The sequence below is a fragment of the Candidatus Nanopelagicales bacterium genome (assembly GCA_037045355.1).
Classification (GTDB): Bacteria; Actinomycetota; Actinomycetes; order S36-B12.
In genome coordinates, this window is the sequence record JBAOHO010000026.1 from 173014 (window position 1) to 230684 (window position 57671).

A 57671-nucleotide genomic window follows, 5' to 3' on the forward strand; every position below is an offset into this window, starting at 1 on the left:
TCCGAACATGCTGGCGCACGTGAAACCGTTCCCCGCGGAGATGGTGAAGGCCTTCCCGTCGCCCAGGGCCACGGGAACCGGCACCGCCGAAGCGGTGGCGCTGTTGTATCCGAGAGCGCCGTCAGCTCCCGTTCCCCAGCAGCGCGCTGCGCCATCGCTGAGCAAGGCACACGTGTGTTGGGCGCCGGCCGTCACCGCAGTGGCGGTCGTGATGCCGCTCACCGTGACCGTTCCCGGAGTCCCTCCGAAACTGCCGTTGCCCAACTGCCCCTCGGTGTTGTCCCCCCAACATTGAATCGTGCCGTCATCGATGACGGCACACGTGTGCTTCCAGCCCGCACTGATCTGGCTCACTGCCGTGGTCGTCCCGGTCACGGTGGTCGCGGACGACACGCGACCAGCACTGTCCACGGCAAACGTGGCGTAGCTATAGGTGGAGCCCGGCCGAAGGCCGGTGTCGGTGGCAGTGGAGCCCGTGGATGTGACCCCCGTCCCAGCGGTCGGCGAGTCAGGAGCCGTCGCTCCCTCGGCCCGACGCACGACGACACTGCTCGCAGAAGGGGCACTCCAGGTGATCGTCAGTTCCGTGAGCTTGCGTTGACTCACGGTGAGACCCGTGACTGGCGTCGCCGTCGGATTGGGAGTCGGATCCGGCGTGGGGCTCGTGGTGGGCTCTGGCGTGGGGCTTGGCGTGGGGCTTGGCGTGGGGCTTGATGTGGGGCTGGGTGTGGGACTGGGCGTCGGGGCAGGAGCAGTGCTGCGATACACGACCTTGAGCGCAGCACCCTTGGAACGACTGACTCGAGCCACCTGCGTCGACCGGCGAGGTTTGTAGGCGGTTCCGCGATGCTGGATGGTGCCCGCGGTGACCTTGTAACGTCCCGGCTTCAGTTGGCGCAGCGTGGTGGTCTTCGTCACGCGCTTCTTGTAGCGCTTGGCCTTGACGACGACGGCCGCGCGAGCGCCGCTCGGCACACCAGTGACGGTCACGCGTAGGGCACTGCCCTTGATGCGCGCCTTTTGGCCGTTGGTGGCCGGAGTGGTGGCGCTGGCGGGGGCGATGCCCAGTGCGGGGGCGATGCCCAGTGCGGGGGGGATGCTCAGTGAGGCAAGAAGAGTGACGACCAACGTGCCGAAGACCGGAACGACGCGAAGTTGCATGGGGTCCAGTCTCCGCAATGGCGCGCCGGTGGTCAATCAGCGTGCCGCCAATGGAGAACCTCCACCAGTGGTGAAGAAGCCCGCTTCAGGCTGTGGGCCATCGGTCGAGGGCGATTGCCGGCTGATCCCGCTTGATGCGCGAAAGCCGATCATGTGGCTATCGTGCGAGGAACGTGTGCTCCCGGAGCGCACCCCGACGGAGGTACCTGTGGAGATCAGCACCACCCCCATGAGCGATGGCAACGGAACCGTGGTCGCGGTGACCGGTGAACTCGACGTCTCCACCGCGCCGCAGCTCGAGGGTGAGCTGCAGCAACTCATCGACGGCGGAGCCGCGAACCTGGTCGTGGATCTCTCGGCGATCGACTTCCTGGACAGCACCGGGCTCGGCGTCATGGTCAAAGCGCTGAAATGGGCGCGCGAGGCAGGCGGCGGGCTGCGGGTCGTCGCGACCGAGGAACGCATCACCAAGGTGTTCACCATCACCGGTCTGGACGAGGTCATGCAGCTGTCCGAGTCGGTGGACGGGAACTGATGGCCGCCGCAGTCCTGACCGTCCCGGCCGTTCCGGAGCAGGCCCGGGCGGCGCGCCTCGTGGCGGGAGCCGCGGCGCGCCGGGCCGGTGTGGACCCGGAGTCGCTCGATGACGTGCGTCTGGCTGTCGCAGAAGCAGTGGCGCGGGCGGTGCTGCGATCGATGGCCGATCGATCCCCGGAGTCGGCGACGGTCACGGTGGTCATGACCGACGGTCCCGACGACTTCGAGGTCGCGGTCACCGACAGTGCCGATGTTCCCGGAGACGAGTCGGCCGACGACGAGGAACTTGCGCTGTCGGTCATGCGCTCGCTCGCGTCGGACAGCCGTGTGGAGCCCCGGCCCGAGGGCGGGCGCACCATTGTTCTCGCGTGGCCCGCTGCCCTGCCACGGTGAACGCACTGCCCGGCAGTCTGGCCGGAGCGATGGCTGCGCCGGCCTGAACCCAGGTACCCCGGATCCACCGGTCGTTCGGTTTCTCCATGACTGCGCGGCCCTTCAGCTGCTGGGAGTGCACCAGCACCTCTGGGCGCGTATCCATACTTCTCGGCGCGGATCACTTCTCGGCGCGGATCACTTCTCGGTGCGGATCACTTCTCGGCGCGGATCACTAGATGTGACCGTGTGACCCAGGCCACGACGCGGTGCGCCGTCGGAAGTACAGGTAAGCGTCGCGTAAACTCTGTCCGATCGGTGGATCCTGCCCGGCCCGAGGCCGGGGGTGGGGGGACCGCCGGCGTCGACGTCGGGACCTTGCCGACGTGCTGATCAAGGAGAAGAACCAGTGGAGAGTCTTGCCGTCGATCTGACCGGCACGAACCTGATCATCGTGAGTGTGGTGGCGGTCATCGCCCTGCTGGCGCTCGCGGTGGCAGCCGTTCTCGTCCGTCAAGTCCTGGCCGCCGATGCCGGTACCCCCAAGATGCAGGAGATCGCGGGCGCTGTGCAGGAAGGAGCCGCCGCGTTCCTGAGCCGCCAGTTCCGAACCCTCGGCATCTTCGCCGTCATCGTGTTCTTCTTGCTGTGGCTCTTGCCCGCGGAGACCACGTCTGAGCGAATCGGGCGCTCCATCTTCTTCCTGGTCGGAGCAGTGTTTTCCGCCATCACCGGCTACATGGGTATGTGGCTCGCCGTCCGCGGAAACGTCCGGGTCGCGGCAGCCGCCCGTGAAGAGAACGAACAAGGCGCGATGAAGATCGCCTTCCGCACCGGTGGTGTCGCGGGCATGTTCACCGTCGGACTGGGCCTGTTCGGGGCCGCACTCGTGGTTCTCGTCTACAAAGGTGAGGCGCCCAAGGTCCTCGAGGGCTTCGGCTTCGGGGCGGCGCTGCTCGCCATGTTCATGCGTGTCGGTGGCGGTATCTTCACCAAGGCGGCTGACGTCGGCGCGGACCTCGTCGGCAAGGTCGAGCAGGGCATCCCCGAGGACGACCCGCGCAACGCCGCAACCATCGCGGACAACGTCGGCGACAACGTCGGCGACTGCGCCGGTATGGCTGCCGACCTCTTCGAGTCATACGCCGTCACGCTCGTCGCCGCGCTGATCCTCGGCAAGGCCGCTTTCGGTGATCTCGGCCTGGTGTTCCCGCTCGTGGTTCCCGCCATCGGCGTCATCACTGCCGTGATCGGCATTTTCGTCGTCTCCCCGCGGCCCAGCGACCGCTCCGGCATGCAGGCAATCAACCGTGGCTTCTTCGTCTCCGCGATCATCTCCGCGGTCCTGGTGGTCATCGCGGCATTCGTGTTCCTCCCGGACCAGATGATCAAGCTGAAGGGCATCGACCTCGGGGCGTTCGAGGGCATCGCCGTCGACAGCTTCAACCCGCGTGTGCTGGCCATTTGGGCTGTGCTCGTCGGTATCGTCCTGGCCGCTGTCATCCAGCAGTTGACCGCCTACTTCACCGAGACGAACCGTCGCCCCGTCGACGACGTCGCGAAGACCTCGCTCACCGGTCCGGCGACCGTGATCCTCTCCGGTATCTCCGTCGGGCTGGAATCGGCGGTGTACTCGGCGCTGCTCATCGGCGCAGCCGTGTACATCGCTGCGCTGGCCGGTGGAGGCTCGGTCATCCTGTCGCTGTTCGCCGTCGCCCTCGCCGGTACCGGACTGTTGACCACGGTCGGTGTGATCGTGTCCATGGACACCTTCGGACCGGTGTCGGACAACGCCCAGGGCATCGCCGAAATGTCCGGCGATGTCGAGGGCGAGGGAGCCAAGATCCTCACCAGCCTCGATGCGGTCGGCAACTCCACGAAGGCCATCACCAAGGGCATCGCGATCGCGACTGCCGTGCTCGCCGCTACGGCGCTGTTCGGGTCCTTCCGGGATGCGATTACTCAGGCGACCGGGCAGATCGTCGCCAACGGCGATCAATTGGTTCAGCAGGTCGGATCCACGAATGCCGTGCAGTACCTGGGCGTCCTGAACGTCGCCACTCCGAGCAACCTCGTCGGTCTGCTCATCGGCGCCGCTGTGGTGTTCCTGTTCTCCGGCCTGGCCATCAACGCCGTGTCCCGCGCGGCAGGTGCGGTCATCTTCGAGGTGCGTCGCCAGTTCCGCAGCGACCCCGGCATCATGGCGGGCACCAGCAAGCCCGAGTACGCCAAGGTCGTCGACATCGTGACCCGCGACTCACTGCGTGAGCTGATCACCCCCGGCCTGTTGGCGGTGTTGACTCCCATCGCGGTCGGCTTCGGTCTCGGTGTCGGTGCACTCGGTGCCTACCTGGCCGGCACCATTGCCACCGGCACACTGATGGCGGTGTTCCTGGCCAACTCCGGTGGTGCCTGGGACAACGCCAAGAAGTTCGTCGAGGACGGCAACTTCGGCGGCAAGGGCTCCGAAGCCCATGAGGCGACCGTCATCGGTGACACCGTGGGAGACCCGTTCAAGGACACCGCCGGCCCGGCCATCAACCCGCTGATCAAGGTCATGAACCTGGTCGCGCTGCTGATCGCGCCCGCCGTCGTGGCCGTGTGGCTGAACGAACAGACCGCTCTGCGGTGGGGTATCGCGCTGGTCGCGGTGGTCATCGTGGTCGGTGCGGTGGTTGTCAGCAAGTCCCGACCGATCGCGGTCGGAGACCAGGATCTGAAGGAAGAGGACGCGCCGGCGTCCGCATAGGTCCCGCGCAACGGCCCCTCTGCCCTTCTCAGGGTGGGGGGGCCGTTGCATGTCCGTGCTGGGGTGGGCTCAGTCAGCTGTTTCGGTGGGAGTGCGAGGGACCGTTGCGTCGGCTGGCTCACACTCCGCGCCGCCGGGTGTGACTTGACAGAAACCGCCCCGGTAGCCTCACACTCACTGTCGGCACCCGAGCACGGTCGGTGCCGGTCGCCCCTCCGGAAGGAAACCTGTGTCCACGCCCCGCCGCCTCGTGATCGTCGAGTCGCCTGCCAAGGCGCGGATCATTCAGGGCTACCTCGGTCGAGGGTATGAAGTTCGTTCCTCCGTCGGGCACATTCGCGACCTACCCAACAACGCCGGGGACGTGCCCGACAAGTACCGCGGAACGGCCTGGGCCAAGACCGGTGTCGATGTCGAGCACGACTTCGCTCCCATGTACGTGGTGTCCACCAACAAGAAGCCGCTCGTCCGGGAGTTGAAGCAGGCGCTCGCTGATGCCGACGAACTGCTGCTCGCCACTGACGAGGACCGCGAGGGTGAGGCCATCGCCTGGCATCTGGTGCAGGTCCTGCAGCCCAAGGTCCCGTATCGCCGCATGGTGTTCCACGAGATCACCAAGGACGCGATCCAACAAGCCGCGCAGACCACGCGTGAGCTGAACACCGATCTCGTGGATGCGCAGGAGACCCGCCGCATCGTCGACCGGCTGTACGGCTACGAGGTGTCCCCGGTGCTGTGGCGCCGGGTGGCCTCGGGTTTGTCCGCCGGCCGCGTGCAGTCCGTGGCTCTGCGGTTGGTGGTCGATCGCGAGCGGGAACGCATCGCGTTCCGGTCGGCGTCGTACTGCGACATCCGCGGCGTGTTCGCGCCCGGTGCCTTCTCCGCTCGGCTCGCCAAGGTCGATGGGCGCCGTATCGCCACCGGGAAGGACTTCGACGACCGTGGGCAACTCACATCAGCTGATGTGTTGCTGCTCGATGAGCCCGCTGCCACCTCGTTGACCGAGGCCCTCACGGGTCGGCCATTCGAGGTCGCCGCCGTGGAGCAGCGCCCCAGCACTCGGCGCCCTGCCGCCCCGTTCATGACCTCCAGCCTGCAGCAGGAAGGGGGGCGCCGGCTGCGCTGGACCGCCAAGCGCGTCATGGATGTCGCCCAGCGGCTGTACGAGGGCGGCTACATCACCTATATGCGCACGGACTCCACCACACTGTCGGAGCAGGCGATCACCGCCGCCCGCGACCAGGCCCGATCCTTGTACGGCGCCGATCACGTGCCCGACGTGCCGCGTCGCTACGACCGCAAAGTCAAGAATGCGCAGGAGGCGCATGAGGCGATCAGACCCTCGGGCGATCACTTCCGGACCCCGGGCGAGGTATCCGGCACCCTCAACCGCGACGAGTTCGCGTTGTACGAGTTGATCTGGAAACGCACCCTCGCTTCCCAGATGGTCGACGCCAAGGTCGCCACGACGACGCTGCGATTGACGGCCACCGCGACTGACGGGAAGGTCGCCGAGTTCACTGCGTCGGGCACTGTCGTGGTGTTCCCGGGATTCCTCGCGGCTTACGCCGATGTCAACGACTCTGGGGAGTCCAAGGAGGGCACACGACTCCCGGCGCTCAAGCAGGGCGAGTCGGTGACGGCGACAGAACTCGCGGCCGAACCGCACAGCACCAACCCGCCCGCCCGCTACACCGAGGCCACGCTGATCAAGGCTCTGGAGGACCAGGGCATCGGCCGTCCCTCCACGTTCGCCAGCATCGTCAACACCATCATCGAACGGGAGTACGTCCGCAAGCGCGGAACCGCGCTGGTGCCGTCGTTCCTGGGCATGACCGTCGTGCGACTTCTGGAGAACCACTTCGCCCCTCTGATCGACTACTCCTTCACAGCGCGTATGGAGGAGATGCTGGACGCCATCGCCGCCGGAGACGACTCCCGACTGCATGCGCTCGACCGCTTCTACCGCGGCGACGCGGGCATCGGTTTCGCAGGCCTGCGACCCCTGATCGACAAGGGTGGGGACATCGATGCCCGTGCCATCTCGACCTTCGAGATCCCGGGTAGCGATGCCGTTGTCCGAGTGGGCAAGTACGGGCCCTACCTGCAGCGTGGCGAGGACGACCGCATCAACTTCCCCGAGGACTTGGCTCCGGACGAAGTGACTGCCGCCAAGGTCGAGGAGTTGTATGCGGCGCCACGCGGCGACCGCGAACTCGGCGAAGACCCCGACTCAGGGCGCACGATCGTGGTCAAGAACGGCCGCTTCGGCCCCTACGTCACAGAGGTCCTCGAAGAAGATGCCCCACCCAAGCTCAAGCCGAGGACCTCGTCGCTCTTCAAGGACATGGATCCGCAGAGTGTCACTCTCGACGATGCCCTGCGGCTACTGTCCCTGCCCCGCGAAGTGGGAGTCGACCCGGCGGACAACGAACCGATCCTCGCGCTGAACGGCCGCTACGGTCCCTACATCAAGAAGGGCTCCGAAAGCCGCTCGCTTGCCGACGAACCGCAACTCTTCACCGTGACCTTGGAACAAGCGCTCGCCCTGCTCGCCGAGCCCCCGCGGCGCCGCGGCCAGCGCACTCCCGCGGCGCTGAAAGAACTCGGCATCGACCCGGTTTCAGGCAAGCCCGTCGTCGTCAAGGACGGCCGCTTCGGACCATACGTCACCGACGGGGAATACAACGCGACGATCCCGAAGGGTGACAACGCCGAAGAGATCACTTTGGAGCGGGCGTCGGACCTGCTGGTGGAACGGCGCGCGAAGGGCCCGGCCAAGAAGAAGTCGACGCGCAAGAAGGCGACCACACGAAAGTCGACGAAGAAGTCGACCACCACCAAGAAGACCACCACCAAGAAGACCACCGCCAAGTCGTCCACCACCAAGTCGACCACCGCCAAGTCAGCCACCAAGAAAGCCACCGTGAAGAAGACCGCCGCATCGACCGCAGCCGGGGACCCGGCCGGATCAGGAGTGTCATGAGAATCGCCGACGACATCACCCAACTCATCGGGGGTACCCCGTTGGTCCGCCTGCGCGGGCTCTCCGAGGCCACCGGCGCCAACGTGCTCGCCAAACTCGAGTTCTTCAACCCGGCGCATTCGGTCAAGGACCGCATCGGGGTCGCCATGATCGATGCCGCGGAGCAGTCCGGGGCGCTCAAACCCGGTGGGACCGTCGTGGAGCCGACATCCGGCAACACCGGGATCGCGTTGGCCATGGTGTGCGCGGCCCGCGGCTACAAACTCGTCATCACGATGCCCGAGACCATGAGCAAGGAGCGGCGCGCACTGCTGCGCGCCTACGGTGCCGAACTGATTCTCACGCCCGGTCCGGAGGGAATGGGCGGTGCCATCGCCAAAGCCGAGGAGTTGCTGGCCGCGAACCCGGGTTGGGTCATGCCGCAGCAGTTCTCGAACCCGGCCAACCCGGCGGTGCACCGGGCCACCACCGCCGAGGAGATCTGGACCGACACGGATGGCCAGATCGCCTGCCTGGTCTCCGGAGTGGGAACCGGCGGGACCATCACGGGCGTGGGTCAGATCCTGAAGGAGCGCAATCCCGACGTGCAGATCGTCGCCGTGGAGCCCGAGGCGTCGCCGGTGCTTTCCGGTGGCCAGAAGGGGCCACACCCGTTGATGGGGATCGGGGCCGGATTCGTGCCCGACATCCTCGATACGCAGGTCTACGACGAAGTCATCCAAGCGCCCAATGACAAGTCCATGGAGGTCGCGCGCGACGTCGCTCGCACCGAAGGTCTGCTCATCGGTATCTCGTCGGGGGCGGCCGTGTGGGCCGCGGGTCAAGTGGCCGCTCGTCCGGAGATGGCGGACAAGACGATCGTCGTGATCATCCCCTCGTTCGGTGAGCGTTACCTGAGCACACCGCTGTTCGCCGACCTGATGGACTGATGACCCACGTCGGCGAGGACATCCGCACCGTCTTGGAGCGGGATCCTGCCGCCCGCACGAGACTCGAGGTCTTCCTCTCCTACCCGGGGTTGCACGCCCTGTGGAGCCATCGGATCAACCACTGGTTGTGGCGCCGCAGGATGCGAACGCTGGCCCGCTGGTTCTCGCAGATCACGCGGTTCTTCACGGGCATAGAGATCCATCCCGGCGCCCAGATCGGTCGCCGGGTGTTCATCGACCACGGGATGGGCGTCGTGATCGGGGAGACCACGATCGTGGGGGACTGCTGCACCATCTATCAGGGATCCACCCTGGGAGGCACCAGCCTGAAGAAGGAGAAGCGGCATCCGACCCTGGAGGACAACGTTGTGGTCGGGGCGGGTGCGAAGGTGCTCGGCAACATCACCGTCGGATCCAACGCGCGGATCGGAGCGAACTCCGTCGTGCTGCACGATGTCCCTGCCGGCACGGCAGTGGTGGGCGTTCCCGGCCAGGTCGTCACCCGCCGTACTCCCCTCGAACCCCCCGTCATGGTCGATCGTGAGAACGACGTCCCCGACGCCATGGGCGCAGCGGTCATCTCCCTGCTCACCCGCGTCGAGCGGCTCGAACGCGACACCGGCCGGGTGGGGAAAGGACCGCACGTTCCCGAGCACGGGGTCTGGCGCGGTGAGGATTTCGAGACGCAGGACTTCAGCATCTGACGGTGGACACCGAGGTGTCGGAGGTGCGGCATAGGCTTCGCTCGTGGCAGCAGCACGGTTCATCGCCTTCGAGGGCGGCGAAGGCAGCGGCAAGTCCACCCAGGTCGAGCGGCTGGCGACGTCCCTTCGCGCCACGGGGCGGACCGTCACCGTCACCCGCGAACCCGGAGGTTCCCCGCGCGCCGAGCAGATCCGCTCGCTCATCCTGGCCGATGGCTCCGCCGACCTTGACGCCCGCTGCGAAGCCCTGCTCTTCGCGGCCGCACGAGCCGACCACATCACCCACACCGTGCGTCCTGCCCTCGAGCGTGGCCACATCGTTCTCACCGACCGGTACCTCGACTCGTCGGTCGCCTACCAAGGTGTCGCCCGCGGCCTGGGTGCCGACCGCATTCGGGACCTCAGTCTGTGGGCCACCGACCACACCGTGCCCGACCTCACCGTCGTGCTCGACATCGACCCGAGAGTCGGTCTGGCGCGCGCTCAGGACGCCAACCGACTGGAATCCGAACCGCTCGGGTTCCACGACGACGTGCGGCAGGCGTTTCTGGACTTCGCCGCAGCAGCGCCGCACCGCTACACGGTGATCTCCGCCTTTCCACCGCCCGATGAGGTCGCAACCCTGGTTCGTGCTGCAGTGGACCGATGCATCATGGCGGGAGGACGCGGATGACAGTCTGGGACGACATCGTCGGCCAGCCCGATGCGGTGGCCCAGTTCCGCGGTGCGGCTGCGTCCGCCCACGGGCGCGGGTCGACGTTCGGCATGACCCACGCCTGGCTCATCACAGGACCGCCCGGATCCGGCCGGTCCAACGCCGCCGTGGCGCTCGCGGCGGCGCTGGCGTGCCCAGACGAGGGATGCGGGCAGTGCGAGGCGTGCCGGACTGTGCTGCACCACAGCCATCCGGATGTCACGGTGGTGCGATCGACGACCCTGTCTCACGGCAAGGAGGCCACCAAGGCGTTGGTCTTGCAGGCAGCGGGCACCCCCGTCACAGCCCCATGGCGCGTCATCATCATCGAAGACGCCGACCGCATGACCGAGGCCGCGGCCAACACCTTGCTCAAGGCCATCGAGGAACCCGCCCCGCGCACCGTGTGGATCCTGTGTGCACCCAGCGCCGAGGACCTCCTGGCGACGATCAGGTCGCGGACCCGCAACGTCGCCCTCCGGGTCCCCGCTGCTGCCGCAGTGGCCGAACTCCTCGAAAGAGAAGGGGTGGACAGGCCAGTGGCTTCCTTCGCGGCTCACGCATCCCAAGGCCACATCGGTCGGGCCCGCGCCTTGGCCGGAGACGAGCACACCCGGCTGCGGCGGGCCATGGTGCTCAAGGCCCCGCGCATGATGACCAGCATCAGCGACGCCTACTCCATGGCCCACGACCTGCGCAAAGTGGCCGAGGACGACGCGAAAGCGCGGACCAAGGAGCGCGACGACGAGGAGAACGCCGACCTGATGGCCGCCTACGGCCAGGGCGCCGAGGGGCTGTCCGCCGGCCGCGTTCGCACACTTGCCTCTCGTGCCATGTCCGATCTCGCCAAAGTGCAGACCCAGCGTGCCTCCCGCTCCGTCCGGGACGAACTCGACCGCTACTTCGTGGACTTCCTCGGCTACTACCGCGATGTGCTCATGCTGCAGTTGGGCGTGGGCTCGGACCTCATCAACGTCGATCTGCGCACCGCCCTGGAGCAGACAGCGCGCGCGGATGACGCCTTCACCACGATGAAGCGGATCGACGCCATCACGGCCGCGCGGGCCCAGTTGGAGGGAAACGTCCCACCGGCGTTGGTGTGTGAATCACTGATGGTGCAGCTGCTGCACCCGGTGTGACCCGGGTCAGTCCGACTGGGTTGCCGCTGCCGCGGCGACTCGCAGGCCTTCGGAGTAGGCCGCCAACTCGCGGACGGTGACATCCAGGCGCACCGAAGGTGCTGCCGTCGGATCGGGTGCACTGAGCATCTGAAGTGCCGCGCTGAGCAACTCGGTGTACATGTCGACGCCGAGCGCCAAGCGCTGGCGGATCTCCTCGGCCGAGGTAGCCGCTGTCCTGGCGGCAGGAGTGCCGCGCATGTCGACCTCGACCCGGTGCAGAACATGCAGCCGGTCGACCAGCGCCGCCATCGCCGGCGCCGCCTCGAAGTCGGCTCGCCGGATCTCGATGGCCGCGTCGGCGTGCAGACCCTCGATAGTCGGGATCAACTGCGCCAACTGCACACGGACCCGGTGGAGCTGCTCGGACTCCACAGAGCCGGCCACCCCGGGCGGCAGGGGTCGGGGCGGCGGAGGTGGTGCGGTCGGGGGGAGAGGTTTGGGCAGGTTGGCGGCGGTGTGACGTGAACGCCGGGCCACCACAGCCCCGATCACAGCGGTCGGTGCTCCCAGCCAGAACCACGCGTCGAGGCCGTTGCCGGTGGACATCTGAGCGAGGAGATCCGCGCCGGCGACGACCCCTCCGGAAACCGCTGCGGTGGTCGCCCAGCCTGCGCGGGAGCGCAGCCGCGCGAGGCGGCCCTGATAGCGCTTGATGTCGCGGGTGTACTCGCGCTGCTGGCGTTCGTGCTCGAGCACCATGCGGTCATGGGGGTCCCGCGGCTGGGGTGCGTTCTTCCATCCGGCGCGAAAAGCGGCAGCATGCGCGGTGGCCTCAGCCAGACCAGAGGCGAGCCTCGTCGTGAGGTCCCGCGACTGCGGGTTGCTGCTCATACCCCCAACGGTAGGCGACGGGGGCCACATTCGCGAGCGACCCGGACTGCGCCCAGGGCGGACAGCAACAACCCGGGGTCGACGTCGGGGGCCTCCGTGCGTCCGTTTCTCATGCCTGTGTCCGCTTCTTGGGCCGATCCGGTGCCGGGACAGACGAGTCGGCGCCCAGATTGACGAATCCCCGCCATCGAGTGCCGCGCTCCCGCCGCATGCGGCGCGGTTGCGGCATTGGTCGGGCGACGGGGGGATCTGCGGGGAGGTCCGGACAGGTGGGAACCCGCATCCGACCCGTAGAGTCACAGATCCGAGGGAAGGGACAGCAGCCATGCACTTCGTCCCCGCGCGCGCCGGTCGCCGTCGCAGCAGCCGTGCAGGTACCAGTGCCACCAGCCGCAGACGAGCTGGCCGCACCCGCACCGTCCGTGCCACGGCGGTTCGCGGACTCGCGGTGGGTGTCTGCTCACTCGCCGTGTTGGCAGGGTGCACGTCGGCACCACTTCCTCCCGTCCTGCAATCACAACCGGCGGAATCCGCCGAACCTCGAGAATCAGCTCCAGCTGGTCTGCAGCGCTTCTACGACCAGAAGTTGGCCTGGCAGGACTGTGACGGCTCATTCGAGTGTGCCGACCTCACGGTTCCGCGGGACTACGCCAACCCAGAGGCCGGAACCACCACGATCGCCCTGCTGCGCGCCAAAGGGGACAAGCCCCAGGGGTCGTTGGTCGTGAATCCAGGTGGCCCCGGGGGCAGCGGAGTCGACTATGCCCGCGCTGCCGGACAGATCCTGTCCGACACGGTCACGGAGCAGTACTCCGTTGTCGGATTCGATCCCCGGGGCGTCGGGCGCAGCGCCCCGATCGACTGCCTGACGGACGCCGAGCTGGACGAATGGATCGCGCTCGACGGCGAACCTGATTCGCAGCAGGAGCAGCAGGAGTTGCTGGACGCGGCGCGCGATTTCGGCAAGGCGTGCGAGGAGCGGTCCGCGCAGATGCTCCCGTACGTCGATACCGAATCGGTGGTCAAGGACCTGGACATCCTCAGGGCGGCACTGGGAGAGCGGCGACTGAACTACCTGGGCTTCTCCTACGGCACCATGATCGGCGCCCTGTACGCCGACCGATTCGGACCCAAGACGCGCCGGATGGTGCTGGACGGGGCGCTCCCTCCCCAGTTGACCATCGATGAGATCGGACTTGGGCAGGCGAAGGGGTTCGACAAAGCACTACGTCGCTACGTCGAGGACTGCCAGACCAAGTCAGACTGCCCGGTCGCAGGGGAGTCCGTCGACGAAGGTGTGCGCAAGGTCCAGGATTTCCTCGACAGTCTGGATGAGCAGCCCCTCCCCGCCGGCGACGGTCGGGAGCTCAACCAAGGCCTGGGCGCCGGTGCGGTGCTGTATCACCTGTACTTCCCGTTCGCGGGGGATTGGGATTCCCTGTCGGACGGCCTGCGCGACGCCTTCGCCGGCGATGGACGCCGACTCCTCGACATGTTCTACGAGCGTCTTGAGCGCAGCCCGGACGGCAAGTACGCCAACAACTCGCAGGAAGTGTTCTACGCCGTGAACTGCCTCGACCGCGGTAGCGACGCAGATATCGGAGAAACTGCGCAGGCAAGCGGATGAGTGGGCTCAAGAGGCCCCGGTATTCGGTCGATATCTCGCCTGGACGGAAGCCGCGTGCTCCGAGTGGCCGGTGGCGGCGACCGGGGAACCTGAAGAGGTCACGGCCGCCGATGCGGGGCCGATCCTGGTCATCGGCAACACGAACGATCCGGCCACCCCGCTGGAGTGGGCGCAACTCCTGGCTGACCGGCTGGCCGACGCCCACCTGATCGTCTGGGAGTCCGATGGGCACACCGCCTACGGCAACGGGTCGTCGTGTGTGGACGATGCCGTCGACGCCTACCTGGTGGACGGTGAACTGCCACCTGCGGACCTCGTATGTCGGTGACCGCCACGTCCACCCTCGACCTCTGTCGCAGGTGGGTCACAATCGTGTGGCCGAAGTTCTCAAACTGGCCCACATCATTGAGCTCGGCCCACCTATGATGGGACGGCAATGACGAGCTACACCCGCGCAGCAGCGGGTGCACTTCTCCTGGCTCTGACGTCGGCAGGAATCGCGGCGCCGGCCAGTGCTGTGCCCGTGCTGCCCGCTGAGGATCCGGCGCCCACGGCGACGTCGGATCCGCTCACCGCGCAGATCACCGAAACGACCGATCAACTGCAGACCGACCTCACCGAGATGCGTGCGCAGCAGACAGCTGCCCAAGAGCGCTACCTCGCCGCGCGGACGAAGGCCGCCAAACTGCGCAAACTGGTGGCCGCCAACCAGTCCGCGGCTGACGAGGCGCGACTCGTCGTCGGCCAGTACGCCCGATCGATCTACATGAACGGTTCGACGGACCTCAGCGTCCTCGCCTCGATGATCGACACGGCCGACCCCAACGAGCTGATGGACCGAGCCGACGAGGCGCTGCGGGTCGGAGATCGCAAAGACGATCAGTACGACGACGCCATGGCATTGCTGAAGCGCAACCAGGAGGTCAAAGAGCAGGCCGACTCCGCGCAACTGGCCGCTGAGGCGAGCCTGCAGACGATCTCGACCCAGGTCCAAGGGCTGCAACGCCAGTTGGCCGACGTGGCCAACCAGTGGGCCGACCATCTGGCCGGAATGGACGGCATGCTCGACCCGGCTCAGGCCAAGGCGAACAGTGACGCGGCGTCACAGTGGGCCGACTACCTCACGCGCCTGGCGGACCTGAGGGCTCCCAGCATCACGGTGGACGAACTGACGAAGGACAAGCCACCGCAAGGCGTCAGCCGAAGCCGAAAGAACCCCGGGGTCGGGACGTACCGCTCAAACGGCGACTCCGTCACTGCACTGCCGGACCGAGTCATCGCCGCCGTCACCTACGCGGTATCGACCCTCGGCACTTCCTACCAGTGGCGCAAGAACACCGACTCGGAGATGGACTGTTCCGCGCTTGTCGATCGAGCATGGAATGTTCCCACGATCCCTCGCAGCAAGCGGACCAATGCCCGAGCGCTGGTCGCGGACGGTGTCAGTGGCCTCGCCGCGAACATCAAGTTCATCCCCGAGGATCGGATGAGTGTGGGCGATGTCGTCTTTATCGCCGATCCGGGGCGCGGCGTGAACCACACCGGGATCGTCCTCGACAACGACACGATGATTGCCGGAGACGCTCGCACCGGCGGCGTCAATGCCGTGCCCATCCCCAAGCCCCGCGTGTGGCAGGTGGGAAGGCTGTCGCTGAAGCCCCCCAAACGCGGCAACTTCGTCCCCAAGGCGTCCCAGAAGCCATTCCAGTGCGGCATGGACCCAGCGGACTTCATCACCACCCCCGATGGGAAGGTGCTGGCCGACCCGCGGATCTGCCCGCCGAAGCCCGCGGTGTTCTCCGAGGCGCATATGCAGCCGGCGGCCATCACCGGTGGACGCTGCGCCGGTGCCCTGTGGCCGCAGTTGACCATCATCGGCGGCTGGCGGCCCAGCGACCCCTATCCGGACCATCCGTCGGGTCGGGCGCTGGACATCATGATGCCGGCGGGATGTTCCACCGACCCGGCCAACATCGCGCTCGGCACGGCCATCGCCGAGTTCTTCATGGCCAATGCCGCGAAGTTCCACGTGCAGTACATCATCTGGCAGCAGCGCATCTGGAACGCCGAGACCGAGACGCCCAAGCGGGTCATCGACTGGCGCGGCATGTCCAACCGCGGGGGCTGCACGGCGAACCATCAGGACCACGTCCACGTGTCCTTCATCGGACCCAACACCGTCTCAGCGGCGCCAGCTCCCGCCGACACCAGCGATGACTCAGGTCCCGGATCGCGGCCCGGCTCAGGCGCCGGCTCCAAGTCCGGCTCCGACGCCGGCAAGGACACCACGGACAAGCCCAATGCGCCCGACAACGCGAGTGGGTCCCCTGACTCCTCGAGCGGCACGCCCGACACCTCCGCCGGCGATTCCGACACCGCGGGGCGCAAGCGCAACTGACGGGCGGATGAGAGCCGCTCGGGCCGTGACGGTAGTTTCTTCCCCAACTCGAGTTTCCTGCCCAACACCGACTGGAGGACGCATGGACGATCAGGTGCGCAGGCACAAATACACGCTCGACGAGGACCAGATCCCGACCGCCTGGTACAACATCATCCCGGACCTGCCCGCACCCCCGCCGCCACCGCTGCATCCGGGCACGATGGAACCCGTCGGCCCCGAGGATCTGGCGCCCCTGTTCCCCATGGCACTGATCGAGCAGGAAGTCAGCGCTGAGCGGTTCATCGACATCCCCGGCGGAGTCCTCGACGTCTATCGCCAGTGGCGGCCCACGCCGCTGTTCCGCGCCCATCGGCTCGAGCAAGCGTTGGGTACCCCCGCGCGCATCTACTACAAGTACGAGGGTGTGTCCCCAGCCGGCTCGCACAAGCCGAACACAGCCGTCCCACAGGCCTACTACAACAAGGCTGAAGGGGTCTCCAAGCTCACGACAGAGACCGGAGCAGGACAGTGGGGCACGGCTCTGGCGTTTGCGTGCGCCCTATACGACATGCAGTGCGAGGTCTGGCAGGTGGGCGCGTCCTACGACGCCAAGCCCTACCGCCGCTTGATGATCGAGGCCTTCGGGGGCGTCGTGCATCGGTCCCCGAGCGACCTCACCGAAGCCGGCCGGGCTTTGGCGGCTGACCCTGCCAATCTCTCCGGATCCCTGGGGATCGCGATCTCCGAGGCGGTCGAGGTGGCCGCTCAGAATCCGGAGGTGCGCTACGCGCTCGGCTCGGTGCTCAACCACGTTCTGCTGCATCAGACCGTCATCGGTGAGGAGGCTCTGCTGCAGATGGAGATGGCTGGGGACACACCCACACTGATCGTGGGTTGCACGGGCGGCGGATCCAACTTCGCCGGCCTGTCGTTCCCGTTCCTGCGCGAGAAGATGGCCGGGAACATCTCGCCGCGCATCCTCGCGGCAGAACCCGCTTCGTGCCCGTCATTGACCCGGGGTACCTACGCCTACGACTTCGGCGACACCGCCGGGATGACGCCGCTGATGAAGATGCACACATTGGGCCATGACTTCGTGCCCGATCCCATCCACGCCGGTGGATTGCGCTACCACGGCATGGCGCCCCTGATCTCGCACGTCTACGAGCTGGGGTTGATGGACGCCGAGTCGGTCCCGCAGACCGAGTGCTTTGAGGCCGCCGTGCAGTTCGCGCGCACCGAGGGAATCGTTCCTGCGCCGGAACCCACTCACGCACTCGCCCTGGCCGTCCGCGAAGCGCTCAAGGCCAAAGAGACCGGTGAAGAAACTGTCATCCTGACGGCGCTATGTGGCCACGGGCACTTCGACCTGTCCGCCTATGACGACTTCTTGAACGGTCGGATGACCGACGAGAACGTCACCGAGGAGCGGTTGTCCGTGGCTCTGGAGACTCTGCCGCAGGTTCCCGTCGGCTGACCATGTTCTTTCTCGCACCTTGGGTCATCGCCCTCATCGGGTTCGTCCTGCATGTGTTCTTGGACCGATCACCGCAGCACCGGACGTCCCACCGGGTGATTGAACTCGCCCTGTTGTGGAACCTCGTGTTCTTCGGAGCCTGGAGCATCCTCGGCGGCCTCGGACACATTGGGCCCACCTCAGGCGCGCTCGCCGAACAGATCGGATACACCCAGTCGATGTTCCAGTGGGAGGTCGGTTGGGCCGACATCGCACTCGGTGTGCTCGGGATCGGCTGCGCCTGGAAATCCGGTCGCGGCGGATGGATGACGGCGGCCGTCGTGACGCTCGTCATTATGTACTGGGGCGATGCCATCGGGCACGTCATGGAGCTTGTCGCCCATGACAACCAAGCCCCCAGCAACGTTTGGGCGATCCCCAGCGATGTCCTGCAGCCGCTGCTGGCGGCCATCCTGCTCGTGCTGTACCGGCGTGGGCAGCCGGCCGTAGAGAGCGTCGCGTCCACAACCGCTTGAGCCGCGCACTGACCGGACACCATCTCTCATGGCCGGAGGAAGACGCTCTCTTGGGGCCGGAGGAAGGCGCTCTCTTGGGGCCGGAGGAAGGCGCTCTCTTGGGGCCGGAGGAAGGCGCTTCCTTGGCCGGGACGAAGAACTCGACCGGGCACACCAACTCGGCCGAAGGAGGTCGGCCGGAGCTGGGCCGGAGAGCAGGGTCGGGAAACTGGTCGGACCAGTCAGTGGCCAGGGATCCCGGTGACTCGCGGCGAGAAGGAAGCACCCTGATCGAGGCTCTCCCAGATCTTGTCACCGGCGAGGACGTTGAGCCGAGTGCCGTTGGCGGCCAGCGCTGCGGGCTGCCCGTCGACCTCACCGGCCTTGCGCCAGTCCTTGCCGGAGTCGGTTGAGGAGTGCACCGCCCCCTCAGGGGTGACGCCCCAGAGTTGGTCGTCGGTCCACGCCACGAGCGCGATCACCGGTGCGCCCGCGATGGGCGTCCACGTCCTGCCGCCGTCCGTGCTGGCGATCGGCCCGTCCTGAGTGGTCCCCACGGCTTGCCGCGCGTTGCGGGGGTTGATGGCGATGTCGAATGGTCCCGGCCCGACAGTGTCCCAGTTGTCGCCGCCATCGGTGGATCGCCAGAGCATGCCGTCGCCGGAGTTGACGCCCAACACGACATCACCAGCGGCAGCCAGTCGATGGAAGTCCACCTGCCCGGTCAGCGACACAGGTTTCCACGTCTTGCCCTCGTCGGCGGACTGCAGTAAGCCCAGATCCGGGGGAGCGTCCATATCCGGCCCTGGATGTCCGGAGGCGAGCCAACGGTCGTCGGCAATAGTGAATCCCATGACATCGAACGGTTCGCTGACCCGTCGAGGTGGTTCACCGGGTGGCTGGCTGAACAGTCCCTGATGGCTGCCGATCAGCAAGGTGTCCGTGCTGAGGCTCAGGTTGTGGATGTGCTGTAGGGCGGCTGAGTCGGCGGTGACCTCGATGGTCGTCGGCTGAGGCGAAGGGGGGGCCGGTTTCGGGGTCGTCTGTGAGGTCGGTGAGAGGGGCGGTGCCGGTTCTGCCGCGGGTGAAGTGGCGCACCCGGCGACAAGTCCGATCACCAGCATCGCCGAGGCCGACGCGATCGTCCCGGTTCGGTTCATGGCGCCAGCAACTCCTTCATGGTGTCGATCTCCTTCTTCTGGGCGGCGATGATCTGATCGGCCAGTGTTGTGACTTTTGGGTTCCCGGGCTGCGCCTTGACTTGTTCGGCCATCAGGACCGCTCCTTCGTGGTGGGCGATCATCATCTGCAGCCACATGGAGTCGAACTCTGTCCCCTCGGCTTGGCTCAGTCTGGCCATGTCTTCGGCGGCCATCATTCCCGACATGGTCATCCCTGCCATGTCGTGACCACCGTGGTCCATGCTGGCCATGTCCTCTCCGGCGCCGGGCATGGCGGTCGGGGCGCCCCATTGCTCCAGCCACGTTGTCATCTGCTCGATCTCCGGATCCTGCGCTCCCTTGATTGCTGTAGCCAGCTCGCGCACCTCAGGTGACGCCTTGGCCTGTGGGTCGAGGGCGAAGTCGGCCATCTCGATGGCCTGCTGGTGGTGCGGGATCATCGACTGCGCAAAGACGATGTCTGCTGCGGTCTCCGTGTCGGACACAGCTGCCGAGGCCGCCGGGGTGGCCTCGTTTCCCGCGTCCGTTGGTGTGCTGCAGGCGGCTGCGGACGCGGCCAGGACAGCGGCGAGTATTGCGGCGGTGAGGGCGCGGTGCTCGTTCATTGGGCTGGTTCCTCCTCGGTGGTGTAGTCCAGGCGGGTCATCATGCCCGCCTCAGCGTGATAGGCGTTGTGGCAATGGACCATCCATTGCCCGGGGTTGTTTGCTGCGAAGTCCACGTTCACGGCCCCCATGGGTGGGATCAGCACGGTGTCCTTGCGCGCCCCCGTGCCGCCCGCGTCGCCGAGCTGGAAAGTGTGGCCGTGCAGGTGAACTGGGTGCGACATCATTGACATGTTCGAGATCCGAAGCCGACCCGCTTCGCCTTGCCTGATGGTCAACGGGGTCGCGTGGTCATGTGTCGCACCGTTGATGGTCCAGACGTAGGGAGCCATTGAACCCCCCAGCGCAATGTTCTGCAGACTGTCGGGGTCGCGGGCAGGCAGAGCCGCGGACTCGGACACCTGCAGTGCACCCAGGTTCAAGGGGTAGCGGTTGAGTTCCGCGGGACGTGCCGTGACAGGGGGTGCGGCTGCGGAGCGGGAGGTGCGCACGACCGCGCGGGCGAGTCCGGGCTTGCCCACGGGTTCGGCGACCAGCGCGAAGGCTCCATCGGAGAGGTCGACAATCGCGTCATACCGTTCCCCCATCCCGATGCGGAGTGCGGAGGTGGCCACCGGGCGCACCGGGTAGCCGTCGGTGTGCGTGACGCGCAACTGATGATCGGCGAGGGCGACCGTGAAGATCGTGTCAGCGCCCGCGTTGATGATGCGAAGCCGGACCCGGTCGCCTGGTCTCGCGGCCAGCGTCTCGGGGTCGTCGTCCGGACGCCCGTTGATCAGATGCAGCGGATACGTTACATCTCCGCCATCCGACATCATGCCGCCGTGGCCCATCCCCATCTCAGGGCCGGCTTTGTCGCCGGCGGCGACCAGGTCGGCGAAGATCTGGTCCGGCGTCTGGCCCACGCCATCGGTCCAGTCGTCCAGTACGACGACCCATTCGGCGTCGTAGTCGCCGGGTTCGCGGGGGTCGTCGATGATGAATGGCGCATACAGGCCCCGATCCAGCTGCAAACCGGTGTGTGGGTGAAACCAGTGGGTGCCGGGATCGGGGACAGTGAAGTCGAAGTCGAAGTCGCCGCCGGACTCGATGGCGGGTGTGGTGACCCCCGGTACTCCATCCATGTCGTTGCGGATCGCCAGGCCGTGCCAGTGAACGCTGGTCGACTCGGGCAGAGAGTTATGGACCGCCACTGTGACCCGATCACCCGCCGTGGCGCGGAACGCCTTGCCCGGAACCGAGTCACCGTAAGCCCATGTCGAGGTGATACGCCCACCGAGATCCACCTGAACCTGCTTCGCCTGGAGTGTCATCGACCGCACGGCGCCGGTGGTGGGTCGGGCTGACTCCGCTGCCATGATCTCGCGCACACCGGTGAGGCCGGAAGAGCGTGTGCACGACGCCAGACTCAGGCTCGCCCCGGCGCCGAGCAGGCCCGCCAGCACTTGGCGACGGGTCAACGCCTTGTTGTTGGTCACGGCCCCGATGGTGGGATACGGGATCGCAGGTTCGACTGAGATTGCGTGAAGGTTTGATGAAGAAACCGATCTTCATCGAACCTTCACACGTTCACCGGCCAGAGCATACGGCTCGGGAGTCAACATGGAGATGCAGTCCAAGGGAGGTCGCCATGATGGGTTGGTCCAACCAGGGTTGGAACGGGTGGATGCTCGCCATGATGCTGGCGTGGCCGCTCCTGGTGGCCATGGCGGTCTGGGCAGTCGTGGCGCTCACCCGCAGCGACCGTGCCCGGACTGATCGACAGACCCCTCGGCAGATCCTGGATCGGCGGTTGGCCGCCGCGGACATCGACGCCGCACAGTACACCCATGCACGCGCACTGTTGGAGAATCGTTCCATGAGCGAGCCCACGACCACCGGTAGCGAGTGACTCCGCCCGTCGCGGCCTCGCCCGGCACGGTTCTCGTCGTCGATGACGAGGAGCCATTGGCGCGAGTGGTCGCCTCCTATCTGGCGGCGGAGGGGTTCGTCGTCGCGGTTGCGCACGATGGTCCGTCCGCGGTTGAGGCTGCCCGAACCGATCTTCCAGAGCTGATCGTCCTTGACATCATGCTGCCGGGATTCGACGGTGTCGAGGTCTGTCGGCGGGTACGCACGTTCAGCGACTGCTACATCGTGATGCTGACGGCACGTGACGACGAGATCGACAAGATCGTCGGCCTATCGGTGGGAGCCGATGACTACCTGGTCAAGCCGTTCTCGCCGCGTGAGCTCATGGCCCGGGTGCGCGCCATGCTTCGGCGGCCCCGGACCATCGGACCTGCCCCCGCGGATCCCGACCGTCCCGCCAGCTCCGATGTGCGGGTGCTCGCCGATCTTGTGGTCGATCCAACCGCCCGCAAGGTCTGGGTCGCCGATCGTGAGCTGGATCTCACCCGCACGGAGTTCGACCTGTTGGACACTCTGACAGCCAGCCCGCGGCGGGCATTCACCCGCCGCCAACTCATCGACTCCGTATGGGGGCCGGACTGGTACGGCGACGAACATATCGTCGACGTCCACATCGGTCACTTGCGCCGCAAGTTGGTCGATGATGCGTCGGAGCCGCGGTTCATCCGAACCGTGCGCGGTGTCGGATATGGCATGGTGACGTCGTGAGACGGCCGGTCGGGCTGGCGACCAGGCTGTTCAGCGCCCAGATGATCGTCATCCTCGTCGCAGGGGTGACCGTCGCGGTGACTGTGGCACTCGTCGCCCCGAGCCTGTTTCTGGAGCATCTCGACATGACCGGCGAGGACTCTCCGACGGTGCAGGAACACGCTCGCGAGGCGTTCGAGTCGTCCGTGGGTGTGGCGTTCCTGGCGGCCGCATCCGCAGCGGTGATCGCTGCAGTGCTGCTGTCGTGGTTCCTGTCCCGGCGAGTCGGCAGACCGGTGGAGGAACTGGCCGCAGCCGCCGAGACAATCGCCTCCGGCACCTATGACATCTCGGTACCGGAGACCGGGTTCGGGCCCGAACTGTCGGCGTTGTCGAAGGCGTTCCAGCAGATGGCCGATGACCTGGCCGCCACTGATGCGGCCCGCGGCAGGTTGTTGGCCGATCTAGCTCATGAACTGCGCACTCCGCTGGCGACCCTCGAGGTCCATATCGACGGGATGGAAGACGGAATCGTTTCTCCCAGTAGGGAGACCTTCGATGTCATGAGGGCGCAGGTCGTCCGCCTGCGCCGGCTGGCGAGTGATATCAAGCTCACCGCCGCAGCGCAGGAGCACGCGCTCGATCTGCATCCGCGAACCATCCCGGTGGCGGACCTGATCAGGACGGCCTGCACCGCCGCAGCCCCTCGATACGCAGCCCGCAACGTGGACCTCCGTTGCGGATCGCTCAGTCCGGCTGCCACGGTTACGGTGGACCCCGACCGGATGCAGCAAGTCCTCGCCAACCTGTTGGACAACGCTTTGCGACACACACATCCGGGCGGATCTGTGACGGTTACCGTCACAGTTAGCACAGCAACGGTGCTTGTCTCGATAGTCGACACCGGCGATGGAATCCCAGCCGACCAGCTCGAGGCCATTTTCGAGCGCTTCCATCGCGTCGACCCGGCTCGGAGCAGTCAGGCGGAGGGTGGCAGCGGCTTGGGTCTCACGATCGCGCGCGCCATCGTCGACGACCAGCACGGCATCCTCACCGCGAACAGCCCTGGGCCCGGCTGTGGCGCCACATTCACCCTGGCGCTGCCAAGGAATCCTGCCGCGTCTGATCCGTCGCCCAACGCTTGAGGCGCAAACGGCGACTCCCGGTCACTGTCCACAGGGCGGACGGCGACCGGGAGTCGTCATGAGTGCGTTGCCTCAGGCGCAGCTCCAGGGCCCCCATCCGGAGCGCTGGTGCAGTTTCCAGGCGATGTGATCCTGAGCGAACTTCGGTGCCTTGTTGGCGGCTGACGCATACCTGCCACCACCGGCTCCGCGCCAAGTGCTGTCCAGGAACTGCCACGCCCCCTTGTAGGGACCGTCGACCATGTTGTAGTCGAAGCCCGACTCACACTTGATCACCGAGCGGGACTTGGGAGTCGCTGCCCAGCGCTTGGCCTTGGCGATCTCTTCAAGTTGCCGCTTGTTGAGGTCCCACCTCTGGACCTTCTTCCACGGGATCGGGGCGCCGTTCTTGAAGGTCTTGACCTTGGGGGCGGGAGCTTGGGGAGCAGCATCGGCGGCTGACGCGGCCGTCGGACCGACGGCTACCGCGGCGACACTGATCAGCCCGGCCACGGGCAGGGCGATGAGTGAGCGGCGCATCAGGCGCAACCCCACGGGCCCCAGCCCTGCTTCTTCCACAGACGCCAGGCGGTGAGGTCCTGAGCCCACTTGGGAGCGCGATCGGCAGTACGGGCGAAACGGCCACCCCCGGAGCCGAGCCAGGTGCCGTAGGCGAACTGGTAGGCGCCGTAGTAGCCGTTGCCGGTGTTGATCTTGTAGTTGCCGCCGGACTCACACTGGCGCACGGAACGCGCCTTGGGGCTGTCGGCCCACTTGATGGCCTGAGCGATCTTCTGCAGCTCCCAACCCTTGAGGTTGTACTGCTCGAAGTGCTTCTCGGAGACGGGGCGGCCCTTCTTGTAGGACTGCAGGCTCGCGGCGCTGTCGTTGGCGCTCGCTGTGGTGATGGCGGGGCCGGCGGTGAGCGCGGCGACACCCATCAGGGCAGCGGTGGGCATGGCGATAGCGACTTTTCGCACGTTGATCCTTCTTCGTCGTTCCCCGGCAGAGGGGCTTCGGAGGTCCCCTTGCGCCGGGAGCCTTGGGTGGGCTCCACCGCACTGTCGGGGCGGTCAGCGGGGTTGTCCCGCCCCGGTCAACTGCCCGAGCCATGTCGGGTGAAACCGGTGTCTGCGACCGTACGCTGTGTCGCAGAATCGTCTCAACTGCTACTCGTGTGAGTCACATCACTTGTCGGTTTTGTCCCAGTGCCCACCGGGAGTGGTAGTCAAACTCCGCCCTTCGGGGGCCTGTGGGGAGAGTCGCTGCGGTTTCCCTATGACCCACGCCACGGCGCCACACCGACTCGTCTCGCCGTTTATCGGACGCCGCTGAGAGGTGTTGAGAGCGACCGAGGGGGTACCCGGCGGCCGGGTCAGCGTTCGGCCATCAGCTTCGCGTGCGCCTTGAGTACCTTGCGTCGTGCTTTGGCGGTCAGCCGGTCGATGTACAACATCCCGTTGAGGTGATCGGTCTCGTGTTGCAGGCAGCGGGCCAGCAGCCCCGTGCCGGTAACGCGGAGCGGCGTTCCGACTTCGTCGACGCCGGTCACACTCACCGACTCGAGTCGGGCCAGTGGTGCGTGCTGAGCGAGCACGGACAGGCAGCCTTCGTCGTCCTCCTCCAGGCGCCGCTCCGAGAGTTCGGGGAGTTCGAGGACGGGATTGATGACAACCCCGCGGCGGCGCACATGGTCGGCGTCCGGACAGTCGTACACGAATACGCGGGAACTGATCCCGATCTGGTTGGCTGCCAGACCCACACCCTCGGCCTCGTACATGCTGGCGAACATGTCGGCGATGAGTTGAACGAGGTCGTCGTCGAACGCTTCGACAACCGCGCACGGTGACGAGAGCACGGGGTCCCCGACCTGGACGATGGGGTGCACTCGGCCGGTTCGACCGGCGAATCCTGGTGTGCTCACCGGTCAACTGTGCCATGTGCTCCCGCATGTCGCGGCCCGCCCCCGGACCGTTGTGGGCGTGCCGATGAGGTGGGGCGCGGGCACACTGGAGCGGTGATCTCGCGCGCGGTTCCGATGGTGGTGTCGGCTGTCTTGCTGGCGGCGTGCTCCACCCCTGGTGGTGACCCGACCGCCCCGGCAGAGTCCGCCGGGCAAACTCCGACGCAGACGGCTCCTGCGCAGACCGGTCCCTTCGAGATTGGAACGGTGTCACGCAGCCTGGCGGTTCCCTGGGCCATGGCCGCCCTACCGGACGGCAACGTCCTGGTCACGTTGCGGGATGCCGGAACGGTTGCGTTGATCGAGCCTCAGGACCGTTCTGCTCCGGCCGGCACGATCACTGGGGTGGTTCCCGGCGGAGAAGGCGGCCTTCTGGGAATCGCGGTCCCGCCTGGGCAGTCCGCCCGTTCGGTGTTCGTGTACTACACAGCGGCTGACGACAACCGGGTGGCCCGACTGTCGTGGGACGGAACGTCCTTGTCGCAGCAGCGGGACATCTTCACCGGCATCCCGAAGGAGCAGATCCACAACGGGGGCCGGATCGCTTTCGGCCCGGACGGGTACCTCTACGTCGCCACCGGGGACGCCGGTCAGCGGGACCTGGCCCAGGACCCCGCCAGTCTTGCGGGCAAGATCTTGCGCATCACCGCTGACGGAGAGCCCGCTGCGGACAATCCGGACCCCACGTCCCCGGTGTACTCGCTGGGTCATCGCAACGTCCAAGGGCTGGCGTGGGACTCCGCTGGTCGCCTGTGGGCCAGTGAGTTCGGCGAGAACGATGTCGATGAGCTCAACCTCATCGTGGCGGGCGGCAACTACGGATGGCCGATGTGTGAAGGTCCCTGCGAGCGTCCTGGGGTCATCAACCCGAAGGCCATCTGGTCTCCGACTGCCACCGCGAGCCCCAGTGGCATGGCGATCTCCCAAGGTTCGGCGTGGGTCGCCTCCCTGCGCGGCGAGGTCTTGTACGAGATCCCCCTCGATGGCACCGACGCCGGGGAGCCGCGAGCCTGGTTCGGATCCGAGTACGGTCGGCTGCGAGATGTCCTGGCCCGTCCGGGTGGTCGGTTGTGGTTGGCCACGAACAACACCGACGGCCGAGGTGAGCCTCGGGAGACGGACGACCGCGTCATCGCCGTGGAGTTGCCGCGCGCTGAGTGACGCGAAGCGGTGTGAGCCGCATCATGGCCATCGCCTTCTGAGGACGGAGGACGGGCTTGCGCGGGAATGCTCTCGGACTCACACTCGTTGTGTTAGTTGAACATTCAACTAGGAACTGGAGGAGCGATGCCCGCCGCCACCGCCGACACCCTCACCTTGCCGAGACTCGACGTCGCACCCGACGCGCGACCGCGACCGTCAAGTCCGTGACCTCGGCCCCGCAAGGCTTCGAGGGCGAGGGCTTCCCGGTACGCCGGGCCTTCGCCGGCGTCGATCCCAGAGACATCGACCCGTTCATCATGATGGATCAGATGGGTGAGGTGGAGTACGCACCGGGAGAGCCCAAGGGCACCCCTTGGCACCCACACCGCGGCTTCGAGACGTTCACCTACCTGATCGACGGACGGTTCCTGCACCAGGACTCGCATGGAGGCGGCGGCACCATACTCGAGGGTGGAACCCAGTACATGACGGCGGGCGACGGAATCCTGCACATCGAGACCCCGCCGGAGGACCTCGTGATGTCCGGAGGGCTCTTCCACGGAATCCAACTGTGGATCAACCTCCCGCGGGAGATGAAGCGGGTCGCACCGCAGTACCAGGACCTGCAGGGCCGCGAATCCGCCATGGTGTCGACCGCAGATGGTGGGGCCCTGGTCCGAGTCCTCGCCGGCGAGTTGAGCGGTCACCGCGGCCCGGGCATCTCACACACCCCCTTGGTCATCACGCATCTGACTGTGGCTCCAGGAGCCCGTGTCGAACTCCCCTGGAGACCGGACTTCAATGCGCTCGCCTACGTGTTGGCCGGGTCGGGAACCGTCGGAGCCGAACAGCGTCCCATTCGCATGGGCCAGACCGCCGTGTTCGGCCCGGGCGACTCGGTTGTCGTGGAGGCCAACGCCCAGCAGGACTCCCGTTCACCCGACATGGAGGTCTTTTTGATCGGTGGCGTTCCGCTGCGGGAGCCGGTGTTCCAGTACGGTCCCTTCGTCATGAGCACGCGCGATGAGGTGATCGAGGCGTTTGAGGACTACCAGTCTGGCCGCTTCGGCAGGATTCCCACCGACGCGATCCAGCCCCACCGCGCCTAGCCGGGGCGAAGTCAGGCGGGTAGTCCCACACCCAGGGTGGTCGGCGCAGTGCACGCGATCAAGTCCGGGTCAGGAGCAGGCCCTGCCTCCGCGACCGCGAAGGATGAGCCATCCTGGACGGGAGCGGGAGGAACACCATGTCCATCGGGCGAAGCGTCGTGGTCGCGTTCTTCGCGGCGGCCGCGCTGATGGTGGTATCGGCCTGCACCACGATCCCGCCGCCTCCCGAGGAGGTGGAGGTCGGTGGTCCGGTGCGAGTCGGCCTGGTGACCGACGTCGGGGGGTTCAAGGACCGTTCGTTCAACGAGTTGGCGCTGCAGGGTCTGCGCCGCGCCGAGACCGAACTCGGCGCCATCGGCGAGCCCGTTCAGACGTGGTCCGAAGCCGACTACTTCGCGAGCCTGCGTCGACTCGCTCGCAATGACAATGACCTCGTCATCGGCGTCGGTTTCCTCATGGCTGATGCGATGGCCCAGGTTGCCCGCGAATTCCCCGATACCGACTTCGCCATCATCGATGTCTCGCAGGCGGACCTGCTGGGTGCACCGCCCAACGTCCTGGGGTTGTTGTTCGACGAGTCCCAGGCGGGGTATCTCGCTGGGTATCTCGCCGCCATGGTGGCGATGGACCGCAGTGAACGCCCCGTCATCTCCGCTGTCGGCGGCCGGCGAATCCCACCGGTCCAGCACTACCTTGCGGGATACCGCACCGGCGCTGCCGACTCCGAACCGCAGGTGCGCGTCCAGGTGGACTATGCAGGTACGTTTCTGCACCGGCCACTGTGTCGCCGGATCGCCGAGCGGCAGATCGCGCGGGGGTCCCAGGTTCTGTTCGCTGCGGCTGGAAAGTGCGGCCTGGGGGCCCTGGATGCCGCGGACAGAGCCGGAATACTCGGAGTCGGCGTGGACGCCGATCAGTCCTTTCTGGGCGACCACATGTTGACTTCCGCCACCAAGGGCGTGGATGTCGCGGTGTTCGACACCATCGCCTCGGTGACGGATGGCACCTTCACGGGTGGCCGTGACGTGCTGTTCGAACTGGATGGAGGTGGCGTGGGACTGGGAGAGATCTCGAAGGATGGCGCCGAGTACAGCCAGCAACTCGAGTTGATCGCTGATCAGGTGGCTGCCGGGAAGATCGACACGACGCGGCCATGATCATTCGCCGGGCTGGGCCGGTCCGGCCAGTCGGAAACCCGCCCCGTATCCGAAGTCACTGGCGAAGACGTCGGCTCTGGATAGTTTCGAGATGTCCTCCGCGTACACGAGAGTGCCGAAGTAGGCGCTGCCTCGCATGCCTCGGGCGGCACCGGGGCGGCCGTCGAGGTCGTTCCACTCGTACACGTTGCCGAGTTGATCGTAGGTACCGTATGGGCTTGCTGACCCGGTGAACGAACCTACCGGGAGTGAGGTAGTTGAGACTTGGGTCGAGCCCCCTGCTCTGGGTCACCGACGCCAGCCCCGCTGCGGTGATGTAGTTGACCTGATTCGGCTTCGGTCCGATCTCATTACCCGGGGGGTCATCACTGGCAGTCGCGTAGTCGAAGTACCCCCCTGCGCCCGGCGCGGCTGGGCGCTGCGGCAGGTTGACTGGCTCAGGAGCGGCTGTCGATGGAATGGCCACCGACGCCGGCGAGGAGCGGGAATCGGGAGAGACCGGTGATGTGGTGGTGGTCGGTGTGTTGTCTGGAGGCCAATAGGGCGTGTCGGCCAGGGAGTACGTCCCGTCCTCCGTAGTGCTCGGATTCTGCCGGCCGCGGGGCTGTCCATTCGCCATCCAGTTCACAAAGCGAGCGGCGTCGTACCAACTCACCCACCCGATGGGGCGGTTGCCGGAGTTTCCCTCGTTGTCCATGACCGCGTATCGAAACGAGCCCGGGGTGCCGCTGCGCGAGATCCCTGCGAGGTTCGGCTCCCACTGCATCCTGGGATTGAAGAGTCCATGCGGGTCTTCGGCCGCGACGGCGTTGAGGAAGTGCGTGTACTGATCGATGGTCACCTCGAACCGTCCGATCGCGAAGCGCTGGCCGACGCGTCCGAACCGGCCATCGGTGGCCGGATCGGCGGAGTTCGCCGGACGGCCGATCGTGACGGTGGCGGGGCGGGTTTCCGCCCCGGACAACGTTCGAGGAAGTCCGTGTTCGGCCCGCCACTTTGGACCGGGCACGCCTGGGGCCGCTGCGATACGGAAACCGACAACATTGGATTCGCTGATTGGGTCGTAGTACCACGCGTCCACGGATCGCATCGAGGTCTGGTCTCGAGGGTTCTGCCAGGCACCGCCACGGAATCCTGGGGCGACAACGCCGCGTCCGGATGGTCGATTCCACTCCAACAGGTTGCCCGCTTGGTCGAAGGTGCCGAAGTGGCTGGCGCTGGCGCGGAAGGTTCCTGCTTCCGTGACGTAGTTGGAGGTGAACGAGAAGTCGGCCGATCGTGTGGTGGTGAACACCCGGTCCATGTAGTTGGCTTGATTCGGCTGCGAACCGGGCTGGTTTCCGGGCCGTCGCTCTGCAGCTGTGGGAAATGTGGAGTAGTCGCGACTCGCCGGATCGAAGTAGGCGGACTTGAACCACTGCTGCTCCGTGGGAATCCAGTAGGCCGGTGGCTGGCCCGTGTTGGGGTTCGTCCGGTTGCCCCGGGGGATTTCGCTCGCCGCCTGGGGGGCGATGTCGGGGGAGTAGTAGGCGGCCTTGTACCACTCGTCCTCGGTCGGCAGGCGGAACGTCGGGGGGCGCGCGGTGTTCGGATTGATGCTGTTCGCGGCAGGCGCGGTACCGCGCGTCCTGCCGGCCAGCCGATAAGCGCCCTGCTCGGTTGTCGTCTTCCCCGGAGGGCCCGACGGTCGGCCGTTGCTCATCCAATTCGCGAACCGGGCGGCATCGAACCAACTGACTGAGGTGATCGGGCGATCTGCTGCGCTCCAGCGGCTCTGGGTCGCTGAGTCGGTGGAGTTGGCCTCGATGGGGGAGTACGTGTACGAGCCCGGCGCGCCTTTCCGGACGATTCCCGCGACGTTGGGGTTTGTGGCCATCGACGCGTGGTAGAGGCCATGGGGGTCACGGGCGGCGACTGCATTGAGGAAGGCGGCGTACTGACCGATCGTGACCTCGAATTTCCCTATTCGGTAGTCATACCCGACTCTGCCGAAACCGGAGGAATCGGCCTCGTTGCCCGCGTCGCGTACGGTCACCATCGACATCTCGGTTCCCAGCGGCGCGACCGGGGTGGGAGTTGGGGTCGCCGTGATTGAGGTAGTACCGCTCACACCGCAGGCAGAAACGACCGTGCTGATCGCCAGCGCAGCACCGAGTGCGGTTCGACCGCCGCCGCTGATCACAGTGCCAGTCTGGGCCAGTCCGGGCCAGTCCGGGCCAGTCCGGGCCAGTCCGGGCCAGTCTGGGCCAGTCCGGGCCAGTCTGGGCCGCGGTTCCGGTCGATGGGTCATCCACGTCGCGGGCACTCGCCATGCCGAGGGTCCGAGGACCGGTGGATCCACCCCAAGCCCCACACTCAGTGGTCCAGCCTCACGTCTGGGCTGACTCCACGCGGCCAGATTCGGCCGTGACCGCGGGCGTGGCTGCCGCTGACGGGTACTCGACCTTCAGGGTCGTACCGCTTCGACCCAGACGCAGGCTCTCGCTGAGCAGCATGGCCGTGCGCCGCGCCGCCTCCTGGAGCGGGAGGCCGCCCGGGCGGATGTTGGAGATGCAGTTCCGGTCGGCGTCCGTCAGTCGTTGCGCGGGATTCACCTCCGTGTACACGCTCAGGCTGTCCGGAGCGGAGAGCCCCGGACGTTCTCCGATGACGATCGCAGCGCAGCGTGATCCCAACGCCGCACCCACGTCGTTCAGTAGGGCCACCCGCCCGAACGGGACGATCACGATCGGGGCGACTGTCATCCCGGCGTCCCCCAAGTTCGCGACGATCTCGCCCACCAGCGTCGCGGCATGGCGATTCACCGCTGTCGCGGATAGTCCATCGCTGACGATCAGGGCAACATCTGCGGGGCTGCGTTGGGCGGTGAGCGCATCACGGGCCGGCCCAGACAGTCGACGACCCCGATCCGGGCGACGTAGGTGGTCTGCCCTGTTGGTGGCACGCGACTCTGCCACGACACAGGACAGACCACCACCGGCCAGTTCCGCGGCGAGACCTTCGGCATCGAACTGCGCATGCACGGCATCGCGCGCCAGGGAGTGGTCCACCCGAAACGCCAGAAGGTCCTTGGTCGTTGCGCTGACTCCACTGCGACCGAGTCCGACTCGAGCCGACGTGAGTGTGCGCAGGTCCGGCATCGCCTCGTAGGCTCGGGGGTCGTTCACCGCTCGGTCACCGCCAGCAAGGGGTGCCCACTGCTGATCGGCAGCAGACGGCCGCCGTCGGTCACGATCTCGCTGGCCAGGAGCCAGGCGTCGAACTCCGGGGCCGGCCGCCGATCGAGTTGGCGATGCAGGTAAGCGATGTCGTGGTAGCTGGTCGATTGATACTCGAGCATGATGTCGTCGGCTCCGGGAACTCCCATGAAGTAGGTACATCCCGCGATCCCCAGGAGGGTCATGAGGTCGTCGGAATCGTTCTGGTCCGCTTCGGCGTGGTTCGTGTAGCAGACGTCGCAGCCCATCGGCAGGCCGAGCAGTTTGCCGCAGAAGTGGTCCTCCAGTCCCGCACGTCGGATCTGCTTGCCGTCGTAGAGATATTCCGGGCCGATGAATCCCACCACCGTGTTGACCAGAAGTGGGTCGAATGCGCGAGCTACCGCGTACGCTCGGGCCTCCAGTGTCTGCTGATCCACCCCGTGGTCGCCGCCGGCCGACAGGCATGAACCCTGCCCGGTCTCGAAGTACATGACATTGTCGCCGACAGTGCCGCGCCCCAACTCGCGGGCGGCCTGATGTGCTTCCCGCAGAATCGCCAGATCGACTCCGAAGCCGCGGTTGGCGACCTCGGTTCCCGCGATCGACTGGAATACGAGGTCGACCGGGGCGCCCTGACCCATCGCCAACAAGGTGGTGGAGACATGTGTGAGTACACAGCTCTGGGTGGGAATCGCGAACCGCTGGATGACGTCATCGAGAATCTTGAGCAACTCTATGGTCCGGTCCAGGCTGTCGGTGGCCGGATTGACACCTATGCAAGCGTCGCCGCAGCCGTAGCGAAGACCGTCGATGACGGACACCACGATCCCGAGTGGGTCATCGGTGGGATGGTTCGGCTGAATCCGAGACGACAGTCGGCGGGGGAGTCCGAGAGTGTCCCGGAACGCAGTCACCACCGAACACTTCGACGCAACAGCGATGAGGTCTTGGTTACCCATGATCTTGCACACCGCCGCCGCCATCTCCGGAGTGATACCAGGGGCGAGGGCCGCGAGGGTTTCGGCGTCGGTGTCATCTGCGAGCAGGTAGTCCCGGAACTCTCCGACAGTGAGACCCGCGATCGGCGCGAAGGCCCCGCTGTCGTGGGAGTCCACGATCAGGCGGGTCACCTCGTCCTCGTCATAGGGAACTACCGGGTCCGCGAGGAACGACCTGAGTTCGACGTCCGCGAGGCAGACCTGGGCAGCGGCCCGTTCGGTCTCGTTCCCGGCAGCAACGCCGCTCAACTCGTCGCCGCTGCGTGCCGGTGACGCCTTCGCCAGTAGATCGCGCACACCCGAGAACGCGAAGGTCTCAGGCCCCACGGTCGCTCGCAGCCGCATAGATCGATCGTCGCGTGGGGAAGCGGACCAAGTCCATCCCGGACGCGATCAGGGCCCATCCAGGGGGTGATCAGGCCCATCCAGGCGGTGATCAGGGCCATCCAGGCGGTGATCAGGGCCATCCAGGCGGTGATCAGGGCCACCCAGGCGGTGATCAGGCCCATCCAGGGGTGATCGGGCATCGCGTCACCATCGACTGGGCTCCTCCCACCGCGGACTACGCGCAGCCAAGGATCGGGCTGACCTCGATCCCGTCATCCTCGTCGGGGACTGGGCATAGGCTGGGTCGATGGCCACCGCAGCCGAGAGTCGCGTTCGGCTGGACCCGACAGTAGTGGCCACCCTCGCAGTGCTCGGTGCAGCGACCCTATTCGGCACCTCCGGAACTGCGCGGAGCCTGCTCGCTCCCGATTCGTGGCCCCCCAGCGTCGCCGCCGTCCGACTGCTCATCGGAGCGTTGGGACTGATGGCATATGTCGGGTACCGCCGCCGCGCTGCGGGCGCGTCGAGCCTGATGCGTGGGCCCCTGATCTGGATATCGGGCCTCGGAGTCGCCGGGTATCAGGTGCTCTTCTTCATCGGGGTGGAGGCAACCGGCGTCGCGGTCGGAACACTCGTGTCACTGGGGTTGGCGCCGCTCATGGCGGGGATGCTCGGCTGGATGCTGCGCGAGGGAGCCCCGGGATGGCGATGGGGGGCTTTGACGGCTTTGGCCGTCGTCGGACTGGTCCTGTTGACCTCCGGTGGTGTGACTGAACCGAATCCGGTGGGTATCGCAGCAGCCCTCGGCGCCGGGGTCTGCTATGCGGTCTACACCGTGTGCGGTGGCCGGTTGGCCCGGGACGGTCACGACTCCGGTGTTGTCATGGCTGCCGCTTTCACGGTGGGCGCTGTGTTGTTGCTGCCGTTCTTGTGGTCGGCACCGCAGTGGCTGTTCTCCTCCGCCGGAATATCGCTCGCGCTGTGGTTGGGGTTGGCCGCCACGTCGTTGGCGTACGTCTGGTTCGGGTTGGGGCTTGCCCGCCTGCAACCAGGTCACGTGGCGACGTTGAATCTGCTCGAACCGGTCGTCGCCACGATCCTGGGAGTGTCATTGCTGGCAGAGCAGTTGGGGGCAATCGGCTGGCTCGGGTGCGCTCTCATCCTCGCCGCGCTGGCAGGCTTGGGGCTGCTCGAACGAGGACCGCGGGGGCCGGTTCTTCCCGCTACTGAGTCGACCTGAGGAGGTGGTCCGGATGGATGTCGACATCATCGTGTACGACGGTCTCGACGAGATGGATGCGTGGGGCCCGGCCGAAGTGCTGCGCAGTGCAGCCGCCATGGGGGCCGACGTCTCAGTCCGCCTGCTGACGTGTGAGCCAGTTGCCATGGTCACGGGCGCGTATGGCCTGAGATTCGTCCCGGACGCGGTGTTGGCCGAGGATTCCGAGGTGCTGATCGTGCCCGGTGGCGGTTGGGTGGACCGGGCTGAGACAGGGGCGTGGGCGGAAGTCAGGCGAGGTGATCTTGTCGAGCGGATCGCCGCCGTGGCGGCAACGGCGCGGGTCGTCGCCGGAGTCTGCACGGGAACGATGCTCCTGGCTCACGCCGGTGTCATCGCAGGCCGTCGTGCTGCCACCCACCATTCCGCTCGACGGGAGCTCGCGGACCTGGGCGCCACGGTGGTTGATGACCGGGTCGTCGACGACGGTGATCTGATCACCAGCGGCGGGGTGACCAGCGGCATCGACCTGGCCCTGTGGCTGCTGGAACGCGAAGTGTCGGCGCACATGGCCGACCAGGTCGCGGCTCGCATGGAATACCGACGTACGCGCCCAGCGATGACGAGTTAGAGCAGGCGCACTCCCTCCGATCGCGGTCAAGGAAACCGGGGGAGTGCGCCGACCGTTGTGATCCCTTTCGGATCTCAGCCGTTGGCGTTCTTCTTGCAGGCGGTGAAAGGCCTGTTCTTGACCCGCCACTCGTGGCCCCAGACTGTCGCCGTCTTGCCGGGCTGCTTGGCGCGCACGCGCACGGAGACCGTGACGTTGTCGTTGCACAGTGGCTTGACGAGCACCTTGGCCCGCTTGATCTTGGTGACGCACACACCGTTGACCTTGGTCTGGCCGACCTCACAGGTGACCTTCACCTTGACGTCACCGGGGGTCCTGATCTCTTCGACCACCGGATTCCATTCGTTGATGACGGGCTTCTCCTCGAGCGGGGTCACCGTCAGGGGGGTTTCGGGTGACGGACTCGGCGTCGGTGTGGGGGTCGGCGTCGGTGTGGGGGTTGGTGTCGGGGTATCGCTCCCGGTCGGCGTCGGCGTCGGCGTCGGTGACGGCGTCGGTGTCGGCGTGGGGGTCGGAGTCGGTGTTGGAGAGGGAGTCGGGTCCGGATCGTTGCCGCACGCGGTCTTGACGACGCTGCGGAGGAATTCACCGAGTTTGTCGAAGTTGGTGACGACAGCGACATCGACCTCGTTGATGGTGTTGATTCCTTCGAGATCGGCGTCCTGCACCAAGTTCGGTCCCGAGATGTCCTTCATCCGGGCCTTGCTGGAGTCCTTGTTGATGCCGGTGCCGACACCCACGACCAGGATCCGAACACCCTGCCTCTTCAGCGCGTTAGCTTCTTCAACTGCTCTCTTCAGTGTTTCGTTCTTGGCGTCGCCGCGGTCGGAGTTGAAGCCGACATTGCCGTCACCCCGGTGGGGGTCGCCGTCCTGATCGAAGTTGAACGCCGTGGGATCGCCGTCGGTGACGAAGATCGCCAGATCGGGCAAGCGGGAATCGCCATGGCGCATGGCCTCCAAGCCCGCATCCCAGTTGGTCCACTGACGCTGCTCGCTGCGCTTGGTCCAGTTGGCCTCCTGTTTCCAGTCGCCGCTGCCCTTGTACTCGTAGTTGAGGCCCTTCACCGGGGGCTTCGGGTTGTAGTACTCGGCTAAGCCGTTGGCGAAGACACCTTCCAGCGCAGCGTCCGTGACCTCATGACGCCCGGTGAGTACGTTCGTTGCCGTCGCGAACTGCTCAAGTCGTACGGTCGACTTGGTTCCGTTGAGCGCGGTGATAAAGGTCCGGGCCGCGCCACGGACCTCAGCGACCGCATTGGCCGAGGAGATCGAACCCGACGCATCCAGCATCAGTGAGAAGTCCATTTCGCACTTTTCTTGGACCTTGGGATTGGGCTCCGAATCGATCGCACTGCCAGGTGTGGATCCGGCCACGATCACTCCACCGACTATCAGCCCGGCCACTGTTCCCCCGGCGGTCATTCTGATCCATCGCCCGTTCACGTCAGGTCCCTCACTCCCGTATCCGCGGGCCCCGGTCTCGGTGCGAAACACCCGACCGGACGCCCCTCGGCGCTTCGCCGCGCCTCCTTTCGGAGTTTGTCAGGTGTGGGCGGCGGAAGGCGGTCGGCGGCGAGGCGCGGAACAATCGGGGACGTGACGAACCGCCTCGCCAAGTCCTTGTCGCCCTATCTGCTGCAACACGCGGACAACCCAGTGGATTGGTGGGAGTGGGGGACCGACGCGTTCGCCGCGGCCCGGGAGCGGGACGTTCCGGTGTTCCTCAGCGTGGGGTACGCCGCGTGCCACTGGTGCCATGTGATGGCCCACGAGTCATTCGCGGACCCGGATACAGCCGCGCAACTGAACCGGGATTTCGTGTGCATCAAGGTCGATCGGGAGGAACGGCCGGACATCGACGCCGTCTACATGGCGGCAACTACTGCTTTGACCGGCCATGGCGGCTGGCCGATGTCGGTATGGCTGGATCACGATGGGCGGGTGTTCCACGCGGGCACATACTTCCCTCCTGAGCCCCTGCCCGGACGTCCGTCCCTGTGCCAGATCCTCGCTGCTGTGACCGAAGCGTGGACCGATCGCCGCTCCGAAGTCCTGCACTCCGCCGGCACCATCAACGACGCGCTGGCTGCGCGCGAGTCGCTCTCACCCTCGGATGCACGCACTGACCGAAGGGGGGTCCTGACAGCAGCGGCCCAGGAGTTGGCGGCTGGCTTCGACTCGGTGAATGCGGGTTTCGGTCGCGCCCCCAAGTTTCCCCCGGCCATGGTGTTGGAGTTCCTCCTGCGCTACCACGAGGTGACCGGTGACCAGCGGGCCCTCGACATGGTCTCGGCGACGTGTGAGGCGATGGCCCGTGGTGGCATCTACGACCAACTCGGGGGTGGATTCGCCCGCTACAGCGTCGACGACCGGTGGCGAGTGCCGCACTTCGAGAAGATGCTCTACGACAACGCGCTACTCCTGCGTGTGTTTACCCATCTGTGGTGCCGGACGGACTCCGACTTCATCCGGCGCATCGCCGAGGAGACCGCTCAGTTCATCGTCCGCGACATGACCACCGAGCAGGGGGCGTTCGCCAGCGCCCTCGATGCCGACGCGGTGCCCCAACAGGATCTGAACAGTGAGGCTCGCGAGGGGGCGTCATACGTGTGGACCCCAGACCAACTCGACGACGTGCTGGGTCGCGCCGACGGTGACTGGGCAGCCGAGCTGTTCGACGTGACCGTGGCCGGGACGTTCGAGACAGGTTCCTCGACCCTGACTCTGCGCGGTGATCCGGACGACCGGGTCAGATTCGATGATGTCCGCGAGCGACTGCTGGTCGCCCGGGGCACGCGCCCCCAGCCCGCTCGTGACGACAAGGTCGTCGCGTCCTGGAATGGCCTGGCGATCACGGCGCTCACGCAGGCCGGCGTGGTCTTCGACCGGCCCGACTGGGTGAGCGCAGCCGCCCGGGCCGCGGAAGCCATCAGTGAGCGCCACATCACCGACGACCACCGACTGCTGCGAGTGACGCTCGGGCAGCGCGTGGGCACAGCGGCAGGGACGCTCGAGGACTACGGGAACGTCGTCGAAGCGTTCGTCTGGGTCTTCGCGGCCAACGGTGACCACGCGTTCATCCGCCATGCGGAGATACTGACGCAGGTCCTCATCGACCGGTTCTCACTTTCCGAGGGAGGTTTCGCGGACACGGCCGACGACGCCGAAACTCTCGTCCGACGCCCCCGTGACCCTGCGGACAACGCCTATCCGGCCGGTAACTCCGCCGCCGCGATGGCTCTCATCACGATGGCCGCACTGACCGGCCGGGCCGATTGGCGTGCGGCCGCGGACTCGGCCTTGGACTCGGTCGGCGAACTGCAACAAACGCATCCGCGGTTCGCTGGATGGTCACTGGCCGCTCTCGCTGCCGACGAAGCCGGGCCGACCCAGATCGCCGTGGTGGGACAACCAGGTGATCAGGAGACCGTCGATCTGCGGCGTGCCGCGTTCCGCGGGGCCCGAGCCGGTGCGGTCATCGCTCTCGGCACCGGTGACCCGGTCGTAGCCCTCCTCGCGGACCGCCCTAGGCAACAGCACGCGACGGCGTATGTGTGTCGGGACTTCGTCTGTGAACTGCCGGTGCAACGAGATGACATGCTCGCCGAACAGTTGGAGCGTCAGCCCTGATCGAGCCCGTGTTCGCGGGTCTGCTTCTCGATGTTGCTCTGCTTGGCCTCGGCGTCGCGCCGATCCTCGTGGGCGAGTTCGCGGGTCACGGCCTCGTCGAACGATGCTTCTTCTTGCAGTTCCTCCGGCGATGGTTCGTTCGGGCTGGTGTCGGACATCGAAGGCTCCTGCCGTTGTGCTGGCTGTGACCGGTCCAATCTATCCAGCCACGCGATCGGGACGCTCCCGCCGCGTGACTTCGTCTTTGTCCCCGCGGCGGTTTGGTCGGCTCAGCGGATGCTGACCTTGGTCTCTGGGCCTGCGGGACCGGGTCCTGCGGGATTGACCGCGATGATTCGGAACCGGATGGTGTTGCCGGTGTCGGGCGACTTGACCTTGCCGCGCCACGACAGAGTTGTTGTGCGGGCGCGGTCGCGCCAACCTTTGCCGACGGAGTACTGGATCTGATAGGCCACAGCGGCACCATTCGTGGCGGCGGGTCGCCACCACATCTCCACACGCAGGTTGCCCTTGGTCGTGACGAAGAGCCGCCCCGGGGCGCCGGGAGCCGTGAAGGGAACGACGGCCCCTGATGCGCTCGACCAGTTGCCGACACCGACCGCGTTGATGGCCGCCACGCGGAACTGTTGTGCCACGCCAACCGGCAGGCTCGCGAACGAGTAGGTGGTCGCGGTGGATCCGGTGTGAGGCACGACGGTGCGCCAGTCTCCGGATCGTTCTCGGCGCTGGATGCGGTACGCGGTGATCGAAGTTCCACCGGTATCGGACGGTGCTTCCCACCGGATGGCGACAGTGCCCGGTTGCGAGGCGGTGGTCGGTGTCGTCGGTGCTGCGGGTGCGCCGAGCGGAATGATCGTGTTACTGGGGTCGCTGGGTGCGCTCGAGCCGACCGTGTTCGTCGCGACCACCCGAACCCGGTAGGCCACCCCGTTGGTCAGGCCCCGGATCCGTGCGGTGAGCGTGGGCGCGGGAATCGTGGCGACATCGAGCCAGGCACCTTCGGCGGACTCGAGTTGGACGATGTACCCGGTAAGAGTCGAACCGCCGTCGTCAACAGGTGCCTGCCAGCTCACGACTGCCGATCGGTTGCCGCGCTGCGCGACAGCCGCGGTGGGCGCGGTGGGGATCGTGACGGCGGTGATGTGGAGGTGGGACGTAACCCCCGATCGGTGTTTGGCGGCTCGGGGTGGGGAGGTATCGGCCGCCGCTGCTGTGCCCGACGTCGCTGCAACGATCATCAGTGCGGCGCAACCCGTGGCCGCGAAAGTCCGCATGAATCTTCCTCCGACCTGCTTCCCGAGCGGTGGGTGCTTGATGCTGCTGGGCGGCATTCCTCGTGGCCTCCAGTGTCAGGTCCCGTTTGCGTGGCTGCTTTTCCGTGGCTGCTTTCGTGTCCTTCCGTGGCTGCTCTTCGTGTCTTCTGTGTCCTTGTCTTCGTGGCCTTCTCTCCGTGGCCCCTGCAGCCAGCATAGGAGCGAGCGGCCCGGTGTCGGAACCGACGGTGTCGTGACCCTGCTGGGGCTCACGTTGCTGCCGGCAAGAGCCCGCGTTGTCGTCCCGCAAGAAACCTGCCGTGTCGTCCTCCTTTGGATCTTGTCGTCGTGGGGTGGAGGTAGCCTCGAAGGAGGTCCCACCAGTCGAAGTCGGCCAGCGGGGACTGGGTCAGTCCGAAATCGGCGAAATGGAATCGGAGTCGGATCGTGCGTCACCAGCGGATGACTGTCGTCCGGACTTTGGTCATTGCGTTGGCCCTCGCGCTGACGGTCCCTTGGGGGATGTCTCCGGCTGCGGTCGCCGCAGCGGGATCCGTGGGCGGTGCCGTTCGGACAGACGGCGGCGACCCGGCGGCGTATGCGCGCGTGTTGTTCTACCCGGAAGGCTTCACGTCGACCGACGATCCCGCCGAGTACCTGTATGAAACCGGCGCCGACGCGCAAGGTCGCTGGCAGGCGGAGGTGTCGGACGCAGGCATTCCACCCGGCCGGTATCTGGTCCGGGCGGTGGACGATTCCCTCGCTCGAACTGCTTGGTATCCGGGGGCAGCAACTCCTGAGTCGGCGAGAGTGGTCAGCGCAGTTACGGACAGCACCCAATCACAGATCGATGTCACGATCCCTGGTGCCCCACGTCTGTCCGGCGCCGTCACCAATGCGGCCGGAAACCCAGTGGTAGGGGCCACTGTCTCCCTGTTCCCGGTCGGAGCGACTCCCGATCTGGATTCTCCCGTCAACGTGGTGCTGACCGGCGCGGACGGCCGGTGGGCCATGGATATCGAGTATGTTCCCCCGGGGTCGTATCTGCTCCGGGCCGGGCACGGCGACTACCAGGCCCAGTGGTTCGATGCTGCGCCCGATGCCGCCCGCGCGACGCCGATATCCGTCGCTGGGACGTCACGTACCGGCCTTGACTTCCGTCTTGGTGAGTTGGGGCGTCTCGGTGGTGTCATCAGCGCCAATGGGGGTCGCTTCGCGGGACTGGTCGTGACCGCGCTGCCGCTGTTCGACCCGGGCCCCGAGTACGCGCAGGAGTTCACGATCGGCACTGGCGAGGGTGGCCGCTACGTCCTGTCTGGACTGCCCGCCGGTGATTACCTGGTCAGCGCGGAGACGGGCGAATGGGGGGGATTGCCCATGCGCTGGTACACCTCTGCTCGGACCGCGCAGGCTGCGAAGCCGGTCTCGGTAACGCCAGGTCAGCTCACCGGGGCCATCGACGTCGCGCTGGACTTCCAACCCAACTTCCCGGGCAAACCCCGAAAGAAACCCAAGGGGTTGAAGGTGCCCGCCGCGGTGCGCTCGACGACCGATGGATCCGGTGCGGGAATACGTCGGGCAACGCAAGTGCATCCACCACCCGCAGAAGGGAGCGGTCGCTCTGGCGCGGTTGATCAGGCAGCGCTACGGCCCCATCACGACGGGACTCAACCGGGCCTGCCTGAAGGATCAGAGTGAGCACTACGACGGGCGAGCCATCGACTGGATGGTCAACTCGCGCAACCGGGCACAGGCGCGTAAGGGTGACGACTTCGTCGAGTGGTTGACGATGTCCCGCGGCCCCCACATCGCAGCCATGGCACGTCGCCTCGGGATCATGTACCTGATCTGGCGCGATCGGGTCTGGAAGATCTACCAAGCCGAACTCGGTTGGCAGCCGTATCGCGAATGCCTCACGCCAGCGTTTCGGTCCCCGGCCAACGACAACGACTGTCACCGCAACCATGTGCACATTTCTCTGACCTGGGACGGCGCCTTGAAGCGCTCCTCCTGGTGGCGGGGTTGATCCGGCGACCCCTGCTTACCCCGCGCCCCGGTTCTTGGCACTCGAGTAGTACGCAGCGCGGCGGGCCCGCATGACCTCCCCCAAAGGTCGATGGGCCGCCAGTGCCTGCCAAGGGTCGAACCTGTCCGTCTCGACGTCCTTGGCGAGGTCTTGACCTTGCTCAGAGTCGATGTCCTGTTGGGGCAGCGTCAGTCGCGCCACGGGATGGAAGGGGCTCGCGTCGGTGGGCCAGGAGTGGCGGAGATCCTCGATAGGCGTGGTCTTGTCGTCGAGGTAGAACTGAACCTGGAGTTCGTAGGTCAGGTCATCGGTGCGCAGTCGTTGCGCCAGGTCCTTGTGGAAGTCCAAGGGCGCAGTCAGTCGTCGGCCGGCCCCCTTGGGCACCAACCGGACCTGCGCCGCATAGTCGCCGAAGGCGATCGGAGCTGCGCTGTGGAAGCGTGCGGTAGCGAACCCCGAGAAAGGTCGCGCGATATCCGCGGTCAAGCGGGCGAGCTCCACAGAGCCGGAGACGGGGCCGTGGGCGGCGATCAGATGCCGAGCCAGTGCCGCCTGTCCGCGGGCCACAGGCTCGATCAGGTCACCGAACTCGCGACTGCTGGTCAAGCCGAATGCCGGCCGGTTGATCAGGAGGAAGTCCTGCCGGTTCGTCCGGCCTCCCAGCGCCCCGGGTCCCGAGATCCGCCGGACGCTGAGGGCGAACCCCTGAATGTCGGGAACCACGTCAGCGTGTGGGGCGATGGCCCCGTGCGACATGCGCACGACCACCGGTTTGGACCCGGTGCGCGAGAACAGCCCCTGTCGCAGTTCCGGTTCCGACGCCGTGATGGTCAACTCGCCGTGGACTCCGGCGATCTGTTGGCGGTGGAACGCGCGGCCGGGCCCGAACCGGTCGTTCAGCCTCAGTTGGAGCCTTGAGATTCGCTCGCTGAGTTCGCGGTGGCGTGCCTCCTCATCTGGGCCCACCTCTTCGGTCCAGGTGGTACTGGGTTCAGGTGACAACGTCATGTCAGTCAGAGTCCCAAACCGACGAAGGGATGGCTCGCGCGATCAACGGCTGTCGCGCTTTGCCTGTCGCCTTGCACCCTGAGCCCGGCTCGAGGCGTTCCGCTTCGTCTTGCCCGCGCCTTTGGGTTTGCGGTTCGTGACCTGATCGGTGCCGGGTCGGTCGTTGCCGTGTTGTTGGGCACCCGGCCAGTCCCCGGGCGGGTTGGCGGCAGCCAGCCGTTCGGCTTTGAGTTGGTCGGCACGTGCCGCCGCGACATCTGCGAGTTCCGCGCTGACCCGGGCGAGGGCGTCTTCGAAGACCTCGACCCGACCGGCGCGGCGGGCGTTCTTCTGCTTGGCCAGGCCACGGCCACCCTTCTTCTTCACGTTGGCACTGCCCTTGCGCCGATAAATGGACACGTACTTGTTGCGGGCACGCCTGATCCGCTGGTGCAGTTCGATCAATTCCTCTTCGCTGAGCTTCGCCATCCGCTTCGGCTCTGCCTCACGGAGGAGGTCCTTCTCGGCGTTACCCAGGGAGTTGGTCAGGGCGTGCATGGGTTCTCCTCGGTGGGGCAGTGATCTCCTGAGGCTATCGGGCGGTGGCATTCGTGCACCAGGCGAGATCGGCCAGGAGCAGCGGGCAGCGGTGGTCGCGGATCGGGGGTAGTCCTGACCGTGGCTCGCAGTCCAGGGGCAACGACTCAAGGGCTAGGGAGAACTCGTGATTTGGCCCCGGCGGTCGGCGCTGACGAAGGCGGCGATGATGCCTGCGGCGAATCCGGTGAGGTGGGCTAGCCACGACACGCCCGCCGGAACCCCGAACGGGGTGGCGCCCAGGAGCAAGGAACCGTAGATCAGCAGAACGCCCGCCGCCACGAGGATGTCGATCCAGTCGCGAGTCAGAGCACCCCGAGCCAACAGGTAGCCCAGGAATCCGAAGACCAGTCCGCTCGCCCCGATGGTGATGGCGTTGCCCGGGCCCAGCAGCCACACCCCGACTCCGCCGAGCAGGATGATGATGATCGCGACGCTCCAGAACCGTCCCCCGGCCCGCCACGCAACCAGCGTCCCGAGGATGAGGAATGGCAGTGTGTTCGCGAGCAGGTGTTCGAACCCGCTGTGCAGGAACGGCGCCAGTGGGATCCCTACCAGACCGCTTGCGTCCCGGCTCTGGATTCCGAGGTAGTCCAAGTCCAGCGGCAGGATCAAATCGAGGAACTCGAGTACCCACATCACCGCCAGCAGGACCAGCACTGGCATCACGACCCGACTGCGCCGACCTGCCGCTGAGGAAGTTGTCTCGCTCACGGTCGAAGTATCCGTGTTGTGCTCCGATGCCGCCAGAGGAATCTCTCTGGGTCCCTGCCGCCGGGAGTTCACACCGCCGGGAGTTCCGGCCCGGGGAGTTCAGCCCGTGCGGCCCAACATTGCCAGTAGTCGGGCCTGGGTGCCGGCATCGGCATCGATCGCCAGGGGGGACCCGAACATCCCGCTGGCGCTCAGCATGTCCTGCATCGGCTCGACGGCGGCAACCGCCCACTGAGTCAACTCCTCGGGCATGGTCGCGTCGGCTCCCACGGCCGTGGCGAGGTCCCATCCGTGGATCAGTGCGTCCAGCGTCATCTGAGTGCAGTAGCCGACCGCGGACTCGTCACCGTAGGACAGGTGCACCTGACCCGCGAGAGCTCCGTCGACTGTGAAGGCCTCGATCGCGCCGTGTGTCGCCCGGTCGCAACTGGCGGCAGGATCCGTGCCCAACTGGTCACCGTCGAAGCTGTCACCAACCTCGGCGATCGTGCGACCGGCGAGCAGGGGGGGAGCCCACAGCATCTCAACGACAACGTGGTTCACCAGGGCTCGCACATCCCACTCGCTGCACGGGGTGGCAGCGGACCATTGATCATCGCCGACGAGACTCACTTGTTCTCGGAACATCGTGGCCGCACGCTTGAAGCGAGCTGCATCAGGATCAGTCATGAGATCTCCTTTGTGTGGACGGTCCCGTTCAGGTGGGGCCCGCTCGGATGAACGATTCCTCCGAGAACATGTCCCGCATCAAGGTGTCGCCCGCAGTCGCGAACAGCGCTTCGGTCTGGCTGGGCTGAGCCCGCAACGCCGCCCATTTGGCCCCCATCTCGGCATCGGTGAGCCGCAGCGTGATGGCCTGGTCGTCGGGCGCGGTGTCGGGAAGCGCATCGTTCATGAAGATGTCGAGTTCCAGGAGTCGGGTCAGGTGCCGGTCCATGAGGCTCTGCGCGTGAACGGCGTGCAGCACCTCCGGCTGAGGCTGAAGTGCCGCTGCCACTGCTCGTGCCCAGGCCGACACGGTCTGGTGGTCCGGGTGTCCCGTCATTCCTGTGGGGGCGAAGGTCACGATGGTGTCGGGTCGCCAGGTGCCGACCAGGTCCCCGATACGGTGCACCGCTTCGTGGGCGTCGACGTCGCGAAGCCCCCCATCGGGGTAGTCGAGCCAATGGTGTTCCCGGACGCCGATGATCCGCATTGCCTCGGCTGACTCCCGCGTGCGGACTCGGGCCAACGGCGGGCCTGGGGGCCAACGGGCGGGATCGGTCGATCCTTGTTCTCCGCGAGTGGCCGTCACGCACATGACCCGGTGCCCGGTGTTCATCGCGCGCATCATGACGGCGGCCGAGAGATAGGTCTCGTCGTCCGGGTGAGCCCAGATGCCCAGCACGTCTCCGAGGGAGTGCACGCTCCCACGCTAGGTCGGTGCCACACTCACTTCGAGTCCTCGGACCCGTTCGGTCGAACGGTCGCCCCCGAAACCTCACTCACAGACATGACCCTCGCCGACAGACACGACCCTCGCCGACAGGCAAGAACCTCACCCACAGACAAGCGCTTGGGCAGTCAGCGAAGGGCTACGGCAGTGGGGTACTCATCGGACGGCAATTGCCCCCGCCAGCGTTTGCGCCACTACTCTGCACCCATGGCAGCACTCATCGTCATCGTCGTGATCCTGGTCGTGCTCGGCATCGTCGCGGTGGTGATGTACAACTCCGTGATCGCGATCCGCAACAAGGTCGACGAGGCGTGGGCGCAGATCAGCGTCCAGTTGAAGCGTCGTCACGACCTGATCCCACCCCTCGTCTCGACAGTGAAGGGCTACGCGGGTCACGAGCGCGGCACCTTCGAAGCCGTCACCGAAGCGCGCAATGCGGCCATCAACGCCATGGGCTCTCCGGAGCAGGCGGGCAAGGCCGAAGAGCAGTTGTCCGGAGCATTGAAGAGTTTGTTCGCGATCTCGGAGAACTACCCCGATCTGAAGGCCTCGACAAACTTCGTCCAGTTGCAGGACCAACTGGTGGACACCGAGGATCGGATCGCGTTCGCCCGTCAGTACTACAACGATGTCGTCCGACAGTGGAACACCAAGATCCAGACCGTCCCCTTCAACGTCTTCGCGGGCATGATGAAGGCCGAGAAGGCGGAGTACTTCGAGATCGAGGACATCACCGCTTCGCGGATGTCCGAAGCGCTGTCGGCGGAGGACACCGCCAAGCCACCGACCGTCGAGTTCTGAGCGACCTCCCGTGTCGTGGGAACTGTGGTGGGTGGTCATACCCGCCGTTGTTCTGTGGGTGCTGAGCTATCGTTCGCGCGCGGTCCAGATCTTCGCCGTGATTTTGGCGGGCCTGACGGTCTGGCTCTTCCCCGTGGTGCGGGATTTCTTCACCGACGTCACGACGCAGGAAACCTCAGTTGTCCGCAACTACACGCTGGACTACGACATCGCCGCGGATGGGGACATGACCCTCGTCGAGACGATGGATGTCGAGTTCAACGAAACTCGGCGCGGGATCTTCCGGTTCTTCGACGAGTCGGATGGGACTGATCCGAATCTGCGGCACCCGGTGTCGGTCGAGTCGGTCAAGCGGTGTCCGACCAAGGGTTCGGAGAAATGCGTCAGCGAACCGTTCGAGACCTACTACGAGAATGGATTCCTGGTCGCGAAGATCGGATCCGCCAGTCGGCCCTATCCGCCGGGCACGGTGAACCGCTACGTCATCACGAGCAGCACCACGGATGTCCTGACCCAGACCGACGGGTCCGACGTTGCGCAGTGGTACTGGGACGTCATCGGGGCCGGTTGGAACATGCCCATTCGCAAGTCCACAGTGCAGGTCACATTCCCCGAGGCACCCAGTGCAGTGCGGTGCATCACGGATGCGGGACTCTGTGAAACGGCAACGGGTGACAACCCGCGGGTGATCACCGGGTCGTACGACAACCTGGACCCCCGAACTCCGGTGACCTGGCAGGCTGACTTGGACCCCGCGGGTGTGACCGCGGTCCCGGTGAGTGGTGCCCCTATCTGGTGGAAGTCCCCGCTCGCCCTGATCGCCGGCGCTGTGATGGCGCTGTTGCTTGGGCTCTTGATCTGGCGCCTGCGGGAACGACCTCCCAGCAAGGCGCCGGTCTTCGCAGCTCCGACTGACGACATCCTTCCCGCCGTGTGGACCTACAAAGAGGATGCGCCGGAGCACGGATTCCAGACCATGCTCATGCAGTTGCAGCAACTGCGGGTCCTGGATCTGACAGTGCAGCCCGACGGCCAGTACTCCGACGACGAACCGGATTGGGTCCAGGTGTCCCGCACTCGGGACCCGCTCCCCGGAGGCGTGTCGGGGGCCGCTGACTTCGTCAATCACATGGGCCTGGTGGCCCCCGGGCAGTCGGTCATGATCGAGAAGAGAAACGTCACCGTCGGCCAGCAGGTCCAGGCCACCGAGGGTGCGCTCTCGGTCGAGGCTGAGGAAGCCGCTCAGCGACTGGGACTATTCGCGAAGTCAGGCCTCGGGTTGTCGGTCCACATGGTCGCCACCCTGCTTCCGGCACTGTCGATAGTGATGACGGTCTTGTTCAACCAGCGATGGATCGGAGCCGCACTGCTCGTCCCGGCCGTGGTGGGGATCTGGTCCAGCCGTAGTCTGCGCACGGCTCTGACGCCGGCGGGAATGACCATGCGCGATCAAGTCTCCGGCCTGCGGACCGCGCTGAGCACTCCCGCATCCGTGGAGCGGTTCGACTACGCACTCAAAGCGCGCTACTTCGCGCAGTTTCTGCCGTGGGCCGTCGCGCTGGAATGCGCGGACGAGTGGGCCGAGGCCTGCAAACCGCCACCCGGAACCGAGGGGTCGGACTACGACCCGACCTATAGTCGCGGCGTGGACCAGCTACAACGCCAGCCACGCGATCTCGACCGCGGTCGCCAGCGTTTCGGCAGGTGCCGTCGCTGCTTATGCCGCCACACAGTCGTCGTCCAGCAGTGGCGGAGGGGGCTTCTCGTCAGGTGGCGGCGGCGGTGGAGGCGGCGGGGGTTCCTGGTAGCGGGAAGAGCTCTCGACGGACTGGTCGGGGTCGGGCTTCTCGGGGGTCGGGCTTCTCGGGGGTCTGGCTTCTCGGGGGTCGGGCTTCTCGGGGGTCTGGCTTCTCGGGGGTCTGGCTTCTCGGGGGTGGAGGTCTCAGTCAGCGAAGTAGTGGGACTTGCCGGACGCCAACTCGTGGGCCCAGGTGTGCAGAGCGTCCAAGCGATGGCGATCACCGGGCAGTAGGTAGGCATGCAGGCCCAGCCACATGCCGAATGCGATTGTGCCCGTGACCGGGTGATGTCGTTGTCCCATTTCGACGACGGCCGCATCATGGCGGACCATCGCCATGTCGCCCATGTCCCGATAGTGGAATGGCTTTGGTTCCCGTCCGCTGATCTGACGATGGATGTTGGAGCCGACATGGTGGCCCTGCTGCTTTGCGACAGATCCCAACTGAGGCAGCGACTTGTCCGCGTCAGCGGAGTTGTCCCCGATCGCGTACACGTTGTCGTAGCCGGGAATTCGCAGGTCGGGTCCGACGACGATTCGGTTGCCGCGCGTTCGTTGCGGATCGGGTGTCAGTTGCGGGTTGTTCGCTGTCAGGCCGCCGGCCCAGATGACGAGATCAGCGGGCAGCGTCGTCCCGTCGTCCAAGGCCACGCTGTCAGCGGCTACGGCAGTCACGGCCCGGTTCATGTGCAAAGTCACACCGACCGATTCCAGGGTTGTGGCGGCGAACTTCTGTCCTTCCACGGCCATGCTTGCGAGCGGGGCGCTGCCGTGGTCCACGAGGTGCAGGTCCGCGTTGGTGCTCTGGAACTGCGGGTACGTCCGGGGCAGCAGGTCATTCACCACGTCCGAGATGGCTCCCGTGATCTCGACTCCTGTGGCTCCTGCCCCCACCACGACGACTCTCAGCGCCGAGCCGCCCTCCACCAACTCCTGCAGACGGCGCTTGATCGCGTGTGCGTCAGGTCCGGTATAGAGCGGAAGTGCATGTTCCTCGGCACCGGGCACCCCGAAGAAGTTGACGGTGGACCCCGTGGCCAGAACGAGATGGTCCGCCTTGATGGTCCCACCTTCGGCGAGTTGGACCATGCGACTAGCGAGGTCGACCGCCGTCACACGTTCAGCGACGGTGTTGACCCCCTTCATCTGGCTGTAGTCGAACTTCAAATCTGCGGGGTCGATCAGGCCTGTCGCCGACTGGTAGAGCAACGGCTGGAACGTCTGGCAACCGTTCTGCTCGATCAACGTGACCGGTACGTGGTGACGCGCCAACTCGTGGGCGGCGTAGTAGCCCCCGAATCCACCGCCGATGATGACGGCCGCGGTGGACGAGTCAGCACTGCTGGGGGTCGCGGATGTGACTGCGGTGGTGGTGGTGCCGCTGCCGGCGGTGGTGGGGTCTTGGGGGGTCATGGGTGCTCCGAGAGGTTGCTGCCGACAGTAGACGAGAGCGCGACGCGGTGCGCGTTGTCACGCGTGTGCTGTGCAAGGGTCGCAGTGGCGTCAGCGCGCCCCCCAGCGCGGCGACCTCGCCACAGGGAGGCTGTTGCGGAATCGCGTGGTGGGTCTGCGCGGTGAGTCGGATGGTGTCGGTGGGCGCACTCCTGCGTCCGCCTTGCGGACGATCGGAGGAACCCGCACCCGTCGCTCTGTTTGTCTACAACGGTGGCCCGCCGCGTTCGTTCCCCGCTGCGGGCGGGTTCGGCCGTGGGCCTGGCGTCGTTCGCGCTCTTCGGGTCCGCCTCATGCAGCCAACCAACCCCGAACGGGCAGAACCTCGTTGCCGACCTGCCCCCAGGAACGTGGACCGATGGCGCCGCAGTCGGCGATCTGCTGGTGGTGTTCGCGGGTGGCGGGAAAGTCGTCACCGGATCGACAGTCGAGACTCCGCTGTTGCTGGAACCGGGCGTCACTCAGGCACCCGAATCAACCGTTGCCGCATTGGTCGTCTCGGATCAGGATTTCGCGGACGAGTGTCTGACGGTCACGGCGCGCGTGGTCACCCTGGCTCAGTTGCGTACCGGCAGCGACCCGAATCCTTGGGAAGTGGCGTGGCTGGTATGGGACTACACGGACAATGAGCACTTCACCTACGTCACGGTCAAGGCCAACGGGTGGGAGCTCGGTAAACGTGATCCGGCCTATCCCGGCGGACAGCGTTTTCTCGCCACCGGCCCCGAACCGATCGTCCAACCAGGCCAATGGAGTTCCTGGACGATCGTTCGCCAGGTTCGCCCGGACGGATCCACTCACATGACCTTCCATGTGGATGGACAGTTGGTGGCCGAGGCCCCGGATGAGGAACGCCCCCTCACCGTTGGTCGGGTCGGACTGTATTCGGAAGACGCGAGGATCGCCGCGAGTGACCTCACCGCGGGCGGCTGCCCGAGCGGGGACAACGCGTGATTCGGATGCGCGGGAACGGCAGCCGACTGAGACACTCGACGCGTGACGCATCGGTCGATCTCCGCCTCTGCTTCCAAGCCACCGCAGACCGGTCCCGACTTGCCAGAGACCCTCCCATGACCGCGCGACGAACCCTCATCACCGTTCTGCTCGTGGCGTTCCTCGGGCTATCGGGGACGGCGACTGCTGCTGAGAAGAAGAGCGAACCGCAGTCCAGCAGCCCACTGCCTTTCGAGTTGGCGATTCGCGGTTCGGACGCGACCAGCTCCGTTCTCGTCCCCGTACCCGAAGGGAGCCGCCCGGTGTCATTGACCGGCACCGTTGTCAGCACTCTGGAGAACCCCGGTGAGGTCTCCGTGACGATCGGGGCGCGGCCCGGCGCGCGTGTCGATGCGCTCAAGGGCGGGGTAGTCGATATCCCGCTCACCGAAGAGGACGTCGAGCAAGGCTCCATCTCAGTGGGCATGAGGGCGAGTCTGGAATCGGAGACCGACTGCTTCGTCGGCGATGAAGGTACCGCCGCCCTCGAAGACGCCCGCTTGGTATACACATACCCCGACTCCACTCCTGTAACGATCGCCGACTTCCTGTCCCCCGGAGTAACCACATACACGGTGCAGACAACTGAGGACCCGTCCACCACGGAGCGCACCGCGGCGCTGGACGCCGTTGCTGCGCTCACGCACCGATTTCCGGCCCCGACCCGGGTGTTGGTCCGCACTGGCGAACTGCAGCGGAGCAGCTACCTCAACCGGGTGATCCGCCTCGTGGAGGGCACGCCACCGGGCGGTGCCGCCAACCAAGTCGCCGTCGGTCGGCAGGGGACCATGACGGTGATCGGTCAAGGACAGGATCTGGCGGATGCAGCAGTGGCACTCGGCGACCAGGCGACCGAAGCTCTGCGATCCCCCCTGGTCACGAACCTGCGCGCTCAGCCACAGTGGGAAATCGTCGACAATCAGGTGTCGTGGCGGGACCTCGACATCGCCGGTGTGAACATGACCGGGGTGGGGCAGATCGAGCGGGATGTCGTTGTCACCCAGGCCATGCTCGGCGCCGGTATCTCGGACTTGAAGCTACGCGTTCGCGGCGGAGCGACCGCAGCCCCTGCCAACGGCCAGGGACGGATCGACATGCTCTGGAACGGCAACCTCGTCAGTTCGACCGACATGTCCGATACAGAGACCCTGGACCGCACCATCGATGTGAGTACCGCCGACTTGGAGCGCAGCAACACCCTGACCGTGCGCCTGTCGTTCGTTCCACCCGGTCGCAACTGCCAGCCACCGCCGATCGGCGCCCAACTCACGATCGATCCCGACATCAGCACCATGACGCCCCAGGCCGGCCAGTCTGAGCCTCCCGGGTTCGTCCGGTTCCCCCAGATTCTGACGCCCACCGTTCCGGTCGGTTTCGGTGCCGGGACTCCATCGGCACTTTTGACGCAGGCGGCGGACCTGATCGCGGCTTTGCAGAGTCAGACACCTCACCAGTTGATACCGACCTCGATGACCGAGGCGGAGTTCCTTCAGGATGGGCGCCCGGGCGTGCTGGTGGGAGCGTCCGACGATGCCACCCGTATCCTCGAGGCGCCGTTGCAGAGCAACGGTGGAACGTGGCAGGGATCGGGGCCAGACGGCTTCACAGCGAGTCAAGAAGCCCCACTGGCGTTCTTGCAGGCATTCTCTCGGTCCGGCCGCGACATGGTGATCTTGGGGGCGCCGTCCTGACGAGGCCGAGGCGACCAGACTGGCGGCCTACTCCGCGGCGCCCCCCGACCCGTGGACGAAGCTACCGGGGCAAGTGGTAGTCCTCGCGCCGGACACCGAACCGGTGGCCCTGGAATTGACCCAACCGCCCGAGACGCCGTCGATGACCGCTCCCACCATCGCCGCCATGGTCGGGATCTCGCTGCTGATCCTGCTGCTGGGTTGGTGGCTGTGGCACCGTCCTCCAGGCCCGGCTCCGGCGCCCCGCGGCCGGGAGTGAGTCGTGTCCCCGATCGCGTGGGTGCTGTGGTTCGTCTGACATCACTGCCTTGGTCGCGATCGTCATCGGGATTGTGTGGACCGTCGTCCTGTACGTGGCCGGTGGCAAGTACCTGGCTCGCCTGCGGGATGCACCGGCGGGCGACGAGAGCAAGTACCTGTGGGTGTTTCTCGTGCCGGCATTGAACGAGGGAGTCACGATCGCCGACTCCGTCTCGCGGTTGCGGGCGGCGGCTGCCACCCACAAGATCCTTTTGGTGATCAACGACGGTTCCGACGATGACACGGGGGCGGTTCTGGAAGTCTGTCGCGGGGCCCGATCTCGAAGTGCTCACTCGCGTGGCACCCAACGCTCGAAAGGGCAAGGCAGCGGCCTTGAACGCGGCCTTCGCCCACCTCGTCGAGGATGTGCTGAACCAGCCGCGATACGGAAGGTGGGACCGCGAGAACGTGATCGTCGCGATCGTCGACGCAGACGGCCGACTTGCACCGGGCGCACCCTCCTACGTCGCCCGGCGGTTCGATCGTCCTGAGGTGGGCGGGGTCCAGGTCTCCGTCGAGATCTACAACCAGGACAGTTGGCTCACCCGCATGCAGGGATTGGAGTTCCGGACCTTCGGCGGCATGTTCCAGGTCGGGCGCTCCCAATGGGGCGTCGCCTTCATGGGGGGCAACGGCCAGTTCAACCGCATGACGGCCCTGCAATCGGTGTCGTCGGGCGCCGGGCCATGGTCGGACTTCCTGACCGAAGACCAGGAACTCGGCTTGCGACTACTGGAACGCGGCTGGCTTGGAATGCAGGAACCCTTCACCCATGTCTCCCAGCAGGGCCTCAACAAGTTGCGTCCGCTCTACCGACAACGCACCCGCTGGATGCAGGGCAACCTCCAGGTCTTCGGAAACCTGCATCGACTCCACTCCCACCACCTGGTGGGCCTGCGCCGCTGGGACGCGCTGTTCACCCTAACCATGCCGATCTTCCAGGTAATCATCGGACTGGCGACGGTGATCGCAGTCGTCCTTGCGCTGTTCTTCGGGGTGAACTACGTACCGTGGAGCGGCAGTGTCCCGTGGCGGATCACCACCACGACCCTGTTCCTCGTCCTCGGCCTGGGTCCGACGAGTATGGGGATCCTGGTGCTGGGCCGCGGTCAGGGTTGGCGCGCGATCCCGAGGGTCGTCGCGCTTGCGCCATCGTACATCGCCTACACGTGGTTGATGTGGCCCGTAACATTCCGGGGGCTGTACCGACAGTTCCGGGGTCAGAGGGCTTGGGCCAAGACCGCCCGAGAGGCGATCACCCGCTCGACTCCTGCGCAGCCCGGGCACGAGGTCGCGGATTCTGCCTAACGGAGGTTGACTCTTCCGGGCCCGACTCCGTGGGTGTCGGAGGTCGAGTCGTCGATGTCGATGTCGATGTCGCTGTAACCGGCGGATTCGAGGATGTGCCGCCGGGAGAACCCCGACGAAAACGGTACCGGTGACGGAGCCCCGGTTATCAGGTGCTCCAAACCCCAGCGGATGCGCTCGGCAGCGTGGCCGTCCCCGAACGGGTTACGTGCGTTCTGCATCGCGGCCAAGGCCTTGGAATCTGAGAGCAGGTCAAGCGCGACCGACATGATCCGGATCGGATCCGACCCCACCAGTCGGAGGAATCCCGCATCGATCCCTTCGGGCCGCTCGGAGTTGGCGCGAGTCACCAGCACGGGCGTGTGAACGGCCTGAGCCTCTTCCTGGATCCCGCCGGAATCTGTTAGGGCCAACGTCGCCCGAGCCAGCAATCGGGCGAAGGGCGCGTATTCCATGGGCTCGACGAGCAGGACGTTGGGGATGTCGGATGCGATCGGGATCAGTTCGGCCCGGACGGCCGGATTAGGATGCATGGGCCAGACCACGACACAATCGATTCGGGCACGCGCAATGCCCGCGACCCCTTCCGCGATGCCCCGGATCCCGGCCCCCCAGTTCTCGCGCCGATGTGCGGTGACCGCTATCACGGGGCCGTCGATGCGGTCTAGTACTTCCAGTCGTTCATCGGGCCAGGGAGCAGCCAGTCCCGCGGCAAACCTGAGCGCATCCAATCCCGTGTTGCCCGTGATGAGGATGTCGCGGATGTCGACACCCTCCTGGATCAGGTTCGCCAGATTGGACGCGGTCGGGGCGAGGTGAAGCGTGGCGATACGACCCAGGATCTGGCGGTTCATCTCCTCGGGGAAGGGGGACAGCCGATCGCCGGTGCGAAGCCCGGACTCCACGTGAATCACCGGGAGCCGGACGCCGGCGGACGCCAGTGCGGTCCCGAGTGCCGAACTGGTGTCGCCGTGCACCAGGGTTGCCGCCGGGTATGGGTCGTCTTCGTTGCCCGCCTTGTTGAACATTCGGGGCCGCGTCCGACGTTCGGGACGGCCAAGCCGCAGGCTGGCCAGCAGATCATCGAACTTCCGCATGACGGCGGGCACCAGGCCGTTGAGTCCCCTGATCTGCGGGCCGACCTCGAGGTCGGCATCGACTTGAACGCCGGCCATCTCGAGGACTGGGCGGACCATGTCCTCGTGCTGCCCGGTCAGCACCACATAGGGGCGGATCACATCCGATCGATTCAGCGCCTGGATGACGGGGAACATCTTGATCGCTTCCGGACGTGTCCCGATGACAACGACCACTCGAGTTCGTCGTGAGGAGTTCATTGCTCACCTTCAGGCTTCCGGTCGGCGTTGCATAGCAGGTTCAGCTAACTGATTCGATACCGACATCCACGCTTCGGTCGCCTCACCCTGCGCGGATGATTACCCCGATTGTGGAGCAGTCAGGCCGGTCGGGACAGCCGATCGCCGTATTCACCAGCCTTCCGGGGCAGGCGTCGGGGTGCAGCAGTTGCAGCGGCCAACACAGCCCTCGTCCGCTCCCGCCCGGGTCGTTCCCGGGTCACGGCCACGCCCGGGCCGGTCCCCGTCGGGTCACGGCCGCCATGGCTGGGGTCACCCCCGACCTCGCGCGCAGATGGACGCGAACCCGCCAGGGGGTGCCGTGACCTTGCCATATGCGGCGGGGTCAGGGCAATCGTTGGCGGGGGTGTGCGATGGGCGTAAGAGGTCGGGGAAAGTACGGGTCGGCGGCAGAGTGTCGGGTGGGCACCGAAGCGGGTTGTTCAGAGCTCCAGGGCTTCACCGGCTGCGAGCCACTGCTCCTCGAGTTCGGCTTGCTCGGTCTCCAGAGTCTTCAGTTCGGTGGTCAGGGTCAGGAGGCGCTCGGGGTCGGTGGCGGCTTCGGCGAGAGACAGGTGAAGGTCGTCGCGCCGCTGCGACAACTTCTGCAACTGGCGCTCGATGCGGGTGATCGCCTTGTGTAGCCGGCGCGCTTCGGCCGCGCTCGGCCGGGTGGCGCCACCAGTTGCTCCGGCCGCTCCCGCGGTGGCGTGCGTCCCCTCGGCGCCGCCACGCGCGACTCCCGCGACTGCTGCGCCCCCCGCGCTTCCCATGCTTCCCGCGTTTACTGCGCCCCCTGCCCTTCCCGCGCTTCCCGTGCCCCTCGCGCCTGCGACTCGGGAGTGTGCTCGATCCGACCTCGAGGCGGCGGGTGCTTGTGAGAGCTCGCGACGTGCCTCGAGATACTCGGGCACGCCGCCGGGCAGATGCCGCAGCCGCCCGTCACCCAACATCGCCCAGATGTCGTCGGTCACACGTTCGAGGAAGTACCGGTCGTGAGAGATCACCAGCAGTGATCCCGGCCAGGTGTCGAGGACGTCTTCGAGCACTGTGAGGGTCTCGATGTCGAGGTCATTCGTGGGTTCGTCGAGCATGAGCAGATTGGGACCGGCGAGCAGGATCCGCAGCAATTCCAGACGTCTGCGCTCACCGCCGGACAGGTCACCCAGTCGCTTGTGCGGTGCATCGCCGGTGAACCCGAACATCTCGAGCAACTGAGAGGCCGTGAGTTCGGCTCCCGACGTGACGACCACATGCTCACCTCCGCGTTGGAGCCAGGGGAGAACACGATCGTCTGGGTCGAGATCGGCCAACCGCTGGCCGAGTACAGCCGGGACGACGGTCTTGCCTCGGCGCACGAAGCCCTCCACCGGGGGCGCATCGTCTCCGCCCAGGAGCAGTCTGACCAGAGTCGTCTTGCCGGCTCCATTCGGACCCAGCAGGCCGACCCGATCACCCGGTCCCAGTCGGAACGTCTGGCGGTGCAGGACTTCCGGCGCATCAGTGCCCGGACGCAGAGACACACTCTCCAGGTCGATCACCGTCTTGCCCAGTCGCGCGGTCGCCACCCGGTGCAGCACGAGTGAATCCCGGGGCGCCGGTTCGTCGGCGATGAGGCTTTCTGCCGCCTCGATCCGGAACTTGGGCTTGGACGTGCGTGCCGGCGCACCGCGACGCAACCAGGCCAACTCCTTGCGCAGCAGGTTTCGTCGCTTGGCAGCGACTCCAGCCGCCATTTGGTCCCGCTCCGCCTTGGCAAGGACGTAGGCAGCGTAGCCACCGTCATATGTCTCGACGGCGCCCGCAACGACCTCCCACGTCTCGCTGGTGACAGTGTCCAGCAGCCAGCGGTCGTGCGTCACGATTACCAGAGCCCGTCGGCCCCGAGGCCACGCCCGCAGATAATCCCCCAGCCAGTGCACGGCCTCGATATCGAGGTGATTGGTGGGTTC

At 66.3% G+C, this 57671-nt stretch carries 51 protein-coding genes and 1 pseudogene (2 of these 52 only partly in view); 30 read left to right on the plus strand and 22 right to left on the minus strand.

From position 1 onward, the window contains the following. On the minus strand, positions 1 to 1161 hold the 5' portion of the coding sequence (locus V9E98_13500; GenBank protein MEI2717979.1) for a hypothetical protein. Its footprint begins 729 nt before the window's first position; the window shows 1161 of its 1890 coding nt (coding positions 1–1161); it begins with the start codon at positions 1159 to 1161; the stop codon falls past the left edge of the window. A 208-nt stretch (positions 1162 to 1369) separates the two neighbouring features. On the opposite strand from V9E98_13500, the gene V9E98_13505 reads away from it, so the two are divergent. The 8 genes and pseudogenes from V9E98_13505 to V9E98_13540 all read left to right on the plus strand — a co-directional run bounded on the left by V9E98_13505 (position 1370) and on the right by V9E98_13540 (position 11271). Then, positions 1370 to 1696, plus strand: coding sequence for an STAS domain-containing protein (locus V9E98_13505; protein MEI2717980.1), 327 nt, complete (start codon positions 1370 to 1372; stop codon positions 1694 to 1696). Beyond that, entirely contained in the window at positions 1696 to 2091 is a 396-nt protein-coding gene (locus V9E98_13510; protein MEI2717981.1) for an ATP-binding protein, read from the plus strand. The genes V9E98_13505 and V9E98_13510 overlap by 1 nt, the downstream gene beginning before the upstream one ends. Positions 2092 to 2479: 388 nt before the next feature. Further along, the gene (locus V9E98_13515) at positions 2480 to 4819 is read left to right on the plus strand and encodes a sodium-translocating pyrophosphatase (protein MEI2717982.1); all 2340 of its coding nucleotides are present in this window, start codon (positions 2480 to 2482) and stop codon (positions 4817 to 4819) included. Between the two features lie 229 nt (positions 4820 to 5048). Next, on the plus strand, positions 5049 to 7805 hold the full coding sequence (topA, locus tag V9E98_13520) for a type I DNA topoisomerase (GenBank protein MEI2717983.1): 2757 nt from the start codon (positions 5049 to 5051) through the stop codon (positions 7803 to 7805). Further along, positions 7802 to 8734: a cysteine synthase A gene (gene cysK, locus V9E98_13525; GenBank protein MEI2717984.1), complete on the plus strand. Its 933-nt coding sequence runs from the start codon at positions 7802 to 7804 to the stop codon at positions 8732 to 8734. The genes topA and cysK overlap by 4 nt, the downstream gene beginning before the upstream one ends. Continuing rightward, positions 8731 to 9234: pseudogene (gene cysE / locus V9E98_13530) on the plus strand (serine O-acetyltransferase). Before cysK ends, cysE begins: the two are co-directional and overlap by 4 nt. Before the next feature lie 247 nt (positions 9235 to 9481). Continuing rightward, positions 9482 to 10111 carry a dTMP kinase gene (gene tmk / locus V9E98_13535; GenBank protein ID MEI2717985.1) on the plus strand — a complete coding sequence of 210 codons (630 nt, stop codon included), beginning with the start codon at positions 9482 to 9484 and terminating at the stop codon, positions 10109 to 10111. After that, positions 10108 to 11271, plus strand: coding sequence for a DNA polymerase III subunit delta' (locus V9E98_13540; protein MEI2717986.1), 1164 nt, complete (start codon positions 10108 to 10110; stop codon positions 11269 to 11271). The genes tmk and V9E98_13540 overlap by 4 nt, the downstream gene beginning before the upstream one ends. Before the next feature lie 6 nt (positions 11272 to 11277). Here the strand turns inward: V9E98_13540 and V9E98_13545 are convergent, their stop codons facing one another. Then, on the minus strand, positions 11278 to 12144 hold the full coding sequence (locus tag V9E98_13545) for a hypothetical protein (protein MEI2717987.1): 867 nt from the start codon (positions 12142 to 12144) through the stop codon (positions 11278 to 11280). 325 nt (positions 12145 to 12469) lie between these two features. On the opposite strand from V9E98_13545, the gene V9E98_13550 reads away from it, so the two are divergent. From V9E98_13550 to V9E98_13570, 5 genes are all read left to right on the plus strand, one after another. Beyond that, a complete protein-coding gene (locus tag V9E98_13550) occupies positions 12470 to 13771 on the plus strand; it encodes an alpha/beta fold hydrolase (GenBank protein MEI2717988.1) in 1302 nt (433 codons plus the stop codon). After that, on the plus strand, positions 13752 to 14099 hold the full coding sequence (locus tag V9E98_13555) for an alpha/beta hydrolase (GenBank protein ID MEI2717989.1): 348 nt from the start codon (positions 13752 to 13754) through the stop codon (positions 14097 to 14099). Before V9E98_13550 ends, V9E98_13555 begins: the two co-directional genes overlap by 20 nt. Before the next feature lie 108 nt (positions 14100 to 14207). Next, complete coding sequence (locus V9E98_13560; protein MEI2717990.1) at positions 14208 to 16169, plus strand: NlpC/P60 family protein; 1962 nt, start codon at positions 14208 to 14210, stop codon at positions 16167 to 16169. An 82-nt stretch (positions 16170 to 16251) separates the two neighbouring features. Beyond that, positions 16252 to 17628 (plus strand): TrpB-like pyridoxal phosphate-dependent enzyme, encoded by a 1377-nt coding sequence (locus V9E98_13565; GenBank protein ID MEI2717991.1) that lies wholly within the window; start codon positions 16252 to 16254, stop codon positions 17626 to 17628. Positions 17629 to 17630: 2 nt separating this feature from the next. Continuing rightward, a complete protein-coding gene (locus V9E98_13570; protein MEI2717992.1) occupies positions 17631 to 18143 on the plus strand; it encodes a DUF6790 family protein in 513 nt (170 codons plus the stop codon). Between the two features lie 221 nt (positions 18144 to 18364). Here the strand turns inward: V9E98_13570 and V9E98_13575 are convergent, their stop codons facing one another. The 3 genes from V9E98_13575 to V9E98_13585 are packed head-to-tail and all read right to left on the minus strand — an operon-like array spanning position 18365 to position 21386. Continuing rightward, positions 18365 to 19282: a hypothetical protein gene (locus tag V9E98_13575; GenBank protein ID MEI2717993.1), complete on the minus strand. Its 918-nt coding sequence runs from the start codon at positions 19280 to 19282 to the stop codon at positions 18365 to 18367. Next, on the minus strand, positions 19279 to 19908 hold the full coding sequence (locus V9E98_13580) for a DUF305 domain-containing protein (GenBank protein MEI2717994.1): 630 nt from the start codon (positions 19906 to 19908) through the stop codon (positions 19279 to 19281). The genes V9E98_13575 and V9E98_13580 overlap by 4 nt, the downstream gene beginning before the upstream one ends. Continuing rightward, positions 19905 to 21386, minus strand: a complete 1482-nt coding sequence (locus tag V9E98_13585) for a multicopper oxidase family protein (protein MEI2717995.1) — start codon at positions 21384 to 21386, stop codon at positions 19905 to 19907. The genes V9E98_13580 and V9E98_13585 overlap by 4 nt, the downstream gene beginning before the upstream one ends. A gap of 152 nt (positions 21387 to 21538) precedes the next feature. Between V9E98_13585 and V9E98_13590 the strand changes: the two genes are divergently transcribed. From V9E98_13590 to V9E98_13600, 3 genes are read left to right on the plus strand one after another with little or no spacing between them, the layout of a single operon-like run. Next, positions 21539 to 21799 (plus strand): hypothetical protein, encoded by a 261-nt coding sequence (locus V9E98_13590; protein MEI2717996.1) that lies wholly within the window; start codon positions 21539 to 21541, stop codon positions 21797 to 21799. Next, positions 21796 to 22527, plus strand: coding sequence for a response regulator transcription factor (locus V9E98_13595; protein MEI2717997.1), 732 nt, complete (start codon positions 21796 to 21798; stop codon positions 22525 to 22527). The genes V9E98_13590 and V9E98_13595 overlap by 4 nt, the downstream gene beginning before the upstream one ends. After that, on the plus strand, positions 22524 to 23651 hold the full coding sequence (locus V9E98_13600) for a HAMP domain-containing sensor histidine kinase (GenBank protein ID MEI2717998.1): 1128 nt from the start codon (positions 22524 to 22526) through the stop codon (positions 23649 to 23651). The genes V9E98_13595 and V9E98_13600 overlap by 4 nt, the downstream gene beginning before the upstream one ends. Before the next feature lie 72 nt (positions 23652 to 23723). Here the strand turns inward: V9E98_13600 and V9E98_13605 are convergent, their stop codons facing one another. The 3 genes from V9E98_13605 to def all read right to left on the minus strand — a co-directional run bounded on the left by V9E98_13605 (position 23724) and on the right by def (position 25554). Next, positions 23724 to 24185: a transglycosylase family protein gene (locus tag V9E98_13605; protein MEI2717999.1), complete on the minus strand. Its 462-nt coding sequence runs from the start codon at positions 24183 to 24185 to the stop codon at positions 23724 to 23726. Beyond that, positions 24170 to 24610, minus strand: coding sequence for a transglycosylase family protein (locus tag V9E98_13610; GenBank protein MEI2718000.1), 441 nt, complete (start codon positions 24608 to 24610; stop codon positions 24170 to 24172). Before V9E98_13610 ends, V9E98_13605 begins: the two co-directional genes overlap by 16 nt. 395 nt (positions 24611 to 25005) lie before the next feature. Continuing rightward, positions 25006 to 25554 (minus strand): peptide deformylase, encoded by a 549-nt coding sequence (def, locus tag V9E98_13615; GenBank protein MEI2718001.1) that lies wholly within the window; start codon positions 25552 to 25554, stop codon positions 25006 to 25008. A gap of 93 nt (positions 25555 to 25647) precedes the next feature. Here def and V9E98_13620 point away from each other — a divergent pair, with 93 nt between their 5' ends. From V9E98_13620 to V9E98_13630, 3 genes are all read left to right on the plus strand, one after another. Then, on the plus strand, positions 25648 to 26754 hold the full coding sequence (locus V9E98_13620) for a PQQ-dependent sugar dehydrogenase (GenBank protein MEI2718002.1): 1107 nt from the start codon (positions 25648 to 25650) through the stop codon (positions 26752 to 26754). 206 nt (positions 26755 to 26960) lie between these two features. After that, entirely contained in the window at positions 26961 to 27845 is an 885-nt protein-coding gene (locus V9E98_13625) for a pirin family protein (GenBank protein ID MEI2718003.1), read from the plus strand. 137 nt (positions 27846 to 27982) lie between these two features. Next, positions 27983 to 29002, plus strand: a complete 1020-nt coding sequence (locus V9E98_13630; GenBank protein MEI2718004.1) for a BMP family ABC transporter substrate-binding protein — start codon at positions 27983 to 27985, stop codon at positions 29000 to 29002. A gap of 55 nt (positions 29003 to 29057) precedes the next feature. On the opposite strand, the gene V9E98_13635 is transcribed toward V9E98_13630, so the two are convergent. From V9E98_13635 to V9E98_13645, 3 genes are all read right to left on the minus strand, one after another. Further along, positions 29058 to 31184: an SUMF1/EgtB/PvdO family nonheme iron enzyme gene (locus V9E98_13635; GenBank protein ID MEI2718005.1), complete on the minus strand. Its 2127-nt coding sequence runs from the start codon at positions 31182 to 31184 to the stop codon at positions 29058 to 29060. A gap of 187 nt (positions 31185 to 31371) precedes the next feature. After that, a complete protein-coding gene (gene eutC, locus V9E98_13640) occupies positions 31372 to 32169 on the minus strand; it encodes an ethanolamine ammonia-lyase subunit EutC (protein MEI2718006.1) in 798 nt (265 codons plus the stop codon). Beyond that, positions 32166 to 33545 carry an ethanolamine ammonia-lyase subunit EutB gene (locus tag V9E98_13645; GenBank protein ID MEI2718007.1) on the minus strand — a complete coding sequence of 460 codons (1380 nt, stop codon included), beginning with the start codon at positions 33543 to 33545 and terminating at the stop codon, positions 32166 to 32168. The genes eutC and V9E98_13645 overlap by 4 nt, the downstream gene beginning before the upstream one ends. 289 nt (positions 33546 to 33834) lie before the next feature. Here V9E98_13645 and V9E98_13650 point away from each other — a divergent pair, with 289 nt between their 5' ends. Together V9E98_13650 and V9E98_13655 are read left to right on the plus strand one after the other, a co-directional pair. After that, a complete protein-coding gene (locus tag V9E98_13650; protein ID MEI2718008.1) occupies positions 33835 to 34767 on the plus strand; it encodes an EamA family transporter in 933 nt (310 codons plus the stop codon). Positions 34768 to 34780: 13 nt separating this feature from the next. Then, positions 34781 to 35377, plus strand: a complete 597-nt coding sequence (locus tag V9E98_13655; protein MEI2718009.1) for a DJ-1/PfpI family protein — start codon at positions 34781 to 34783, stop codon at positions 35375 to 35377. A gap of 74 nt (positions 35378 to 35451) precedes the next feature. Here V9E98_13655 and V9E98_13660 read toward each other — a convergent pair whose 3' ends face one another. Continuing rightward, positions 35452 to 36801 (minus strand): hypothetical protein, encoded by a 1350-nt coding sequence (locus tag V9E98_13660; protein MEI2718010.1) that lies wholly within the window; start codon positions 36799 to 36801, stop codon positions 35452 to 35454. A gap of 174 nt (positions 36802 to 36975) precedes the next feature. Between V9E98_13660 and V9E98_13665 the strand changes: the two genes are divergently transcribed. Beyond that, positions 36976 to 39009 (plus strand): thioredoxin domain-containing protein, encoded by a 2034-nt coding sequence (locus V9E98_13665; GenBank protein MEI2718011.1) that lies wholly within the window; start codon positions 36976 to 36978, stop codon positions 39007 to 39009. On the opposite strand, the gene V9E98_13670 is transcribed toward V9E98_13665, so the two are convergent. Both V9E98_13670 and V9E98_13675 read right to left on the minus strand, forming a co-directional pair. Then, positions 39000 to 39167, minus strand: coding sequence for a hypothetical protein (locus tag V9E98_13670; GenBank protein ID MEI2718012.1), 168 nt, complete (start codon positions 39165 to 39167; stop codon positions 39000 to 39002). The genes V9E98_13665 and V9E98_13670 overlap by 10 nt on opposite strands. Before the next feature lie 111 nt (positions 39168 to 39278). Further along, positions 39279 to 40283: a fibronectin type III domain-containing protein gene (locus V9E98_13675; protein MEI2718013.1), complete on the minus strand. Its 1005-nt coding sequence runs from the start codon at positions 40281 to 40283 to the stop codon at positions 39279 to 39281. A 441-nt stretch (positions 40284 to 40724) separates the two neighbouring features. On the opposite strand from V9E98_13675, the gene V9E98_13680 reads away from it, so the two are divergent. Together V9E98_13680 and V9E98_13685 are read left to right on the plus strand one after the other, a co-directional pair. Beyond that, entirely contained in the window at positions 40725 to 41960 is a 1236-nt protein-coding gene (locus tag V9E98_13680) for a carboxypeptidase-like regulatory domain-containing protein (protein ID MEI2718014.1), read from the plus strand. A gap of 28 nt (positions 41961 to 41988) precedes the next feature. Continuing rightward, entirely contained in the window at positions 41989 to 42288 is a 300-nt protein-coding gene (locus V9E98_13685; protein ID MEI2718015.1) for a hypothetical protein, read from the plus strand. 15 nt (positions 42289 to 42303) lie between these two features. Here V9E98_13685 and V9E98_13690 read toward each other — a convergent pair whose 3' ends face one another. The 5 genes from V9E98_13690 to V9E98_13710 all read right to left on the minus strand — a co-directional run bounded on the left by V9E98_13690 (position 42304) and on the right by V9E98_13710 (position 45991). After that, a complete protein-coding gene (locus tag V9E98_13690) occupies positions 42304 to 43296 on the minus strand; it encodes a hypothetical protein (protein ID MEI2718016.1) in 993 nt (330 codons plus the stop codon). Positions 43297 to 43338: 42 nt separating this feature from the next. Beyond that, a complete protein-coding gene (locus tag V9E98_13695) occupies positions 43339 to 43833 on the minus strand; it encodes a hypothetical protein (protein ID MEI2718017.1) in 495 nt (164 codons plus the stop codon). Positions 43834 to 43986: 153 nt separating this feature from the next. After that, the gene (locus V9E98_13700) at positions 43987 to 44586 is read right to left on the minus strand and encodes a rhomboid family intramembrane serine protease (GenBank protein ID MEI2718018.1); all 600 of its coding nucleotides are present in this window, start codon (positions 44584 to 44586) and stop codon (positions 43987 to 43989) included. Positions 44587 to 44685: 99 nt separating this feature from the next. After that, entirely contained in the window at positions 44686 to 45255 is a 570-nt protein-coding gene (locus tag V9E98_13705; GenBank protein MEI2718019.1) for a TIGR03086 family metal-binding protein, read from the minus strand. Between the two features lie 28 nt (positions 45256 to 45283). Further along, positions 45284 to 45991 (minus strand): PIG-L family deacetylase, encoded by a 708-nt coding sequence (locus V9E98_13710; GenBank protein MEI2718020.1) that lies wholly within the window; start codon positions 45989 to 45991, stop codon positions 45284 to 45286. A gap of 237 nt (positions 45992 to 46228) precedes the next feature. Between V9E98_13710 and V9E98_13715 the strand changes: the two genes are divergently transcribed. Together V9E98_13715 and V9E98_13720 are read left to right on the plus strand one after the other, a co-directional pair. Next, positions 46229 to 46822: a LemA family protein gene (locus V9E98_13715; GenBank protein MEI2718021.1), complete on the plus strand. Its 594-nt coding sequence runs from the start codon at positions 46229 to 46231 to the stop codon at positions 46820 to 46822. Positions 46823 to 46832: 10 nt separating this feature from the next. Further along, positions 46833 to 48854, plus strand: coding sequence for a DUF2207 domain-containing protein (locus tag V9E98_13720; protein ID MEI2718022.1), 2022 nt, complete (start codon positions 46833 to 46835; stop codon positions 48852 to 48854). Here V9E98_13720 and V9E98_13725 read toward each other — a convergent pair. Then, positions 48765 to 50033: an NAD(P)/FAD-dependent oxidoreductase gene (locus tag V9E98_13725; GenBank protein MEI2718023.1), complete on the minus strand. Its 1269-nt coding sequence runs from the start codon at positions 50031 to 50033 to the stop codon at positions 48765 to 48767. The genes V9E98_13720 and V9E98_13725 overlap by 90 nt on opposite strands. Positions 50034 to 50285: 252 nt before the next feature. Between V9E98_13725 and V9E98_13730 the strand changes: the two genes are divergently transcribed. From V9E98_13730 to V9E98_13745, 4 genes are all read left to right on the plus strand, one after another. Continuing rightward, positions 50286 to 51026 carry a hypothetical protein gene (locus tag V9E98_13730; GenBank protein ID MEI2718024.1) on the plus strand — a complete coding sequence of 247 codons (741 nt, stop codon included), beginning with the start codon at positions 50286 to 50288 and terminating at the stop codon, positions 51024 to 51026. Between the two features lie 116 nt (positions 51027 to 51142). Continuing rightward, positions 51143 to 52756 (plus strand): hypothetical protein, encoded by a 1614-nt coding sequence (locus V9E98_13735; GenBank protein ID MEI2718025.1) that lies wholly within the window; start codon positions 51143 to 51145, stop codon positions 52754 to 52756. Positions 52757 to 52859: 103 nt separating this feature from the next. Beyond that, positions 52860 to 53015, plus strand: coding sequence for a hypothetical protein (locus V9E98_13740; protein MEI2718026.1), 156 nt, complete (start codon positions 52860 to 52862; stop codon positions 53013 to 53015). A gap of 278 nt (positions 53016 to 53293) precedes the next feature. Further along, complete coding sequence (locus V9E98_13745; protein ID MEI2718027.1) at positions 53294 to 54364, plus strand: glycosyltransferase; 1071 nt, start codon at positions 53294 to 53296, stop codon at positions 54362 to 54364. On the opposite strand, the gene wecB is transcribed toward V9E98_13745, so the two are convergent. Next, entirely contained in the window at positions 54361 to 55701 is a 1341-nt protein-coding gene (wecB, locus tag V9E98_13750) for a UDP-N-acetylglucosamine 2-epimerase (non-hydrolyzing) (GenBank protein MEI2718028.1), read from the minus strand. The two genes, V9E98_13745 and wecB, sit on opposite strands and share 4 nt — an antisense overlap. Before the next feature lie 461 nt (positions 55702 to 56162). After that, positions 56163 to 57671: the 3' portion of an ABC-F family ATP-binding cassette domain-containing protein gene (locus V9E98_13755; protein MEI2718029.1), read on the minus strand. Its footprint extends 393 nt past the window's final position; only the last 1509 of its 1902 coding nucleotides appear in the window; its start codon lies beyond the right edge, outside the window; it ends in the stop codon at positions 56163 to 56165.

Excerpts from the sequence above, each read along its gene's own strand:
- V9E98_13690 (MEI2718016.1), bottom strand. The coding sequence starts at position 43,296 with ATGACGTTGTCACCTGAACCCAGTACCACCTGGACCGAAGAGGTGGGC.
- wecB (MEI2718028.1), bottom strand. The coding sequence starts at position 55,701 with ATGAACTCCTCACGACGAACTCGAGTGGTCGTTGTCATCGGGACACGT.
- V9E98_13575 (MEI2717993.1), bottom strand. The coding sequence starts at position 19,282 with ATGAACCGAACCGGGACGATCGCGTCGGCCTCGGCGATGCTGGTGATC.
- V9E98_13590 (MEI2717996.1), top strand. The coding sequence starts at position 21,539 with ATGATGGGTTGGTCCAACCAGGGTTGGAACGGGTGGATGCTCGCCATG.
- V9E98_13650 (MEI2718008.1), top strand. The coding sequence starts at position 33,835 with ATGGCCACCGCAGCCGAGAGTCGCGTTCGGCTGGACCCGACAGTAGTG.
- V9E98_13580 (MEI2717994.1), bottom strand. The coding sequence starts at position 19,908 with ATGAACGAGCACCGCGCCCTCACCGCCGCAATACTCGCCGCTGTCCTG.
- cysK (MEI2717984.1), top strand. The coding sequence starts at position 7,802 with ATGAGAATCGCCGACGACATCACCCAACTCATCGGGGGTACCCCGTTG.
- V9E98_13645 (MEI2718007.1), bottom strand. The coding sequence starts at position 33,545 with ATGCGGCTGCGAGCGACCGTGGGGCCTGAGACCTTCGCGTTCTCGGGT.
- V9E98_13510 (MEI2717981.1), top strand. The coding sequence starts at position 1,696 with ATGGCCGCCGCAGTCCTGACCGTCCCGGCCGTTCCGGAGCAGGCCCGG.
- V9E98_13735 (MEI2718025.1), top strand. The coding sequence starts at position 51,143 with ATGACCGCGCGACGAACCCTCATCACCGTTCTGCTCGTGGCGTTCCTC.
- V9E98_13705 (MEI2718019.1), bottom strand. The coding sequence starts at position 45,255 with ATGACTGATCCTGATGCAGCTCGCTTCAAGCGTGCGGCCACGATGTTC.
- V9E98_13540 (MEI2717986.1), top strand. The coding sequence starts at position 10,108 with ATGACAGTCTGGGACGACATCGTCGGCCAGCCCGATGCGGTGGCCCAG.
- V9E98_13630 (MEI2718004.1), top strand. The coding sequence starts at position 27,983 with ATGTCCATCGGGCGAAGCGTCGTGGTCGCGTTCTTCGCGGCGGCCGCG.
- V9E98_13695 (MEI2718017.1), bottom strand. The coding sequence starts at position 43,833 with ATGCACGCCCTGACCAACTCCCTGGGTAACGCCGAGAAGGACCTCCTC.
- V9E98_13680 (MEI2718014.1), top strand. The coding sequence starts at position 40,725 with ATGACTGTCGTCCGGACTTTGGTCATTGCGTTGGCCCTCGCGCTGACG.
- V9E98_13550 (MEI2717988.1), top strand. The coding sequence starts at position 12,470 with ATGCACTTCGTCCCCGCGCGCGCCGGTCGCCGTCGCAGCAGCCGTGCA.
- V9E98_13675 (MEI2718013.1), bottom strand. The coding sequence starts at position 40,283 with ATGCGGACTTTCGCGGCCACGGGTTGCGCCGCACTGATGATCGTTGCA.
- V9E98_13660 (MEI2718010.1), bottom strand. The coding sequence starts at position 36,801 with ATGACCGCCGGGGGAACAGTGGCCGGGCTGATAGTCGGTGGAGTGATC.
- V9E98_13670 (MEI2718012.1), bottom strand. The coding sequence starts at position 39,167 with ATGTCCGACACCAGCCCGAACGAACCATCGCCGGAGGAACTGCAAGAA.
- V9E98_13545 (MEI2717987.1), bottom strand. The coding sequence starts at position 12,144 with ATGAGCAGCAACCCGCAGTCGCGGGACCTCACGACGAGGCTCGCCTCT.
- V9E98_13570 (MEI2717992.1), top strand. The coding sequence starts at position 17,631 with ATGTTCTTTCTCGCACCTTGGGTCATCGCCCTCATCGGGTTCGTCCTG.
- V9E98_13655 (MEI2718009.1), top strand. The coding sequence starts at position 34,781 with ATGGATGTCGACATCATCGTGTACGACGGTCTCGACGAGATGGATGCG.
- V9E98_13725 (MEI2718023.1), bottom strand. The coding sequence starts at position 50,033 with ATGACCCCCCAAGACCCCACCACCGCCGGCAGCGGCACCACCACCACC.
- V9E98_13565 (MEI2717991.1), top strand. The coding sequence starts at position 16,252 with ATGGACGATCAGGTGCGCAGGCACAAATACACGCTCGACGAGGACCAG.
- V9E98_13715 (MEI2718021.1), top strand. The coding sequence starts at position 46,229 with ATGGCAGCACTCATCGTCATCGTCGTGATCCTGGTCGTGCTCGGCATC.
- V9E98_13560 (MEI2717990.1), top strand. The coding sequence starts at position 14,208 with ATGACGAGCTACACCCGCGCAGCAGCGGGTGCACTTCTCCTGGCTCTG.
- V9E98_13745 (MEI2718027.1), top strand. The coding sequence starts at position 53,294 with ATGACACGGGGGCGGTTCTGGAAGTCTGTCGCGGGGCCCGATCTCGAA.
- V9E98_13685 (MEI2718015.1), top strand. The coding sequence starts at position 41,989 with ATGGTCAACTCGCGCAACCGGGCACAGGCGCGTAAGGGTGACGACTTC.